The organism is Achromobacter sp. 413638, from assembly GCF_043119405.1.
Lineage (GTDB): Bacteria > Pseudomonadota > Gammaproteobacteria > Burkholderiales > Burkholderiaceae_B > Achromobacter.
In genome coordinates, this window is record NZ_JBICCO010000054.1 from 1 (window position 1) to 45,274 (window position 45,274).

At 68.0% G+C, this 45,274-nt stretch carries 44 protein-coding genes, 1 pseudogene and 1 riboswitch; of the genes and pseudogenes, 20 read left to right on the forward strand and 25 right to left on the reverse strand.

What is annotated here, in order from left to right:
• The 8 genes from ACEU5R_RS20345 to ACEU5R_RS20380 form a co-directional block, all read right to left on the reverse strand.
• Nucleotides 1-741, reverse strand: a 741-nt coding sequence (locus ACEU5R_RS20345) for a 4-hydroxyphenylacetate 3-hydroxylase N-terminal domain-containing protein (protein WP_392411407.1), incomplete at its 3' end; no start/stop codon positions are given.
• 58 nt (nt 742-799) lie between these two features.
• Nucleotides 800-2,503, reverse strand: a complete 1,704-nt coding sequence (locus tag ACEU5R_RS20350) for an acyl-CoA dehydrogenase family protein (RefSeq protein ID WP_392411439.1) — start codon at nt 2,501-2,503, stop codon at nt 800-802.
• Nucleotides 2,504-2,529: 26 nt separating this feature from the next.
• Nucleotides 2,530-3,201, reverse strand: coding sequence for a TetR/AcrR family transcriptional regulator (locus ACEU5R_RS20355; RefSeq protein ID WP_103274839.1), 672 nt, complete (start codon nt 3,199-3,201; stop codon nt 2,530-2,532).
• Between the two features lie 42 nt (nt 3,202-3,243).
• On the reverse strand, nt 3,244-3,546 hold the full coding sequence (locus tag ACEU5R_RS20360) for a hypothetical protein (protein ID WP_392411408.1): 303 nt from the start codon (nt 3,544-3,546) through the stop codon (nt 3,244-3,246).
• Nucleotides 3,543-4,313 (reverse strand): DUF899 domain-containing protein, encoded by a 771-nt coding sequence (locus ACEU5R_RS20365; protein ID WP_392411409.1) that lies wholly within the window; start codon nt 4,311-4,313, stop codon nt 3,543-3,545. Before ACEU5R_RS20365 ends, ACEU5R_RS20360 begins: the two co-directional genes overlap by 4 nt.
• A 180-nt stretch (nt 4,314-4,493) precedes the next feature.
• The gene (locus ACEU5R_RS20370) at nt 4,494-5,273 is read right to left on the reverse strand and encodes a ribonuclease (RefSeq protein WP_103274841.1); all 780 of its coding nucleotides are present in this window, start codon (nt 5,271-5,273) and stop codon (nt 4,494-4,496) included.
• Nucleotides 5,274-5,531: 258 nt separating this feature from the next.
• Nucleotides 5,532-5,945, reverse strand: coding sequence for a PaaI family thioesterase (locus ACEU5R_RS20375; RefSeq protein ID WP_392411411.1), 414 nt, complete (start codon nt 5,943-5,945; stop codon nt 5,532-5,534).
• A gap of 29 nt (nt 5,946-5,974) precedes the next feature.
• Nucleotides 5,975-6,775, reverse strand: a complete 801-nt coding sequence (locus ACEU5R_RS20380; protein ID WP_392411412.1) for an SDR family NAD(P)-dependent oxidoreductase — start codon at nt 6,773-6,775, stop codon at nt 5,975-5,977.
• Nucleotides 6,776-6,894: 119 nt separating this feature from the next.
• Between ACEU5R_RS20380 and ACEU5R_RS20385 the strand changes: the two genes are divergently transcribed.
• The 7 genes from ACEU5R_RS20385 to ACEU5R_RS20415 all read left to right on the forward strand — a co-directional run bounded on the left by ACEU5R_RS20385 (nt 6,895) and on the right by ACEU5R_RS20415 (nt 13,503).
• Nucleotides 6,895-7,839, forward strand: coding sequence for a GlxA family transcriptional regulator (locus ACEU5R_RS20385; RefSeq protein WP_392411413.1), 945 nt, complete (start codon nt 6,895-6,897; stop codon nt 7,837-7,839).
• A 440-nt stretch (nt 7,840-8,279) separates the two neighbouring features.
• Nucleotides 8,280-9,155 carry a DUF1932 domain-containing protein gene (locus tag ACEU5R_RS20390; protein WP_392411414.1) on the forward strand — a complete coding sequence of 292 codons (876 nt, stop codon included), beginning with the start codon at nt 8,280-8,282 and terminating at the stop codon, nt 9,153-9,155.
• 68 nt (nt 9,156-9,223) lie between these two features.
• Entirely contained in the window at nt 9,224-10,189 is a 966-nt protein-coding gene (locus ACEU5R_RS20395; protein WP_392411415.1) for a Bug family tripartite tricarboxylate transporter substrate binding protein, read from the forward strand.
• Between the two features lie 37 nt (nt 10,190-10,226).
• A complete protein-coding gene (locus ACEU5R_RS20400) occupies nt 10,227-10,898 on the forward strand; it encodes an RraA family protein (RefSeq protein WP_103274846.1) in 672 nt (223 codons plus the stop codon).
• A 2-nt stretch (nt 10,899-10,900) separates the two neighbouring features.
• Nucleotides 10,901-11,947: a hydroxyacid dehydrogenase gene (locus ACEU5R_RS20405; RefSeq protein WP_392411416.1), complete on the forward strand. Its 1,047-nt coding sequence runs from the start codon at nt 10,901-10,903 to the stop codon at nt 11,945-11,947.
• Between the two features lie 109 nt (nt 11,948-12,056).
• Nucleotides 12,057-12,722, forward strand: coding sequence for a GntR family transcriptional regulator (locus tag ACEU5R_RS20410; protein ID WP_103274848.1), 666 nt, complete (start codon nt 12,057-12,059; stop codon nt 12,720-12,722).
• Between the two features lie 37 nt (nt 12,723-12,759).
• Nucleotides 12,760-13,503 carry a 4'-phosphopantetheinyl transferase family protein gene (locus ACEU5R_RS20415; protein ID WP_392411417.1) on the forward strand — a complete coding sequence of 248 codons (744 nt, stop codon included), beginning with the start codon at nt 12,760-12,762 and terminating at the stop codon, nt 13,501-13,503.
• 77 nt (nt 13,504-13,580) lie between these two features.
• On the opposite strand, the gene ACEU5R_RS20420 is transcribed toward ACEU5R_RS20415, so the two are convergent.
• The 7 genes from ACEU5R_RS20420 to ACEU5R_RS20450 all read right to left on the reverse strand — a co-directional run bounded on the left by ACEU5R_RS20420 (nt 13,581) and on the right by ACEU5R_RS20450 (nt 23,703).
• The gene (locus ACEU5R_RS20420; protein ID WP_392411418.1) at nt 13,581-14,789 is read right to left on the reverse strand and encodes a hypothetical protein; all 1,209 of its coding nucleotides are present in this window, start codon (nt 14,787-14,789) and stop codon (nt 13,581-13,583) included.
• Between the two features lie 72 nt (nt 14,790-14,861).
• The gene (locus ACEU5R_RS20425) at nt 14,862-15,878 is read right to left on the reverse strand and encodes a hypothetical protein (RefSeq protein ID WP_103274851.1); all 1,017 of its coding nucleotides are present in this window, start codon (nt 15,876-15,878) and stop codon (nt 14,862-14,864) included.
• Nucleotides 15,879-15,924: 46 nt separating this feature from the next.
• Nucleotides 15,925-16,578 (reverse strand): hypothetical protein, encoded by a 654-nt coding sequence (locus tag ACEU5R_RS20430; protein WP_103274852.1) that lies wholly within the window; start codon nt 16,576-16,578, stop codon nt 15,925-15,927.
• Between the two features lie 75 nt (nt 16,579-16,653).
• Nucleotides 16,654-17,235, reverse strand: coding sequence for an SMI1/KNR4 family protein (locus ACEU5R_RS20435; RefSeq protein ID WP_392411419.1), 582 nt, complete (start codon nt 17,233-17,235; stop codon nt 16,654-16,656).
• 110 nt (nt 17,236-17,345) lie between these two features.
• Nucleotides 17,346-19,742, reverse strand: coding sequence for a DUF6493 family protein (locus ACEU5R_RS20440; protein WP_392411420.1), 2,397 nt, complete (start codon nt 19,740-19,742; stop codon nt 17,346-17,348).
• A gap of 8 nt (nt 19,743-19,750) precedes the next feature.
• Entirely contained in the window at nt 19,751-22,315 is a 2,565-nt protein-coding gene (locus ACEU5R_RS20445) for a DUF6493 family protein (RefSeq protein ID WP_392411421.1), read from the reverse strand.
• Nucleotides 22,312-23,703, reverse strand: a complete 1,392-nt coding sequence (locus ACEU5R_RS20450) for an SWIM zinc finger family protein (protein ID WP_392411422.1) — start codon at nt 23,701-23,703, stop codon at nt 22,312-22,314. Before ACEU5R_RS20450 ends, ACEU5R_RS20445 begins: the two co-directional genes overlap by 4 nt.
• Before the next feature lie 385 nt (nt 23,704-24,088).
• On the opposite strand from ACEU5R_RS20450, the gene ACEU5R_RS20455 reads away from it, so the two are divergent.
• Genes ACEU5R_RS20455 through ACEU5R_RS20465 form a run of 3 tightly spaced genes read left to right on the forward strand, consistent with a single transcriptional unit; the run spans nt 24,089 to nt 25,479 of the window.
• Nucleotides 24,089-24,256: a CopG family transcriptional regulator gene (locus tag ACEU5R_RS20455; RefSeq protein WP_103274857.1), complete on the forward strand. Its 168-nt coding sequence runs from the start codon at nt 24,089-24,091 to the stop codon at nt 24,254-24,256.
• A gap of 10 nt (nt 24,257-24,266) precedes the next feature.
• Entirely contained in the window at nt 24,267-24,605 is a 339-nt protein-coding gene (locus ACEU5R_RS20460; RefSeq protein ID WP_103274858.1) for a glyoxalase/bleomycin resistance/extradiol dioxygenase family protein, read from the forward strand.
• A 16-nt stretch (nt 24,606-24,621) separates the two neighbouring features.
• Nucleotides 24,622-25,479, forward strand: coding sequence for a class I SAM-dependent methyltransferase (locus tag ACEU5R_RS20465; RefSeq protein WP_392411423.1), 858 nt, complete (start codon nt 24,622-24,624; stop codon nt 25,477-25,479).
• Nucleotides 25,480-25,565: 86 nt separating this feature from the next.
• On the opposite strand, the gene ACEU5R_RS20470 is transcribed toward ACEU5R_RS20465, so the two are convergent.
• The 4 genes from ACEU5R_RS20470 to ACEU5R_RS20485 form a co-directional block, all read right to left on the reverse strand.
• Nucleotides 25,566-26,531 carry a zinc-dependent alcohol dehydrogenase family protein gene (locus ACEU5R_RS20470; protein ID WP_392411424.1) on the reverse strand — a complete coding sequence of 322 codons (966 nt, stop codon included), beginning with the start codon at nt 26,529-26,531 and terminating at the stop codon, nt 25,566-25,568.
• A gap of 63 nt (nt 26,532-26,594) precedes the next feature.
• The gene (locus ACEU5R_RS20475) at nt 26,595-26,897 is read right to left on the reverse strand and encodes a helix-turn-helix transcriptional regulator (RefSeq protein ID WP_212322539.1); all 303 of its coding nucleotides are present in this window, start codon (nt 26,895-26,897) and stop codon (nt 26,595-26,597) included.
• 30 nt (nt 26,898-26,927) lie between these two features.
• A complete protein-coding gene (locus ACEU5R_RS20480; RefSeq protein WP_392411425.1) occupies nt 26,928-28,166 on the reverse strand; it encodes a type II toxin-antitoxin system HipA family toxin in 1,239 nt (412 codons plus the stop codon).
• Complete coding sequence (locus ACEU5R_RS20485; RefSeq protein WP_103274863.1) at nt 28,163-28,474, reverse strand: helix-turn-helix domain-containing protein; 312 nt, start codon at nt 28,472-28,474, stop codon at nt 28,163-28,165. Before ACEU5R_RS20485 ends, ACEU5R_RS20480 begins: the two co-directional genes overlap by 4 nt.
• Nucleotides 28,475-28,737: 263 nt before the next feature.
• Between ACEU5R_RS20485 and ACEU5R_RS20490 the strand changes: the two genes are divergently transcribed.
• On the forward strand, nt 28,738-30,810 hold the full coding sequence (locus ACEU5R_RS20490) for a TerD family protein (RefSeq protein WP_392411426.1): 2,073 nt from the start codon (nt 28,738-28,740) through the stop codon (nt 30,808-30,810).
• Between the two features lie 202 nt (nt 30,811-31,012).
• On the opposite strand, the gene ACEU5R_RS20495 is transcribed toward ACEU5R_RS20490, so the two are convergent.
• The 5 genes from ACEU5R_RS20495 to ACEU5R_RS20515 all read right to left on the reverse strand — a co-directional run bounded on the left by ACEU5R_RS20495 (nt 31,013) and on the right by ACEU5R_RS20515 (nt 34,888).
• A complete protein-coding gene (locus ACEU5R_RS20495) occupies nt 31,013-31,465 on the reverse strand; it encodes a hypothetical protein (protein WP_158658438.1) in 453 nt (150 codons plus the stop codon).
• Nucleotides 31,466-31,665: 200 nt separating this feature from the next.
• Nucleotides 31,666-32,604: a 3-keto-5-aminohexanoate cleavage protein gene (locus tag ACEU5R_RS20500; RefSeq protein WP_103274865.1), complete on the reverse strand. Its 939-nt coding sequence runs from the start codon at nt 32,602-32,604 to the stop codon at nt 31,666-31,668.
• A 29-nt stretch (nt 32,605-32,633) separates the two neighbouring features.
• A complete protein-coding gene (locus ACEU5R_RS20505) occupies nt 32,634-33,071 on the reverse strand; it encodes a lipocalin-like domain-containing protein (protein WP_392411427.1) in 438 nt (145 codons plus the stop codon).
• Nucleotides 33,072-33,105: 34 nt separating this feature from the next.
• A complete protein-coding gene (locus ACEU5R_RS20510; protein WP_392411428.1) occupies nt 33,106-33,873 on the reverse strand; it encodes a cyclase family protein in 768 nt (255 codons plus the stop codon).
• Between the two features lie 46 nt (nt 33,874-33,919).
• Nucleotides 33,920-34,888 (reverse strand): Bug family tripartite tricarboxylate transporter substrate binding protein, encoded by a 969-nt coding sequence (locus tag ACEU5R_RS20515; RefSeq protein WP_392411429.1) that lies wholly within the window; start codon nt 34,886-34,888, stop codon nt 33,920-33,922.
• 330 nt (nt 34,889-35,218) lie between these two features.
• Between ACEU5R_RS20515 and ACEU5R_RS20520 the strand changes: the two genes are divergently transcribed.
• From ACEU5R_RS20520 to uca, 9 genes and pseudogenes are all read left to right on the forward strand, one after another.
• Entirely contained in the window at nt 35,219-35,959 is a 741-nt protein-coding gene (locus ACEU5R_RS20520) for a TetR/AcrR family transcriptional regulator (RefSeq protein WP_392411430.1), read from the forward strand.
• Between the two features lie 47 nt (nt 35,960-36,006).
• A complete protein-coding gene (locus ACEU5R_RS20525; RefSeq protein WP_392411431.1) occupies nt 36,007-36,222 on the forward strand; it encodes a transposase in 216 nt (71 codons plus the stop codon).
• Nucleotides 36,207-36,536, forward strand: a pseudogene (locus ACEU5R_RS20530) (transposase); the annotation flags it as partial. The gene ACEU5R_RS20525 and the pseudogene ACEU5R_RS20530, both read left to right, overlap by 16 nt.
• Before the next feature lie 231 nt (nt 36,537-36,767).
• Nucleotides 36,768-36,868, forward strand: a riboswitch (guanidine-I (ykkC/yxkD leader).
• A 59-nt stretch (nt 36,869-36,927) separates the two neighbouring features.
• On the forward strand, nt 36,928-37,986 hold the full coding sequence (locus tag ACEU5R_RS20535; RefSeq protein ID WP_392411432.1) for a putative urea ABC transporter substrate-binding protein: 1,059 nt from the start codon (nt 36,928-36,930) through the stop codon (nt 37,984-37,986).
• Nucleotides 37,987-37,999: 13 nt separating this feature from the next.
• Entirely contained in the window at nt 38,000-38,815 is an 816-nt protein-coding gene (locus ACEU5R_RS20540) for an ABC transporter permease (RefSeq protein WP_392411433.1), read from the forward strand.
• On the forward strand, nt 38,812-39,630 hold the full coding sequence (locus ACEU5R_RS20545; RefSeq protein WP_392411434.1) for an ABC transporter ATP-binding protein: 819 nt from the start codon (nt 38,812-38,814) through the stop codon (nt 39,628-39,630). The genes ACEU5R_RS20540 and ACEU5R_RS20545 overlap by 4 nt, the downstream gene beginning before the upstream one ends.
• Nucleotides 39,627-40,358: an urea amidolyase associated protein UAAP1 gene (locus ACEU5R_RS20550; protein WP_392411435.1), complete on the forward strand. Its 732-nt coding sequence runs from the start codon at nt 39,627-39,629 to the stop codon at nt 40,356-40,358. The genes ACEU5R_RS20545 and ACEU5R_RS20550 overlap by 4 nt, the downstream gene beginning before the upstream one ends.
• Before the next feature lie 11 nt (nt 40,359-40,369).
• Nucleotides 40,370-41,005 carry an urea amidolyase associated protein UAAP2 gene (locus ACEU5R_RS20555; RefSeq protein ID WP_392411436.1) on the forward strand — a complete coding sequence of 212 codons (636 nt, stop codon included), beginning with the start codon at nt 40,370-40,372 and terminating at the stop codon, nt 41,003-41,005.
• Between the two features lie 144 nt (nt 41,006-41,149).
• The gene (gene uca, locus ACEU5R_RS20560) at nt 41,150-44,770 is read left to right on the forward strand and encodes an urea carboxylase (protein WP_392411437.1); all 3,621 of its coding nucleotides are present in this window, start codon (nt 41,150-41,152) and stop codon (nt 44,768-44,770) included.
• A 246-nt stretch (nt 44,771-45,016) separates the two neighbouring features.
• On the opposite strand, the gene ACEU5R_RS20565 is transcribed toward uca, so the two are convergent.
• The coding region (locus tag ACEU5R_RS20565; RefSeq protein ID WP_392411438.1) for a LysR substrate-binding domain-containing protein at nt 45,017-45,274 on the reverse strand (258 nt) is incomplete at its 5' end.

Below are 45,274 nucleotides of genomic sequence, written 5' to 3' on the forward strand. Positions count from 1 at the left end.
TCGGGCCGCACGCGACACCAGGGTGATGCCGGGCTCGTCCACGCGCACCGCGCAACAGACCGCGAAGTCCGCGTCCTCGGCTCCCATGTTGCGGCTGGGCATGACCAGCAGCTCGTGCATGTACGGGCCGCCCGTCACGATGGCCTTGGCGCCGCTGATGACGATGCCGCGCGCGTTGCGCTCGACCACGCGCACATAGGCCTCGGGATTGGGCTGCTGGTGCGGCTTGAGGCTGCGGTCGCCCTTGGCGTCCGTCATCGCCACGCCCAGCGACAGATCGCGGTCCTGCGCATGCGCCAGATAGGCCTCGAAGCGCGCGCGGTGTTCCGTGCCGCCCGTGGCGTCGTCGATCCGCGCCACGGCCTGCCCGATGCCATTGAGCGCGTCGTGCGCCAGATAGCGCTGGGCGCAGCCGGTTTCCTGGCACAGCGCGCGCACCGCTTCCAACTTGTTCAGCAGGTCGCCGGACGACTCGTTGATGTGCAGCATCCGGCTGACCACGCGGTTGCGCCGCGACTGCGTGGCCAGGGCGATGGGCGCGACCTCCGCGCGCCGCGCGAAATCATAGGTGTAGGCCAGGGCATTGACGCCCGGCCGCAGGGACGGCTCGTCCGCGACGCTCTCGACCTGGCGGCCGTCCACATAGACCCGGGGCCGGTAGCCGCGCAGCGATTCGCGGTAGTCGTCGCCGGACATCAGCTCGGCCCGGCTGGGCATTGCGGCTTCATGCAGCGCATTCATCTCCACCTCCTGTCTCCAGGTTCACCAGCAGAAACGGCGGCAGGCATGCCGCCGGCCATCAGCCCGCCACGTCGGCCCGCCGCAAGATGCGTTGCGCGGCGGCCTGGCCGGTCCTGCCGGCCAGCGTGCCGTAGTGCGATCCCCAGGCGCCCGCCGCGTCGGGACCGCGTGTATCCAGGAACGCGTCCACGACCTCGTCCGTGCCGTGGCGCAACAGCTCGGCGCCTTGCAGCGCGCGCGCCACCGCCTCGGTCATGGGACGCGCCAGGAACTCATCCCGCGCCGCGTCGCGCGCCAGCCGGCCAACATGCCGGACCAGCGCGTCGAAGCGCGCGTCCTGGCCGGCCAGCGGCCGCAATTCATCGAACAGCGCGTCCAGCGTCCGCGCATCCCTGGCCATGGCGCGGCGCACGTCCATGCACATCATGTTGGCCGTGCCTTCCCAGACGCTGTTCAGCGGCGCTTCGCGGTAGACGCGGGCCATCGGGTTCTCCTCGATGAAGCCATTGCCGCCATGGCATTGCAGCGCCTCATAGGCGATCGACGGCGCGCGCGAGCAGTTGAAGTACTTGGCGGCCGGCGTGGCCACGCGGGCCAGCAGGCGCTCGTGCTCGCTGTCGCGCATCCCGTCCGTGGCCCGGGCCACGCGCAACGCCATCAGCGTGCAGGCCTCGACCTCCACCGCCATGTCCGCCAGCACGTTGGTCATCATGGGCCGGTCGGCGATGGGCGTGCCGAACGCGCCGCGCGTCATCGTGTGCCGCAGCGCCAGCGTCAGCGCCTGCCGCATGAGGCCGGCCGAGCCGACCGCGAAATCCAGCCGCGTCAGGTGCGAGTGCGACAGGATCTCGCGGATGCCCTTGCCCTCCTCGCCCACGCGGATCGCCAGCGTGCCGGCGTACTCCACTTCACTGGAGGCGTTGGAGCGGTTGCCCGCCTTGTCCTTCAGGCGCTGCACGTAGAAGCGGTTGTAGGAACCATCGGGCAAGGTGCGCGGCAGGAAGAAGCAGGTGACGCCGCCGTCCACCTTGGCCAGCGTGAAAAAGCCGTCCGATTGCGGCACCGAACAGAACCACTTGTGGCCCGTCAGTTCATACCAGTGCGCGGCCGCGCCGTGGTAATCGTCCGTGTGCGAGTAGCGCGCCGTGGTCTGCGTCTGGCGCAGGTCCGAGCCGCCCTGCTTCTCGGTCATGGCGTAGCCGATGACCACGGACGGCTTGTCGCCGACCTCGCGCCGGCTGAACTCGTATTCGGTGCCCAGCGACTTCCGCTTCCAGACCGCCAGCGCCGGCTCGGCCTCGAAACCCGCATGGGCGGCGTAGGCCATGCCCATGGGACAGCCGGTGCCGTGCTCCACCTGGTTCCACAGGTACGACAGCACGGCGCGCGCATAGTGGCCGCCCGGCGCGTCGGCGCGCCAGGCAAGGTTCGGCACCTCGTGCTTCCAGGCCAGCGTCATCAGCGCGTGCCAGCTAGGGTGAAATTCCACCCAGTCGATGCGGTTGCCGTAACGGTCATGCGTCTTCAGCTCGGGCGCATGCCGGTTGGCCAGCCGCGCCAACTCCTGTGTCTGTTCGTCGCCGGCCAGCGCGCCCAGCGCCGCGCAGCGCGATTGCGCCCACGGCGCCTCGCGCGCGATGGCGGCCCGCAGCACCGCGTCGCCGGTGTAGGCATTGAAACCGCAGGCCGGTTCGGCCTGGTTCAGGACCGCATGGGTGCGGTAGCGGTCGACGGGCGTCGCGTCCGGGGCGGAGCCGGCCATCAGCGCGGCGCAAGGCGGGGGTTCGTTCATGCGCGTCTCCGGGGTAGCTGCCGCAATGCGCCGGCAGCGGCGGCCACGCTGGCGCAGGCCAGCGTGGCGATCTGGTCGGCCAGCACGGCGACATCGTGGCGATAGGCTTCGGCCTGCGATTCCTGCTGGCGGTTCAGCGGCGACAAGGGACCGATCAGGCCTTCCATGAAGCCGCCCACGATCACGGTGGCGGCGATGTCCGCCCGCACGTCGGCGCGCATCTCGCCGGCGGCCTGCCCCTCGGCGACGATGGCGCGGATCGTTTCGCTGATGGCGGCGCGATAGGTCAGCCGTACCTCGTCGATTTCCTTGTCGCAGGGCTCGGCGATCAGCGCATAGGCCAGCCTTGGATTGCGCATGGCGCGCTTGACGAAGGTCGCCACCGCCGAATGCAGCCGCACGGTGGCGCCGCCGTCCGCCCGGGCGATGGCGGCCAGCACGTCCACCTCGCGCTGCGAGACCAGCGCCAGCACCTCGGCGAACAGTTCCGCCTTGGATGGGAAGTACCGGTACACCGTGCCGGTGGCGATGCCGGCCGCCGCCGCCACGCTGGCGACCTGCGCCTCGGTCCAGCCGCCTTCGCTCACCAGCGCGCGGGCGGCTTGCAGGATGCGGCTGCGGTTGTCCTGGAGACGGGCTTCGACTTCGGGGGTCTGACGGTAGGCCATGAAGAAATGAACCTGGATTCACACGATTCAATGAATCCTAGTTCATTTCTTTGGGGCGTACAAGGAATTCGTCCTTCCCCCGGGATTCCCCTGATGCGGCGACAAGGCGCGAACCTCGGGCATGGCCCGCCGGGTCCGGTCCTGCCGACCCGCGAGCCGCCTGAGCCACGGCGCGGCATGGAATGCGCTCATCAATGCGTACATCCAGGCCATGCCGTCGACCCGCCAGGCATCGCCCCCGCACAGCATCCGCATGGCCGGATCGCCGTGCCAGGCGGCCAGCGCGGCCATCGCCGCGAAGACCGGCGCCGCGGCCAGGCACAGGCTGTCGGCCAGGCGCTTCATGGCTGGCCGTATTCGTCGCGGCGGCGCAGCCACATGCCGCTCTCGTTGCGTCCTTTCGGCGCGCGGTCCAGCCAGGCGTACATGCCCCAGATCGCGTCCGTGCCGCGCGAGTACGAGGAATAGCTGTGATAGACCACGCCGTCCTGCAGCACGAAGGCGCTCATGCCCTCGCGTTCGCGCAGGTAGGTGGACGGGTCGGTGCCGGTCGTCGCCGCCCAGGACACGAATTCCGGCGGCGGCGCCGCGGCGGTCGCCAGCTTCATGGCGGGATCGTCGCGCCGGAAGTTGTATTCCGGCCCTTCGCGCTGCTGGGTCTCGGTGAACGAGGCATTGAAGTCGTAGTTGAAATCGCTGCCGGCCGACGAGGCCCACGGGAAGGTCCAGCCCATGCGCCGCTTGTAGATCTGAAGCTTGTCCAGCGGCGCGCGCGACACCGCCCACAGCATCACGTCGTGATGCGCCAGATGCGTGACGATGCCGTTGAAACCGTCGGCGATCGACGAGCAGGACGGGCAGCCCGCCTTGTAGTCCGGCCCGAACATGAAGTGATAGACCAGCAGTTGCGAACGGCCCTGGAACAGGTCGGCCAGCGTGGCGCTGCCGGCATCGGTCTGCAGACGGTAGGTCTTGTCCAGCCGTACCCAGGGTAGCGCCTGGCGCTGCCGCGCCACCTCGTCGCCCTGCCGCGTCAGTTTCTTTTCCGCGTCCAGCAGTTCCAGCCTGGCGGCCAGCCATTGCTCGCGTGTTCCGATCTTGTGCGCTTGCATTGCTCTCTCCTTGGTGTCCGTGCTCGCGCCGCGCTTGGCGCTTGCGGGGTTGTCGGGAGAGATATTGCGGCCGATCGGCCGCGCGGCGGGAGTAACAAGTCTGGCGCGTATCCAGCCAACACGCATTCCCGCGCTACGCCAGATGCGCCTGGCATACGCGCCGCCACGAGCGACGCCGAGTCACTGCATTGGCGTCCTGATCTTGATCCGCTGCCCATCGGGCGTCCCGCGCGTCGGGCATGCCATCGGCTTCAGATCCTTGCCCAGGCAGACCCACAATTCCCTGAGCCGGTTGTTCGAGGCCACGCTGACGCGCAGGCTGTCTGCCGGCAGCGTCGGGTTGAGCCGCAGGAAGGCCTGCTTGACGTCCCCCGCCGTGGCGTCGAGCAGGCGGTTGGGCGACAGGTCGGCGTTCTTGCCCGCCATGTCGCGCACGGTGGGGCGATGCAGCGTGCCGTACACAGCCTGGATGTCCGCGAAATAGCGCTCCGGCGAACGCCAGCCGCAGGTGCCATGCGCCTGCCATTCGTTCTGCATCAGCTCCACGCCCGGCATCATGCACAGATGCTGCTTGAGCACGGACGCGGGCACGGCGCCGGCGGCCTCGCAGTTGCGCGGGTGATCGCGGCCCGAGCGGGCCTGGCCGTTCTGGGGCCACAGGCCATGCACCACCCATTCAAAGCGGTTGCCGGAAAAGCATTGGAACGACTGCTTCTGCCGCTGCCCCTCGGGCCGGTTGCGCTGGGTCTCGCAGTGCTCGGGCGACCAGGACAGCACCAGCGCCAGGTAGTCCGTGGGCAGGTCCTTGTTGACGTAGTCCACGCGCTTGGGCGAAGCGCGCTCGATGGTGGCGGGCAAGGCGCAGACTTCCTGGGCCGAGGCCGCGGCGGGGACCGCCGACAACAGCGCGATGAAGATCCATGCGCGCCTGCTGGCGGCATGCCGACGGTTGCGGTCCATGACGATTCCTCCCGGTAGGCCGAACGTCCGGCGCAAGACTCTTTTTTTAATCCAGAACGCCCCGATTGTGCGACTGGAATATGACAGGCGTCCCGCCCAGGCGCCAGGCGAACGCCCGCCATTGCTGCGCTTTCTGGATGACCGCCATCCCGCCCCCTACCCGCCGCTACTGCCTGGATGCGCGCGGCGCGCCGAGGCCAGGCGTACCGGGACCGCGCTCCCGCGCAAGGCCGATCCCGGCCGGGATCGGCGCCCCCGTCACCACAGGATGATCTGCGAGCAGCGGAACAGCGACAACCTGCGTCCCTTTCCGTCCACCACGGTCGCGGACCACACCTGGGTCGAACGCCCCAGGTGTTCGGCCACGGCCTCCACGCTCAGCACGCCTTCCTTCGCCGTGCCCAGGAAGTTGGATTTCAGCTCCAGCGTGGTGAAGCCCTTGGCCCCCTCGGGCAGATGCGCCAGCGTCGCGTAGCCCGCGCAGGTATCCGCCAGCAATACCTGCGTGGCCGCATGCAGGTAGCCGTTGGGCGCCATCATCCATGGGGCGAGGGTCATTTCCATGGTCATGCGTCCGTCCGCGATTCTCAGCGGCCGCAGGCCGAAGGTATCCGGCAGCGTGCCGCGCTGGCGTTCGAACAGGCTTTCGACGGTTTCGGTGTTGCGTGGCATGAAGCGTGCTCCCTGGATCGAGGCTTGCGTCAACGGGCTGCCGCATAGCGCGGCGCAACGGTATTGCTGGACAGCTGGCCAGCCATGGCCAGGCGCGCGGCGTCATAGGCATCCCATTTCTCGCTGGCATGCAGCGAGGGGATGGTGACCGCCTCGCCACGCTCGAAGCCCAGCAGCGCCGCGTCCACCAGGTCCTCGGCGCGCATCACGATGCGCGGATCCAGGTTCTCCACCGGTCGCCCGCCGATGGCCCAGAAATCGGTGGCGGTGGCGCCCGGCAGGACGGCCTGCACCTGCACGCCGGCGGCGGCCAGTTCGTGCCGCAGCGACTGGCTGAACGCCAGCACGAAGGCCTTGCTGCCGCCATAGACGCCGTTCAGCAGTTCCGGCGCGATGGCCACGATGGACGCGATGTTGATGATCGCGCCCCGGCCGCGCGCCACGAAGGCAGGCGCCACGGCATAGGCCAGCCGCATCGGCGCGGTCACGTTCAGATCGACCATGCGGGTCATCTGCTCCACGTCGCTTTGCAGCAGCGGCGTATGCGTACCGATGCCGGCGTTATTCACCAGCAGCGTGATGCTGGCGTCTTCGCGCAGCAGATCCTCCACCCGCGCCAGCGCGGCGCGGTCGCCCAGGTCGGCCGGCAGCACCTCGACCGCGCGGCCGCTGCGCGTGCTGATGGTGTTGGCCAACGCGTTCAGCCGCTCGCGGTTGCGCGCGACCAGGATCAGGTCGTAGCCGCGCTGCGCCAGCCGGTCCGCGTACAGCGCGCCGATGCCGCTGGAAGCGCCCGTGACGAGCGCCGTGCCGGGATGAGTGTGTGCCATGGTATTGCTCCTTGAAGGCGGACGGAACCCGTCCATGGCAAGCATGTTGCGGCTTGCCGGCAATGGCGTAAATGACGTATATAGTTATTAATCAAGACATACCCTGAAGGAACAATTCCATGCACCGCATCGGCTACGCGCTGCCCGAGGGCTTCCAGGTCATGGCGCTGGGCACCCAGACCGTGTTCGAACTCGCCAACCTGATGATGGCCGAGCCCTTCTATGCCGTGGACACCTATGCGCTGGACGGCTCGGCCCGCGCCTCGACGGGCCTGACGCTGCAGGCCCGTCCGCTCACCGCGCGCAGCCAGGCCGACACCTGGCTGGTGGCCGGCACGCTGCAACCGCTGGCCGCGCCGGCCGCGCCCGAGTTGCTGCGGCTGCTGGACAGGTTCGCCGCGCGCGCCCGGCGCGTCGCCGGCCTGTGCACGGGCGCCTTCGTGCTGGCCGACGCCGGCCTGCTCGACGGACGCCGCGCCACCACGCACTGGTACTGGGCCGACGCCTTGCAGCAACGCCGCCCCCAGGCGCAGGTCGAGGCCGACCGCATCTACATCGCCGACGGGCCGGTCTGGACATCCGCCGGCATGACCGCCGAGATCGACCTGGCGCTGGCGCTGGTGGAAAAGGACCTGGGCGCCAAGGTGGCGCGCGCGGTGGCGCACCGCCTCGTCATGCACCAGCGCCGTTCGGGCGGCCAATCACAGCATTCGGAAATGCTCAGGCTGGCGCCCAAGTCCGACCGCATCCAGCTGGCGCTGGAACATGCGCGGCGCAACCTGGCGCAGCCGCTCAGCGTCGAGGAACTGGCCCAGGCGGCCAAGCTGAGTCCGCGCCAGTTCAGCCGCGTCTTCACGGCCGAGACCGGCCAGTCGCCCGCCAAGGCCGTAGAAAGGCTGCGGCTCGAAGCCGCCCGCCTGATGATCGAAGGCAGTCGGCATCCGCTGGAAGTCGTGGCCAGGGAAACGGGCTTTCGCGACCGGCGCCACATGCGCGAGGCCTTCCTGCGCGGCTTCGGCATGCCGCCGCAGGCGGTGCGGCGCGAGGCGCGGACGACGTCCTGACGCGACACCCGGTCCGCCACGGACGGGCGCCCCATTCCCCTTGAAACTGGACGAATCCAAGCCGCACGCGCCGTCGTCCACCACCCCGCGCCGACCTGCTGGCCGAGCGCATCGACCTGGCCATCCGCGCCGGGCAAACGCTGGAACCCACGCTGGTGACGCGCCGCATCGGGGCCGGCCAGCAGACCCTGGTCGCCGGCCCTGCCTACCTGCGAGCCCACGGCACGCCTCGATCACGGGCGGACCAGCCGCCCCCGGATAGCGCCGAGACCGCGCGGGGCGGCGTCCGCATCCCCCGCCGTAGACTCCCGCTGCTGTTTCGAACCTTTTTTGTGTTTTTTTTGTACAAACAGAATTCCAAACCCAAGGGAAATCACCAATAAACAACAAGATCACCTGGAGAGTACAAAGCCAATATTGTATTTTTTTTGTACTTTTTCATGAAAATCGCACTCCTGGGCTGCGGCGAAGTCGGCTCCTGCTACGGACGGGCCTGGACCGCCGCCGGCCATCACATCATCGGCATCTGCGAACTGCGCGACGACGAGGCCATGCGCGCCCGCGCCGCCTCGCTGAACGCCGCCCTGCACGCCGCGCCGGGCCCCTGGCTGGCCGAGGCCGACATCGTGGTGTCAGCGGTCTACGGCCATAGCGCCTCGGCCGTGGCGCAGGCCAGCCTTGCCTTCCTGCGCACGGACGCCGTCTACGCCGACTTCACCACCGCCAGCGCCGCCGACATGCAGGCCGCCGCCAGCGCGGCACGAGCGCGCGGGCAGGCCTTCACGGACGTGGCCATCATGGGCGCCATCGCCCTGCTGGCCGAGCGCACGCCGCTGCTGTGCGCCGGCCAGGGCGCGGACCAGGTGATCGCGCTGGCCGCCAGCGGCGGCGCGCCGGCCCGCGCCATCGACGGCGCGCCCGGCGACGCCGTGCGGCTCAAGCTGCTGCGCAGCATCATGACCAAGGGCATGGAAAGCCTGGCCGTGGAATGCCTGGTCGCCGCCAACGCCATGGGCCTGCGCGCCTCGCTCTACGAGGTGCTGTCCGACATCGACCGCACGCCGCTGACCACCTTCATGGACGCCTTCGTGCGCTCGCACGTGGACCATGCCGGACGCCGCCACGCCGAAGTCCGCGAAGCCCGCGACCAGCTGTACGAAGCCGGCCTGGAGCCGCTGGTGCTGGACGGCGTGGAGCGCCTGTTCGCGCGCACGGCGCGCCATCTCGAAGCCGCCCGCGCCCAGGGCGGCGTCGAAGTCGAAGACTCCGTCCCCGCGCGGCTGGCGTGGCTAGAGCAGCTGGCCCGCCAGCGCTGAAGGCCCCGCGCACCGAATTTCGGCCGCAACGCGCGGCCGCGCTACTAAAAAAACACACGAGGAAGACAATGAAACGCATCAAGACGCTTATCGGCGCCGCGCTCCTGGGCGCCTGCGCCGCGGCTTCGGCCGCCGATCTGGGCAAGGGCCCCATCACCATCATCTCGCCGTTCCCGCCCGGCGGCGGCACAGACACGCTCACGCGCATGATCGGCAGCGCCATCGCCGAGGAGACCGGCTGGAACATCGTCGTGGAAAACAAGCCCGGCGCCGGCGGCAACCTGGCGCTGGACGCCACGGCCCGCGCGCAGCCGGACGGCCACACGCTGGTCATGGCGCAGACCGACAACATCGTGCTCAACCCCTGGCTCTACAACAAGCTCAGCTACGACACCTTCAAGGACTTCAAGCCCGTCGGCCCGGTCGCGTCCTCGCCCAGCGTGTTCGTGGTGCTGCCCGAGTCGCCCTACCAATCGATCGCCGACGTGGTCAAGACCGCCAAGGCCAAGCCCAACTTCATCTCGCTGGGCATGCCCGGCGTGGGCGGCACGGGCGACCTCACCGGCTACCTGTGGCGCCAGGCCGCCGGCATCGAGCTGATGCACGTGCCGTATCGCGGCTGGGCGCAGGCCTATCCCGACCTGGCCAGCAACCGCATCGACATGTACGTGGGCTCGGTGGCCACGCTGCTGTCGCAGATCCGTGGCGGCAAGGTCCGCGCGCTGGGCGTGGTGGCGACCGACCGCTCGCCCGCCCTGCCCGACGTGCCCACCTTCGTGGACAGCGGCTATCCCACGATCAACCAATTCATCTGGTGGGGCCTGATGGCGCCGGGCAAGACGCCCGACGACGTGGTCGCCACGCTGAACCAGGCGCTGCGCAAGGTGCAGGCCAAGCCCGAGCTGGTCAAGAAACTGGAAGACGCCGGCTACACCGTGATGAGCGGCACGCCCGCCGACCTGGCGCAGCGCCATCGCGCCGACCACGATGTGTTCGGCAAGGTGGTCCGGGACGCCGGCATTCCCAAGCAATGACGCCGATGCGCATCAACACAGACAAGACGGAAGCAGCATGAACGGATTCCAGATACATGCGCGCACGCGCGCGGTCGCGCCGGACCTGGCGGAACGGTTCCGCCGGATCCCGGTGGCCAATATCAGCGATTGCATGTCGCGCATGACGGCCGGCGGCCCGCGCCTGCGGCCCATGCACGGCGGCGCGGTCATGGCCGGCCCGGCGCTCACGGTCCGCACCCGCCCCGGCGACAACCTGCTGGTGCACAAGGCGCTGGACCTGGCTCAGCCCGGCGACGTCATCGTCGTCGACGCCGGCGGCGACCTGACCAACGCCATCATCGGCGAGATCATGACCAGCTACGCCCGCTCGCGCGGCGTGGCGGGCATCGTCATCAACGGCGCGATCCGCGACTGCGGCGCGATCCGGCAGGGCGATTTCCCCGTCTATGCCGCCGGCGTGACCCATCGCGGCCCCTACAAGGACGGCCCCGGCGAAATCAACGGCATCATCGCGCTGGACGGCATGACCATCGCGCCCGGCGACCTGATCCTGGGCGACGACGATGGCGTGCTGGCGATTCCGTTCGACCAGGCCGAAACGCTCTATCAAGCCGCCCAGGCCAAGCACGAGATCGAGGAACGAATGCTGGCCGACATCGCCGCCGGCACGCTGGACACCTCGTGGATCGACGCGCGCCTCAGGCAGCTCGGCTGCGCGGGGGTCTGACGATGACAGCGCCCGCACGGCACGCGTTCACGGTCGCGCGGCTGGACTTGTGGATCGATCCCGTCTTCGACGCGGCCATCCAGGACGACGCCGCGCTGCGCCTGTCCGTGCTAGCGGCCGCCGCCGGTGACGCGCGCACGGCCGAGGGCCTGGCGCAGGCGCGGGCCTATCACGTCAGCGCCGCCAGGGATGAAGTGCCGCGTGGCTGGCAGGTCACGCCTGACCTGCTCGCGGCCTGTCCGCGACTGCTGTGCGTGTCCTCCGGCGGCGCGGGCTACGACACGATCGATGTGGCGGCCTGCACGCAGGCAGGCGTGGCCGTGGTCAACCAGGCCGGCGCCAACGCGGCCTCGGTGGCGGAAATGACCTATGCGCTGCTGCTGTCACTGGTCAAGCGCCTGGACGAATCGGGCGCGGCCCTGCGCGCCGGCACGGCCCGCAGCCGCGAAGCGCTGATGGGACGCGAGATCGAGGGCCGCGCCATCGGCCTTGTCGGCATCGGCGAAATCGGCCGCCGGGTGGCGCGCATCGCGCAGGGCTTCGGCCTGACGGTCATCGCCTGCGATCCGCTGCTGACCGCCGAGGAAATCCGCGCGCGCGGCGCCGAACCCGTGGACTTCGACACCCTGCTGGCCCGGGCCGACATCCTCAGCCTGCACTGCCCGCTGGACGAGGCCACGCGCGGCCTGATGGACGCGTGGGCCTTTGCCCGCATGAAGCCGGGCGCGCTGTTCCTGTCGACGGCGCGCGGCGGCATCCACGACGAAGACGCGCTGCTGGCCGCGCTGGACAGCGGCCATCTGGCGGGCGCGGGGCTGGACGTGTGGCGCGTCGAGCCGCCCTCGCCGGCGTCGCGGCTGCTGCAGCATCCCAACGTGGCCAGCGCCTTCCATACCGGCGGCGTCACGCATGAAGGCCGCCGCAAGGTGGCGGCGGCCTCCGCGCGCCAGATCTCGCAGATGCTGGCCGGCATCCGGCCAGAGCGCCTGCTCAATCCCTACGTGTGGCCCCGGTTCCTGGAACGGTTGGCGCAAGCGCGCGCGGACTGACAGCGAAAGCGCAAGCGCTGGTGGTGGACGGCTGTAGGCGCAGCCCCGATTTCGACGCGCGCCCGCCGTCCGCTATAGTCCAGTTTTTGGATGACACGCCCGCCTCACCATGTCCAACGCCAGCGATCACGTATACGGGGAACTGCGACGCCGCCTGATGGCGGGCTCCTTCCTGCCGGGCGAACGGCTGCGCGAAGAGCACATCGCCGCCGAAATGTCGGTCAGCCGCACGCCGGTGCGCAACGCCATCGAACGGCTGATCGCGGACGGCCTGGTGACGCGCGAGGAACGGCGCGGCGCCGTGGTGCTGGGCTGGCAGGACCGCGACATCGACGAGGCCTTCGAGCTGCGCATGCTGCTGGAACCCTACGCCGCCGGGCTGGCCGCAAGCCACGCCAGCGACGCGCAGATCGAGGAACTGGAACGGCTGAACCAGTCCATGCAGGACGCGGTCCGCTCCGCCGCCCCCGACCGCGTGCAGCAGGTCCAGCAGCTGAACAACCAGTTCCACCACAAACTGCTGGAAGCCGCGCAGTCGGCGCGCGTGCGCGCCATGGTCGAGAACCTGCTGGACATGCCGATCATCATCGGCTCGTTCTATTTCTACGGCGACGACGACATGCTGCGCAGCGTCGAGCACCACCGGCAGATCATCGCCGCGCTGCGGGCGCGCGACGCCGAATGCGCCGCGCTGGCAGTGCGCTTTCACCTGGCGGCCACGCATCTGCTGTTCCGCAACCACCGCAAGGGCAAGGCCCAGCCGGCGGCGGCATGACGCGCCCGCCCGCGCACGAGACGGGATCGCGCTGCTCATGTCCCACAGCATGAGCAAGCCGCCACGCGCCCGGCGCGGCGTCCTGGGTTGGGGCGCCACGCGGGCCGTCCTGGACGCGCTCGCGGCCCAGGACATCCCGTTGACGCAGGAGGAACGCGAGCGGGCGAACGCCTTCGCGCACGACGCGGACCGGCGCGACTTCATCGCCGCGCACCGGCTCGTGCGCGCCATGGCCGCCTCGATCATCGGCGCGCCGCCCGGGACGATCGTCCTGCGGCAGCGCTGCGACACCTGCGGCGGCCCGCATGGCCGCCCCACCCTGCCCGATCATCCCGGGCTGCATGTCAGCCTGAGCCACGCAAAGGGCGTCGTCGCCGCCGCCTGCGGCGACCGGCCCGTCGGCATCGACCTGGAACGATGGAACGCGTCGCAGCCGGATCATTCCGACCTGGATTTCGCGCTTGCCCCGGCGGAGCGCAAGCGGCTCCAGTCCATGGCCGCATCCGATGCGGACGCCGATGCCCCCGTCTCGCCCGCCGCGCTGGCCTTCCTGCGGCTCTGGGTGCGCAAGGAATGCCTGGTGAAACTGGGCCGGATCACGCTGGATCAGCTGGACAGCGTGGATTTCTCCGCCTTCATGCAAACCGAGTCGGTCGCGCAAGCCGCCGTGACGCATTTCGCGCACCAGGGCCTGCACTATTCCGAATGGCTCGATCCGGAACTGCGGGTCGTAGGCACGGCGGTCGGCGACGGCCCTTTCGATATCCATCCGTTCCGTTAAGGCTGCCGCTGCGCGGGACCGCCCCGGCGCGCGGCGTCCCCGGCGGCCGAGCCGCCCGACGCTGCCCGCTTGCCGTCCTAGTAGTCCCGCACCGCATCGAACCAGCGCTGCGCCTGCTCCTCGGTCACGCCGAGCCGCAAGGCCGAATCCCGCTGGCTGAACTGCCAGACGGCCTCGCCGATGTCGTCGCGCTCCGGGGTTTCGATGCCCTTCATCTGGTTGAAATGCGCGGCGAAGGCCGTGATCGCCGCCTGCGCCGCCTCGATATCCGTCGCGCCGTCGAGTGCGTCCCGCGCCGCATCGTAGGCCGCGTTCGCCGCCTTGGCCTGACGGCCGCTCCAGCCCGAAAAAGGCCGCCCGTATTCACGTTGCCACCATTCCGGCTTGCGCAGCTGGCTGACCGAGGCATGGCTGGTCCAGGCCCGCTGCTGTCCACGCGCCTTCATCTGCGCCCTCAGCCGCTTGCCGGCGGCTTCGTCGACGTTGTAGGCGATGAAGCGGTCCAGCAGCGGCCAGCTGTCCAGCGGCGGCAGGCCCTGCAGGTCGGGCGTGAACCGGATTTCCAGGGCCCGCAGATGAGGCAGCCGCAACAGCGCGTCCCAATCGGCGAAACGGCCCCATAGCATGAGCTGCGTCAGCGCCGGAAAGCGCTCGATGCCTTGCAGGGAAATCGCCTGTCCCATCGGCCCGCCATCGAGCGACAGCGACGACGCCTGTTGCAACAGCCCCAGGTCGGGCAGGACATACGGCGCCATGCCAGGCCGGCGGCCCAGCGTGGGCGCCAGCGTCAGCGAACCCGGCGGCTCGCCGTCGGCGGTCAGGCGCGACAGATCGCCAAACAGGTGCAGCGCGCAATCCGGCGGCAGCGTCATGTCGAGATGACCGCCGCCTTCGTCCAGGCGCAGTTGCAAGGTGTGGATCCGCGCGGCGCCGGCGTCGACGCGGCGAGCATCGCCGAATGCCGGCGTCCAGCTGAATTGCTCGATGGGACGACGCGCCGACCAGCCGATGAAGCCGGCGTCATTGCCGTGATAGCCGATATAGCGCGGCCACGGCGATCCCGCCGGCGTGGCATAGGGATCGAATGCCGGCCAGTGAATCGCCGCGTCGGGCGTCACGTGCAGATCGGCCTTCTTGCCCATGCCGGCGGGTCCGATGACCAGATCGCCGCGTCCCGCTTCCCGGATGAGCACATGGCTGCCCGGTTCCGTCAGGCCGAGCGCATAGCGCCCGGCATCGCTCACGGACCCCTCAGGCTGATCGGATACGTCCATAATGGCGGACATGAATTGCTCCTGGTGATATTAAGCATGCGACCCGGCGAAGGCCGGCGGCGCTCGACGCCCTGCGCGACGCCCTCACAGCGTCATGACCGGCTGGTCTTCGATCCGGAAGAACAAGGCGCGCGGCCCCAGGAAGTCCGATCCGTCCAGATACTCGAACTCCACGCGCTGACCCGGCTCGGCCACCGGCCCGAAGTGCTCGACCCGGTACATCAGGCCCCCGATGCGATAGTTGTGAACCAACGTGGCAACGTTCGAGTTGGTCGTGCGCAAGCGATAGGTCACGACTTCCTCGACCACCCCGCGCACGCCGTGCTTGTACCGCGCGCGCTTGAGCCTGGGGCTGCGCATGCCCAGCACGAGTCCCAGCAGGAAGAGAAAGCCGGCCAGCAGGATCAAGGGGCTCCAGAACAAGCTGCCGACCAGCACGGCCAGGGCGACCACGTAGAAGAACTTGCGCAGGCTCAGTTCCTCATTGCGCACGGCCTCGCGGTCGGCATCGCTGATTTCCTCGACCGAATTCCAGACTTGCGTGCTCATCGGATACTCGGCCCGCAGCAGCACGGGCGGCGTGTCGGGCGACAGCGTCAGCAGATGCAGCCGCACGGGCAGGTCCGTCAGCGCCGCGGCCGCCAGGGGCCGGAAGCCGTCGCGGGTGTCTCTGGACACCTCGTTCCAGAACGGCAGGGCCACATTCACGCGCTGCTCGCCAAAGGCGTAGCAGATGCCGGGCGACTCGGCCGGGCCGAAGCCGGTCAGATGGCCGGCAACGATCTGCTTGGGCATGCGCCCCTTCAAGACCTGGTTGAAGCGACGCCAGGCGCGCGGCAGCTTCAACAACCTGCGCCCGAGAAACACCGCGAAGGCCCCCATCGCCGCCGTGCACAACAGGATCACCAGGCCGTCGCCACTGATCAGCAAGCTGCGGTCGACAATGACCAGCACCACGAACAGGACCACGCTGCTCGCCAGCAACAGAAACATCAGGCCGGCGAACACGGCCGTCAGCAATCTGCCGCCGCGGCTGCGGCGCAGCAGCAGGATGTCCTCGTCGGACAGGGGTTCTTCCGTGACTTGCAGGGTCGCGCTCATGCTTGCCGCCATCTCCTTCTCAAAACGCGTCGCGCCACGATCGCGCTCAATAGATCCCGTAGGGAACCTCGACCGCCAGGGGCTTGCCACCCTGGGCCGGACGCAGCGCATAGGCATGCACCATGCCGTCGTCGCTGGCCAGCGGCACATCCTTGCGCGTCACGCTGTAACGCTGGCCATCGAGTTCCAGCGTGCGCGGCGCCACCGCCCGGGCCTGGGCGGGCAGCAGCAGGCCGCCCAGCTCGTCGGCCATGTCCGAGAATTCGTAGTCGAGCAAGGCGCCTTCGGCGCGCAGCAGCTGCACGCGGGGCCGGTACGGCGCGGCGTCCAGGTTCCAGCCATTGACCAGATCGGTGATCCACGGGCCCGGAATGCCGTAGTTGCTGTCCAGCTCGGCCTCGCTGATCTCCGGCCCGACCACGACCAGGCAGCACACGATCTTGCCGGCCTGGTAGTCGTACACCGCCCTCTTGCCGCCCGCGGCGACCACGCCGGGCAGCATCGAGAAACGGTATTGCTGATTGAACTGCGCATCGGACACCTTGCGCCAGGCGCCGACGGTAGGCGACTGCGCCGATGGCGTTGTCGACGACGCGGGCGTCTCCCGCGCGGGTTGCTGTGTTGGTGACTGCGCCTGGCACGCCAGCGTCATCAGCATGCCTGCGGCCAAGGCGGCGACTTTGCTCGGTAAACGGATCATGTGTGGTCTTGAGCGGTTTGAAGTGATTCGAGAGATGTTGATCGAGCCAGGGATCAGCCGGCGTCCCGCCGCGCCTTATCCCGGCAGCTTGCCCTGCTTGCGCGTTGCGCGCTCAGCCAATCGCTGCGCCATGTCCTGCTGACGCTGCATCAGCTCGGCGATCTGTTCGGCATAGAGGTCGGTGAGATCGCCTTCCAGCGGCTCCGGATCGGTCATGTCGTCGATCACCACGACCGTTCCCGCCTGATCCACGCCCCAGATCCGGCTGCCGTCGCCCACGATCTTCAGCACGGGCAGGATGCCGGGCAGGCCGGCCTCGGCCAGCTGGCGCTGCTGCGCCGAGATGCTGGCCCATTCAGGCAGTTCCGGCGCATCGATGCCCAGCAGCACCAGGCCGCGCCAGAAGGTCCAGGCGGGGCCGACCTCGAATTCCTTCGCATGCGGCCAGACTTCCTCGCGCGCCATCACGCACAGGCCGTTGGCGCGCTGACAGAAGGCCGCGAACGCCGCCGGCAACGGGAAGCCGACAGCAGCCTCCAGGCTGGCGATTGCCTGCGCGTCGGGCGCGGGCGCGGCCACGACCTCGAAGTACTCGGTGTCAACGGGATCCAGAATATCCCACATGCGTTCGTGAAACTGTTCGGCGGTCCGGGTCATGCAGGCTTCCTGAATCAAAGACAAATACTGGCTCGCCGCGCGGGCGGGAACCTTGAAGGCACATCACTATATCGCTGATCGCGGCGGGCCGGCGGACGCGAACGGACGCGCTATGGCGTCCCCAACGCCAACAGCGCCTTGGCGGCCTTGGCGGCGGCGGACCCGCCGGCAAAGCCCGCCAGCCAGCCGCGCAGGTCCACATCCTCGACCGGACGCGCGTGGCGCAGCGACTCATCCAGCAGCACCGTCAGCAGCGCGCCGATGCCGCGCGCCTTGGGGTCCAGGCGCGGCAGCAGGCCGCCCAGCACCGCGATGACGGCGGCGGGCGCGAGCGTCGCGGCGTCCGCGAAGGACTCCGCCCAGCGCGTCAGAACGATGGCGGGCGCGCAGGCGGCAAAAGCCTGCGCCACGGCCGCCGCGTCCACGCGGCCCGGGATCGCGGCGGCGAACACTTCCACCGCCTGCGCGCGCACCCCGGCCTGCTTGGCCGCCATGCCCAGGGCCAGCAATTGGGCCGTTTCGGACCGCCAGGCGCCCGGATGCGTGGCCAGCACGCGCAGGATGGCGGCCGCGCGGTGCTCGGCGTCATCGCTCGCCGCGACATTCATCAGCCCCAGATTGGCGGCCGTCAGCGGCAAAGTCGACGCCGGATGGGCCAGGCCGAGTTCGGCGCAGACCAGCGCATGGGCGTCGACGCCGTCGTTGTAGCGCAGCGGGCCCGACGGAATCAGCGCCGGCTGCGTGGCCGAAGGCGCTTCCATGGGCTCCGCTTGGATCTCGGGGTGCCACCACACCCATTGCGGAGAGCCATCGGCCTTCAAGGTTTCCGACCCACGGCTGTGCCACTCGATCCGCAAGGTGTCGGTGATCCGCGGCCACGCGCCGCCGGTGGCCTCGACCACGCGCGCGCGCTGTTCGGGCGGCACGCGCAGCAAGGCCTGGGTCAGATCCACCGGGAACGGCGCGCCACTCTCCTTGCCCGCCTCGTAACGGGCCAGCAGAACATCGGCATCGACCCAGCCCTGCGTGTCGGTGGGCGTGGCCAGCAGCGGACGGCGCGACGCCCTGCCCTGCACGATCCCCGCCACCTCGCGCAGCCGGGTGACGAAACTGGGCAGCATGGTGGTTTCCTCGGCGCTGGGCAGCGCCTTGGGTTCGCCCACATTCTCCCGCACCCACTCGCCATCGACCTGCCGGCTCCTGGTGTTTTGCCAGAACTTTCGCGGCAGGAACGCGCTCGCGGGATCGTGCGCCGCCAGCAGCAGCGCAGCCGCGTAGTGCTGTTCGTCGCGCTCGGCAAGGTGGCGCGCCCGCTTCGCCAGGGGCGCGATCGTGGCCGCCACCTGCCCGGACGTCGCCAGCCAGGCCAGCGCCAGCTCGAACTCCAGCGCGTCGGCGGGCGCTTCCAGCAGCGCGGCATAGCGTTCCTGGGCATCCTCGTCGGTCCAGGGGCGCAGCGGCGCGGGCGGCGGCAAGCCGGGAAGCGCGTTGGACGAAGGCGGGGCTTGGCCGCCCGCCGCCAGCCCTTCCCCTGCCGCGCTCCCGGCCCCGGCGTCCGACAGCATTGCCGCCACCGCCGGCGCCAGCGCGTCGCGCTGCTGATGCGCCAGATCCTCACGGCCCAGCCTGGCCAGCGCCTTCACCGCCGCCCGCTGCACGTCGGCATGCGGATGCCCCAGGCCCAAAGCCAGCGCCTGCGCCACCGCGTCGGACTCGACCGCGGCCCGCGCGCCCAGCGCCTCCAGCATGCGCAGCACCGACAGCGCCGCCGCCTTCGGCCCCGAAAAAGCGCCGCCGCAAGCTTGCACGAAGGGCGCGGCGTCGAGCAGGCCGTGCTTGTGCAGGACCTCCAGCTGCTTGACGCCCAGCGAGACAGTGGCGGTGATCGACGAACCCAGGCACAGGCGCAGCAGCGGCTGGTCCGCCGCCGTTTCTTCGGGCGTGGGCGCCAGGGACGCATACACGCGCGAGAACCAGCCGGCGCGATAGGCGGAGAAATCCCGGTTGAGCGCCTCCAGGCAGCCGCGCAGCACGCGGCCCCGCTCCAGCGTGCCTTCGTTGGCCAGCAGCACGACCGTGTTGTGCCAGTTGAATTCCTCGCGCGAGAACTTGTCGATGTTGGCCAGCGAGATCTCGCCGCCGCCTTCCACCTCGAAGACCCGCCAGAACACCTGATCGCGCAGCGCGTGGTCATGGCGCAGCATAAACAGCCGCACTTCCTGCTCGTGCCGCCCGCCCAGCCCGCCGACCATGGCCAGCACGTAGTCATCGGTGTGCTCGACCTGGAGCCCGTTGAACAGCTCGTTCAGGCGGATCGGCACGAAATTCGGGCGCTGTGACCAGCCTTGCGCCATCTCGCGCAGCCGCCTGGGCGAGGCGTCCACCGCGCGCAGGTCTGCCGACTGCACGCCCAGCATGGCGTCGTACAGCGCGCGCAAGCTCGCGCCTTCCTCGACCAGCCGCGCCAGGTCGCGGTAGTAGCCCAAGATATTTTCGTAAGTCGTCATGCGAGCGGCTATTCCTCGTGAGTGCGCTGCGCGGCGGCAGCGGCGGTTTCGGCCAAGGGCGTCGCGCGCGGCGCGACGGTTTCCAGGCTGCGCAAGGTCACCGCCAGCACCGACGCGCCCTTGCGGCGCGCCGCCAGCGTGGCGGGCAAGGCTATCGGCATGCCATAGTCGTTGGACAGGCGCGCGGCAAGCTCGATGAGCTTGGCGGCCGGGGCCATCGGCTTGCCGTCGGCATCGACCAGCCTGGGCAACAGCGCCTCCAGCGTCTGCAGCGCGCGGCAGCCGGCGAGCGCGCTGATGGATGACGCGTCGGCCAGCGTCTGCGCCAGCCGCCCGGCCAAGGCGAAACCGTCCGCCAGATGCGCCGCGATCTGCTCGGCGAACGGCGCGGGATCCAGCAGGCCAACGTCGGCCAAGCGCGCGATCGCTTCCGCCGCCTGGGCGCGCTGCTCGGTCATCTTCGCCGACGCGGCCAGCGCCAAGGCCGAGTACACGGGTCCGCCCGGCGCCCTGCGGGACGCGCCCAGCGCCGCCAGCAGCGGCCCCAGGCCGCGCACGTTGATCACATTCACCGCCGCGCACAACATCGGATGGAAGTGCGCGGCCAGCGTGTCGGGGTTGGATCGCAGCAGCCAGGCCGTCCATTGCACCACCTGGTCGTAGCCGTCCTGTTCCCGCGCCTCCTGGGCGCGGAAGGTGAATTCGGCGGGCACGTCGGCGACATCCAGGGCAGGCGATGTGGAAGCGTCGGCCGCCGCCATCCAGAACGGCTTGGGCCCTTCTCCCAACACCTGCAAGTCGCGCGAAAAAGTCCCTGCGCCCGGCTCGGCCAGCACCCGTTCCCAGACGAAGCGCTGGCCGGGGACGGCCACCGGCGGAATGAACGGCTCGCCCCGCGCCCGGCTGGCCCGCAGTTCGTGAAAGACGCCGGCCAGCAGAGCCAGCGGCGCATGCGTCGGCAGATATTGGTAGCCCGAGCGGGAGGTCCAGGTATCGCGGATCGTCCAGTCGCCGGTCGCCACGTCGTAGCTTTGGCTGGTGAACGTGTTTTCCTGCAATGCCACGCCCACGGGATCCGGCTTGCCCGCGCTGGCCACGACATAGCGGGCATAGCCCTGGAAACTGACGTCGTCCCGGCCCAGCAGCGCGGCGGCCAGCAGGCGTCGCGGCGAGGCATTGCGCTCGTCCCACACAGACTCGATGATCTCGGCGGCGCGGTGTCGCAGCGCCTCCGGCAGTTGCAGTTGCGGACGGCTGGCCAGGTAGGCGAAGAGGCGAGGCAACTCGGCGCCGTCCCCGGCGCCCTCGAACTGCGCGCGGATCAAGGCATGCAATGCCTCGTCATCGACGATGGCGAGCGTGTGGTCGGGCAGATCCGGCAACGGTTCGCGACGCGGCGGCGGTATCGTGACTGCCTGGGCCGCCCCCTCTTCCCGCGCGCCCATCTCGCCATCCGTGGCGGCCCGCTGCGTCTCGTCCGACGAGTCCACCAGCTTGCGCGCCAGCGGCGCGAGGTCCAGCGGCATGCCTTCCAGCGCCTCGCCGACGATCCGCGAAAGGCGGTTGCGCTGCCCGGCATCGGTCCTGAGCGCGGCGAACAGCCCCAGCTGGGCCTTGACCAGCTTCTTCTCCGCACGCGTCAGGACGGCGGCCCCGGCATCGATCATCGCGTCCGCGTCCAGCAGCCCGACGGCACGTTTGAGCATGTCCTGGGCCAGGCCCACCGCCGTGCTGGGCGCCGTGGCCAGCACGGCGAGATACGCGTGCTGGCTGGCGACGACCTCGTGCGCGGCCGGATCGGCCAGGCGATGCATGCGCAAGTACCAGGCGATGCTCTTCGCTGAAAAATCTCGCAGCAGCGCTTCCCTCGACTCGACCAGCAGCCGCTCGCGGAACGCCGGCTCTTCCTGGCACAACGCCAGGACGGCCGCGTCCCAAGCCGGCCCGGTGCGCTCGACGAGCTGGTAATCGGCGCCCATGCCCTCGACCCGGAACAAGGCCCAGAATTCACGCCCGATCCAATCGGGATGTGCCCGCAGGTGCGCGGCCATGAGCTTGCCGTGGTCCGCGTCCAGCTGCCCGTCCGCGCCGACGGCGCTGACCTGTCTCACGAAGCACCGCAGATACGCCGCCGACAAGGGCGCATCGCCGTCCAGCCGGACCAGCGCGTGGCATACCGGCCATGCCAGATGCTCACCCCACCAGTACTGCTCCGCTAACAGCTCGACGAACGCGGCGCGCCACGTTGCGTCCCGTCCGGCTGCCGCCTCGATCACGGCCGGCGTCATCTCGCCGTGGCGCGCGCCATATTCGCGCTTGCGTTCCATGTCCGCCGGCGCCAGCGTCTCCGCCACGAGCTTGGGTTTACCCAATGCGGCCAGCACAAAGCAAGCCCGGGGCGTCGGCCCCTCCGCGTTGAACAGGCGCGATGGCGGCAAGGCCTTGGCCAGCGCGGCGCGCTCGTCCTCGTCCGCGCCGTCCAGCGCGCGCGCGAACGGCGCGATATCCGCCGCGTCGCCGCCGCCGGCGGCCTCGCGCAGCGCCGCGCGGCGTTCGGTCAGGTTCAAGGTCATGCTCCGGCTCCAGGCGCATTGAGGGGATCAAGAAACATGCGCACCGCCAGCGTGTGCTTGCACGGCCCGCGCGTGCCTTGATACTTGGCGTGCCAGGGGCAGGTGCAACGGTCTTGCGCGGGCTCGGCGCCCAGCGCGATCCGGTAGCGCTGCTGCGTCGATTGCACCGTGTACTGCCCCTCGCCTTCGCGCCGCACCCCGCCGCCGGCCACCAGCTTGCGCGCCTCGGCCAACCGGGGATGCAACGTATCCAGCAGCCCCGCCTGCACCGGCAGCGGGCGATGGAAGTACGCGCCCGCCGCCAGATCGAACCCCACCTGGCCGGAAGACGCCAGCACGCCCAGCGCGGACGCGATCTGCGCGTCGGGCAACAGGGCCCGGGCGGCCAGCTGCGCGATATCGATGCGCGGCTCGAAAGCCAGCAGCGTCGACACGAACGCCGCGTCCTCATTCGCATCGCCGTCCGCGACCAGATGCAGCACCGCGCCCTCGCCCGAGAACCCCCGCGCCTTTTCCGGGCTCAGACCCAGCGTGACCCGCGCGCCGGGCAGCTCCAGCACCCAGGCGCTGGCCTGCGGCAGCGCGCCCGCCGCCGTCTCCGCGCCATAGGCGCGCAGCGCGGTGGCATAACGCAACAAGGGCTCCAGCACGCGCAGCCGCTCCGGCCCCGCCACGCAGACCGCGCCGGGCGTCGCCTGCGTGGCCAGCCGCAGCGAGCGGGCCGCCTGGGTCGCCCACATCACGGTCTTGGTCGACGATGACCGCGGCAGCGCCTGCACGAACTGGCGCAGGGCCGCCCCCGTCAGCGCATGGCGGCACGCCATGCCCGCCGACAGCATCTGCGTCTCGGCAAAACCCTTGAGCCAGCGGGTGGGCAGCGGCACCTTTTCCTCGACAATCTCGCCCGCTCCGGTCGACACGCGCAAGGCATCACTGCCCACGTTCAGGTGCAGGGGCTCCGACGCCCGCAGCCCCGCCAGTGCCTGGCGCAGCGGCGGATTCACATCCACATTGGTCACGCCCGGCGCCACGTGCGTGGCGTCCAGCGCCGCCGCGTCCACGTCCAGGCGCGCATACACGCCGCAGCACACGCTGAACGACTCGAAGCGCAGGCCCTCGGGCGTGGACGTCACGACCGGATCGGCCGCCCGCAGCACCGCCGCCAGGGTATTGGGCGGCACATAGAACCGCGTGCGCGCCACCCGCGCCAGCATCAGCAGCGCTTGCGCCACCACGGCTGGCTGCGCCACGAAACCGGAAAAGAAGAAGGGATGCGCCACCGCGCCCGACGGCGCGACGCCGCCGCTGGTGGCCAGGCTCAGGTCGGCCTGGCCCGGGCGCTGCGCGAATTCGGAAGGGGCAAGATAGGCATAAGCCAGCTCCGCCATGCAGGGACTCCTTGATGCGGACTGGACGCCGCGATGATCCGCCGCCGTCGCGATCCGGGACGGGAACGGGTGATCTTCTGGCTGAGGCGGGCGTCCGCCATGGGACGACTGCGCCGGTGAGACGGTCAGCTGCGTGGTCATTGGGTCACATGTTAACTGGCGTCGGCGGTTGGGCCCGGCCTGCGCGGCAGGACGGGCCGGCGCCGCCACGGCGCCAGCCTCGCTGCGGGAGCGCTTCGAGACGCCGTCGGGCGGCTTGCCCCTGCCGCGTCCGACCATCACAGCCTGACTGGGTGACCGTTTGACGACGTTGACGAAACGTATCGACAAAGCGTGCCGGCAAACGGCATTGACAAAAAATATAGCTTGCTAGCATCATAGCAACATGAGTGATGACAGCGTCAAACAGTTCAACGTGTACCTGCCGGTCAGCCTGATCCGGGAGGTCAAGCACCATGCGATCGAAGCCGAGCTTTCGCTGTCGGCCCTGGTCGCCGAAGCCCTGCGGGCCTATCTGGCCGATCACGCCGACAAGCCCGCCGACCCAAACTAGGAGCCATCCCATGAAAACCGAAGGTGTAGAAGCCATATTCCTGACGACCCACAACTGGGGCAGGTCGGCCAAATTCTTCCAGTCCCTGGGCTACACGCTCGACTTCGAAACCGACCACAACTCCGGCCAGCTCCGCAACGGCCCGGGCCCCTACCTCTTCATCGCCGAAGTGCCCGCCGACCAGGCGCCAGCCATGCAGCTGGTGATGAAAGTCGCCGATGCCCGGGCGCTCCAGCTGGACCCCGGCGTCGAAGTCGTCTCCCCCTTCCAGGACACCCATTGGGGCACGCAGGAGATGACGGTGCGCGATCCCGACGGCCGTGTCTGGAGCCTGCAGGCGCCCAAGTAAAAGCGGAGCGACCGCCATGCCGAACAGCAAAGCCCCCAGCCCAGACAGCACGGCCGAGCGCACCGCGCTGTGGCGCGCCCTGCATCTGCAAGCCGATGCGCCGCCGCATGTCTTCGAGGACGACATCGGCCTGCGGCTGCTGGCCCCGCCGGACAGCTGGCACGAGCGCCCCGACATGGATCCGATCTTCACCCGGACCTTCCGCGCGTCCATGGTCGCGCGGGCGCGTTTCGTGGAAGACCTGGTGCTGGAACAGGCCGCCCAGGGCGTCGCGCAGTACGTGATCCTGGGCGCGGGCCTGGACAGCTTCGCCCAGCGCCGGCCCGACATCGCCAGCCGCATGCGTGTGTTCGAAGTGGACCAGCCCGCGCCGCAGGAATGGAAGCGCCGGCGACTGGTCGAGCTGGGTTACGGCGTGCCGGAATGGCTGCAACTGGTCCCGGTGGACTTCGAGGCCGGCGCTTCCGCCTGGCAAGCGCTGGCCGAGGCGGGCTTCGATGCGACGCGCCCGGCCTTCGTCGCTTCCACGGGCGTCAGCATGTATCTGACCCGGGACGCGACGCTGGCCACGTTTCGACAGGTGGCCGCGCTGGCGCCCGGCTCCACGCTCGCCATGACGTTCATGCTGCCGGTGGAACAGATGGCGCCCGATGTCCGGCCCGGCATCGAAATGGCCGTCAAGGGCGCCCGCGCCAGCGGGACGCCGTTCATCAGCTTCTATGCGCCGGCCCAGATCATGGCGATGGCGCGGGAGGCGGGGTTCCGCGATGTCCGGCACGTCGCGCCCGCCGTGCTCGCGCAGCGGTACTTCGCGGGGCGAACGGACGGCTTGAGCTTGTCGAGCGCCGAAGAATTTCTGATTGCGGGCACGTAGCCGGCGAGTACTGCCCTACGGCAGATCCTGCGCTGATTCCCGGCCACCAAACCGCGCGCCACCCGACGCGGCAAGCGCCTCGCTCGCTAGGCGGGCGCCACCTCAATCGCGACCTTCCCCCGCACCCCGTTGTTGCGGCTCTCCAGCCGCGCATGCGCGGCCGGAACATCGGCCAGCGCATAGACCGCCCCCACATGCGGCCGCAGCCGGCCCTGCGCCACCAATGCGCTCAGCTCATCGAGCTTGCCGCTATTCTGCCGGGTGAACACGAAGTGATAGGCCGCGTTCTTGCCCCAGGCCTGGATCAGGTTCTGCGGCTGCGCGATGTCCACGATCGACACCACGCGGCCCAGCTGCGCCAGCGCGTCGGGACTGCGCGACAAGGCATCGCCGCCAATGGTATCGAACACGACATCCACGCCCCGGCCATCCGTGGCCCGCAATACGGCGTCGATATAGTCCTCCTTTTCATAGTCGATCAGCACGTCCGCGCCCATCTCGCGCGCGAAGGCGAAGTTCGCTTCGCGCACGGTCGTGAGCACCCGGGCGCCGATGGCCTTGGCAAGCTGGATCGCCACGTGGCCGACCCCGCCGGCGCCGCCGTGGATCAGGATGCTCTCCCCCACCCGCAGCCCCGCGCGCGCGACCAGCGCCTCGCAGGCCGTCCCGCCCACCAGGCTCAGGCTGGCCGCCTCCAGATGACTCAGCGCGGCGGGCTTCCTGCCGACGATGCTCTCGGCGGCCACGTGGTACTCGGCGTAGCTGCCCTGCCCCTCGAAGATCTGCGGCGTGTACCAGACCTCATCTCCCGGCGCGTAGGCCGTCACCCCAGCCCCGACAGCCTCGACCACGCCCGAGACATCGTGGCCGGTGATGGCCGGCAAGGGCACCAGATCGGGATAGTCGCCGCGCCGGACCTGGTAATCCAGCGGATTGATCGACGTGGCATGCACCCGCACCAGCACCTGCCCCGCCTGCGGCACGGGCTTGGGCACGTCGCATAGTTCGAACGACTCGGGGCCGCCGAATGACTTGAGCACGATTGCTTTCATTTCAACTCCTGATTTCGATAAAAAGGGATATCGGGATTTTCCGATATTTAACGGCAAAAAAATTCAGAGCTCTTTCCCGATCAGCTTGGCAAAGGCGCTGATGTTGGCTTCATTGCGCTTGTAGTAGGTCCACTGGCCGATGCGCCGGACCTCGACCAGGCCCGCGCGTTGCAGGGTGGCCAGATAGTCGGACACCGTGGACTGCGACAGCCCGACGCCTTCCTGGATGCTGCTGACGCACACGCCCACCGTATGCACGTCGCCCTCGTCCTGCGGCGGGAAGTGCCGCTCGGGATCCTTCAGGCCTTTGAGGATGTCGAGGCGGGTGCGGTTCGAGAGGGCTTTGAAAATGTCTAGCAGGTCCATGGCGGGATCATATCGGAAATTACCGATATGTCAATTTCCCCGTCGAACGCCTTGAATCCGCGCGCGGCTGGCCGCTATCGCGATGCTCATCCGCCGCACCGTGGCGCGACGAATTGGAAACGCCTCGGCGCGTCCGGCGAAGGCCGCCGCCTGCTCAACCATCCGGTCGAGCGTGGCTTCTGCCATGGGCATGCCTACCCCGCCCTCCCTGGCCAGCCGCAGCAAGTGATCCCGTCCCACCGCGGCGCCTTCGCCGCACACATCCATGTGATGCTGTCCCATCGGTCCGTGGCTGAACGTCAGGTCGAATGCGGGCGCCAATCGCCAACGCCGATCCTGCCCGAGACGCCATGCAAAGTTCTTCGGATGATCGTCCTGGTTGTGAAACAACACGTTGAAGACGGCACGCGCATAGGCCTTCTCAACCTCGCGCTCATCGCGCGTCAACAACCGGGTGGCCCGCAGCAAGGTCGTGTAGTCCGTGCTGCCCGGCATGCGGAAATCCACCTGCAGCAGGCCCGCCAGGCTATGCACGGGCACGCGCATGCCTCGTTCCCGGTCGAAGCGCGCCACGCCAAAGGCGGCAAGCCTGGACGACAGATCGAACAAGGCGCTGGCTGGCACCTCCAGGCCGCAATCGCGGGCCAGCTCGGCATACAGCTGTTCGACGGCGCATACCTCCTTATGCTCGCCCTGCGCCGGAAACTTCACCAACCAGGGAACGCCGGGCGCATCGCCGCGCGTGCTGACGTGACCGGTCGCGGCGTCGTGCTGCACCAAGGCCTTGGGCTGCGCGCCTTGCGGAGACCCGCCGGTCAGCGCCAGTTCGCGCAAGGCAACGCCCGCCTCTCCAGCCAGAGCCCGCTCGCTTTCCCGGGCCAGGGCCAGCAGGCTCCAGTCGGGCTCCACGGCATGCGGATCGGCCGCCGGCACGAAGCGCAGCGCGCCCATGGCGCGGTCCCCGATGAATGCCAGCCGATCCAGGGGCCCAGGATGACGCAATCCCTGGCGGCGGAACAAACGATCCATCAGCAGCAGCCCCCAGCCATCGGGCAGGCTGTCCGCCATCAGGCCAGGCAACCGATGCAGATAAGGCGGAAAATCCCCGTAGGCCGGAGCGCGCAGCTTCAGATGCAGCGGCGACAGCTCCAGTCCCTGCGCCAGGGCCTCGGACGCGTATTCGAACAGCAGCGTGGCGCCGTCATCGGCCAGGAGCCCCAGGAGCCAGTCCTCGCCCCAGCCACAGTAATGAACGGCCAGCTGCTTCATGTCTTGCTCCGACGAGGCGCCCGTTGTCGTTGCCCGGCGGATTCCGCCTGCGCCATCTGGGCGATGGATTGGCGCCTGAGCACGAACAGATCCTGCAGCTCATCCACGAGTCCCAAGGCCTGCGTCACGCGGATCAAGGTCTCCAGCGATGACTGGCCGCTGCCTTCCAGCTTGCGCAACGCGCCGAGCGACAGGCCGGCCATCTGCGCCAGCTCGCGCTGAGGCAGACCCTGGGCCAACCGCTGGATGCGCAGCCGTGAGCCCAAGGCCCGCAGGATCTCGGCGGTGGATGCCAAATTAAATGACATTTCTCTGCTCTTTATCTAGATTTTTTCTTTATAAGTATCACTTTTATGATCTTTATAGACCTATATAACGCAGCACCATCTGGCAAGCAAGCCCGGCCTTCCGTACAATGCCCCTCGTGGCTATGGGACACCTTCCTTCTCACCCTGATTACCTAGGGGTCCCGCTCTCCACACCGCGCCTGCGTCACGCAGGCGTTTTCACATCGGCGTCGCCATGACGCCGCCGCTCGCTCGCAGCGGCGAGCCACCGGAGCAAGGCAAGCATGAATCAGGAACTGTTCCTGCGCCGCGCCACCAAGGTCCACGTCCCCGTGGGTTCTGGCGGCGCCACGCGCGCCCAGGTCGCGTCGGCCATCCAGGAAATCGCGGCGTTCCACTGCATCCTGTCCGAGTCGGTGATCGAGCGGATCGGCATGCTGTCCGCCGATGAACTCGCGCGCTGGCTGCGCGACATGCTTGGCGTGCTGCGCCGCCGGGTCGGCGCGCACGTGCAGCACCAGCCGTTCTATCCGGGCTTCCCCGAGCAGGTGCTGAAAGCCTCGAAGGCCGAGCTGTACCTGACGGCCGTCATGCATTACCTCACGCTGCGCCGCCTGCCGGCGCACGAGCATGCCCGCCCGCCATTGCTCGAGGGCAAGCTCGTGCCCTGGCTCATCGAACTGGGCCGCGTCGCTGAATTCGAGTCGCTGCTGGCGCCGCTGGTCTCGTCGCGCACCTCGCTGTCCGAGGTGGACGCCGCCGATGTTGCCTGGTTCATCCGGCAATACCGCGGCGATGTCTTCCGCCTGCTGCCCGGGGACGTGCCGTTCCGCGAGATCCGCGCGCTGGTTGGCGGCGCGCTGGTCCAGCACGTGGCGGGCGATGCGCGGGTGGACGAATTCCTGGATCGCAACGTCGAGACCGCGACCGACGCGCTGCGGCTGGCGGTGGCCCTGAGCGGCGGAGATGTGTCGCTGACCACGGCGACGACACGCTTCGCGCCGATGAAGCGCGGCGTGCGCCGCCTGCTGCTGCGCCTGCTCGATCGCGCGCCCAACGCAGTGGAAGACGTGATGCGCCACGCCGAGCGCTGGAAGCGCCTGGCCGAAGTGCTGCACCCGGGCGACTATGCCGACAAATACCCGCGCGCCCTGGCGGCCATCACGGCGGCGCGGCGCAACGACGCGCCGGCCTCGTTCGGGTCGCGCGTCGAGACGCTGCTGGCCCAACGGCACATCGCCGCGCTCACGCCCCTGCTGCAACAACGTCCCGGCGAATTCGCGCGCCGGCTGGATGTGACCTTGCGCCGCTCGACCGAACCCGGCGCCGTGCTGGACGCATTCGAAACGGTGGCGGCGCAAGCGTCCACGCCGATCCTGCTGCAGGTGCTGGCCCAGGCCCGGGCGCCGCGCCCCCTGCCCTTGCGGGCCTTCACGCCCAAGGGCGCACTGGCCAAGGTCTACGGCATCCAGGATCGCCGTGAGCCGCTGGCGCCCGAAGTGCTGGCGCGCGCGGCCCGGATCTGCCAGGACGCGCTCGTCAAGCGCTTCGCCTCGCTGCCGCCGCTGGGCCGCTGCTTCGTCGACCCCGCGCTGCGCGACTACATCGTGCCGCTGGCGCAGCGCGCCGCATCGAAGTCATTGCGCACGCTGGTGCGCGGCAGTTGCCTGCCGCTGCCGGACACGCGCTTCATCCGCCTGTTCCTGTGGTGGAAGAACGGCCGCGCGCGCACGGACATCGACCTGTCCGCCGCCTTCTTCGACGCCAATTTCGTGTTCATGCAGACGGTCGCGTACTACAACCTGAAGGGCTTCGGCGGCTACCACAGCGGCGACATCGTCGACGCCCCGCAAGGCGCCTCGGAGTTCATCGACCTGGACATCGACGCCCTCGTCGAGAAAGGCATCCGCTACGTCGTCACGTCCATCAACTCCTACACCCGGCAGCCGTACTGCGACCTGCCCGAGTGCTTCGCCGGTTGGATGGCACGCGCCGATCTGGCCTCGGGTGAAGTGTACGAGCCACGCACGGTGGTCGACCGGATCGACATCGCGTCGGACACGCAGATCTGCCTGCCTTTCGTGATGGATCTGCAGGAACGCCGCGTGCTCTGGGCCGACCTGGGGCTGACGTCCACGCCGCGCTGGAACAATGTGCGGAACAATCTGAGCGGGGTGTCCTTGATGCTGCGGGCATTGGTGCATACGCCCCGGCCGGATCTGGAGACGCTGTTTGACCTGCATGTACGCGCGCGGGGGGAACGGGTGGAAACGCCGCAGCAGGCCGAGACCGTATTTGCGCCTCACCAGGGGATTACGCCGTTCGATGTGGACGTGATTCGGTCACGGTTTCTTTGACTCGGGAATACTCAATCAACCCTGCTTGCGCGCCATCCGGCTCCATGGACAAGAATTGCACGCGAACCGGAGGAAGGCACCTGTGCCCGCGACTCATGTCCGTAGCGGCACCCCACTGCCCGTCAAGGAAACCAGGAACGCCACCATCCCTTGGCACGCCGGGGGACGCGGCCGGCCACTTGGCCTGATGGCGCACGGGCTATCACGCACGCACTTTCACGACCGTCGACTGACGCCCGGCCTGGGGCGTGCCACGCAACGGCGGAAAGCCGGCGTGCAGCAAACGCTCGAACTCATCATAGTGGGCAACAAAAATGGAACCAAAGACCAGGGGTAAATTCTCTAGTTCGGGAATGCTTGGCAGATTGATGTTTCCATTCTGATGACCTTGGACATGCGCCTTCAAACGGCTGACTGGCGTGATGTCCTTGCCCCAATAAACCGGATACCACTGAGGGTAGCCGGGTATGGGAGCGAGGCCGGTCCTGATGGGTGTAGGGGAACTGGCCCATATTCCGTAGACCGCGCCACATGACTGCTCAATGGGAAAGGACCTGCCCAGGTTGATCGAGCCATAAACGCAGTCATGAACGGCGAAATTGCGCTTCAAGGCAAAGTCTTTGAGAAATTCCGGTACCAAGGAGGCTTCGGGCATTCGGCGGGCTCCAAACTCGGGATGAGCCGATCACTGTAACTGCTCAATGCGATGCCCAACAGTCCTCGACACCCGCTGGCGGCGGACTTGACGCCGTCACGCGCCTGCCTCAAGGCCTCGAATATTCGCGTCGCCCGCTCCAGGAACACCTTCCCGGCCGGGTCGTGACGCCTCAACCGGAAGACGGCTGCATAGGCACGTCAGAACTTCACGGCCGCAGCTCCCTTGAGCGACAGAATCTCTCTCGCTTCATCGGGCGTCGCGATTTCGTGCCCCAGACTTTCAAGCAGTTCACGCACCTTGCGTACCTGCTGCGCGTTCGATTCCGCCAGTTGCCCTCGAGAGATCTGCAGCGAGTCTTCAAGCCCGACACGCACGTGGCCACCCATCGTTGCCGCTGCTGTGGCTAGACTCATCTGACTGGCCCCCGCACCCAGCACGGACCACTGGTACTGGTCGCCGAACAGCTTGTCGGCCGTGCGCTTCATGAAGACCAGGTTCTCCAGGTCAGCACCGATACCGCCCAAAATGCCCAGGACGAACTGAATGAAGATCGGCGCCTTGAACATACCGGAGTCCAGGCAGAACTTCAGGTTGTATAGGTGTCCCACGTCATAGCACTCGTGCTCGAACTTGACGCGGTGCTCCTGGCCTAGTTCTTCGGCCACCATCCCGATGTCGCGGAAGGTGTTGCTAAAGATGTAGCTGTCCGATTCCCGCAGGTACGACTCTTCCCAGTCAAACTTCCACTTTTTATAACGCTGCGCCAGGGGATGCATCGAGAAGTTCATGCTACCCATGTTCAACGAGCACATCTCGGGCGAAAAACGCTTTGCGGGCGCGATGCGCTCCGCCACGGTATTGCGAAGGCTGCCGCCTGTAGAGAGGTTGACCACCGCGTTCGTCGACGCCTTGATCGAGGGCAGGAAGCCGAGGAAGTGCTCGGAGTCAATCGACACAGAGCCGTTCTCCGGATTGCGTGCGTGCAGGTGAAGCACGGCGGCGCCCGCCTGCGCCGCATCAATGGCCTGGCGCGCAATGTCCTCGGGGCGATAGGGCAACGCGTCCGACATGGTCGGCGTGTGGATGGCGCCGGTCACGGCACAGGTAACGATGATCTTGCGAGAGGGCTTGGACATGATGGGCTGCCATGTATGAACAATGGAACTCAGGACTCGACAGGCTGGCGGCGCCACACCAGCTTGATGACGGTTTCGACACCGTCTTGCATTTGCGGCGCGGTCGTCAAGACCGCGTCGCCCTGCTCGAAGCTCAGTGCGCGGCGAAGCGCCGTCCCCACCCAGTTCGGATAGGTGGAGACGTCGACCCAATGCGAGATCCAACCGGCTTCCAGCGTGAAGCGTCCGGCATAGGCAATGGAGGACTTATAGGCCTGTGCACGCTGCGCTTCCGGCGCGGCCTGCCGGTCGCCGTCAAGCCACTCTCGACCGTCGTGGGTGATGAGCGCCATCATGCGCCCGTCGTCGCCGTAGTGGATGACGCCCGACGGCCGTGCGCCGTAGACGTCGTACAGGCGCTCCCCCCGGGGGCCGACGGCATACGCCTCTCCCAGGAACCAGGTTCCAGTCAGGTCATTCGCATTCATGCGGGTACTCCAAGTTTGAGGGTTCGTAGGTTGGTCAGGGCAAGACAGCCACTGCGCGGACCCACCCCGCCGAAGCGGCACGGATCTTCACGGGGAAGCAGATCACCTGAAAGCCCGTGGAGGGCAACAGGTGCAAGTTGCTCACCTTCTCCATCTGGAAGTAGCCGATCTCCCGACCCGCCTTGTGGCCTTCCCAGATCAGCGACGCATCTTGGGTTTCGCGGAAGCGCCGGGCGGTGTGGCTGAACGGGGCATCCCAGGACCAGGCATCGGTACCTACGACCCGGACGCCACGTTCGGTCAGGTACAGCGTCGCTTCGCGTCCCATGCCGCAGCCGCTGTCCAAGTAATCATCTTGGCCGTAGCGCGCCGCGGCGCCCGTGTTCACCAGCACGACGTCCAGGGGTCGCAAGTCATGGTTGATGCGCGCCAGTTCATCCTCGACCTCCCTGGCACGTACCACATGGCCGTCCGGCAGGTGCCGGAAGTCCAGCTTGACGCCGGGCCTGTAGCACCAGTCCAACGGCACCTCGTCGATGGTCGCGGCGCGCTGGCCGCGATTCATCGTCGATGCGTAGTGCCACGGCGCGTCCATGTGCGTCCCGTTGTGCGTCGACAGGTCCAGACGCTCGACTGCCCACGCCTCGCCGTCGGGGAGGTCTTCGGGGCGCAATCCAGCAAAAGGCTTGGCCAGAGCATCGAAGGTCTCCTGGTGGTTCTGATACCGGATCTTTGGGCCATTCCCCGGCCGGTCCACTGGCAGGTCGTTCTCGATGGCGACGGACAGATCGATAAGTCTCATTGAGGCAGGTCCTTGGAGAAATGAGGTCGAGAGTTCGTGAACGGCGCTACTGTCTGGTCAGACCGATGGAGCGCACCAGTTCCGGCCAGGCACGGTTTTCCTTCGCCAGGAATTCCGATGCCTCTGCGACCGAGCCTCCGGCGGCCTCGCTTCCGTTGTCTTGAAGTGTCCGGATCACGTCGGGCTGCTTGAGGATGGCGTTGATTTCTGTATTAAGGCGAGTCACGACTTCCGCCGGTGTGCCAGCGGGTGCCACCAGCATGAACCACAAAGAGAAGTCAACGCCAGCCAGCCCCTGCTCCTCGAAGGTGGGCACATCCGGCAGCGCCTGCGCCCGCTGGCGAGTCGACACGGCCAGGGCTTTGACCTTGCCGGACTGAACGAAAGCCCGGACAGTGCCCACGTTGTCACACAGCGCTTGCACGCTCCCCCCCAGCAAGTCGGTGACAGCGGGCGCCGCGCCCTTGTAGGGGATGTGGTTCACCCTGATGCCGGCAGAGCGCGCGAACAGCTCGGCGCAGATGTGTTGAGGTGACCCTTCTCCGGCATTTGCGATATTGAGTTCGCCGGGTTTGCTCTTTGCGCCTGCGACGATCTCCTTGAGCCCGTCTTTCGATACGCCGGGGACAACCAGCACCAGGGCCGCCGACGAAACCTTCACGATGGGAGCGAAAGCGCGGGCGGGCTCATACGGCATCTTCTGGAAGAGGCTCGGATTGACGGCCAACGGCCCAAGTCCTGCCAAAAGGAGCGTGTAGCCATCGGCCGGGGATTTAGCCACGGCGTCCGATCCAATGATGCCGTTGGCCCCCGCCTTGTTCTCGACGACGACGGGCTGAGTCAGACGGGCGCCGAGTTTCGCGGCCAACAGCCGAGCGATATTGTCTGTTCCCCCGCCAGGCGCATAGGGCACCACCAGGCGAATGGGCCGCTCTGGATACTGGGCTATTGCGGGCAAAGCCGCCAAGGACAGGGTCAAGCCAAGCACGGCGAACCGTAGCGCGAACCTCAGCATGTTTGTCTCCTCAACAAGCAGGTATGGGTTGCGCTAATTTTTAGTTATTCGAATGACTAAGTCGATATGGTAAAAACCCCTAGAAGGCATAGGCGGTGGGCGTTGGCGACATGGCAGCCAAATCGCCAATGTGAAGGCAATGTGCTGCGATGGTCCGTTGAACTGCCTCTAGTCACAGTTGGAGACCACTAGACGAACGCGGGGTGGTATTTCATCATTAGTCTTTCGAATAACTAATCGTGTGGCGAGCCCACCCGATCAGGCAGGAGACAAACCCATCACTGCCGACACGCGCATACCCCCTTCTGTGAGAGGCACAACAGCCAAGCTATGAGTCCGAAGATCGATCCAGACCACATGACAACTGCGGCCGAGCAACCTCAACGCCGACGGCGCAAGAGCGACGCGCGCGAAAGCATCCTGAACGCGGCCGAACGCCTTTTCGGCGAACTTGGCTTCACGGGCTGTTCGTTGCGCAACGTAGCCGACAGTGCCGGGGTCAACCAAGGCATGATCCATTACTTCTTTCGAAGCAAAGAAGCCTTGTTCCAAGAGACGTACCTGCGCTGCGGCTCACCACTGGTCGAAGAACGCATGCGACTGCTCGACACGGAGGAAGCCGCGGCGAAGGGGGCGCCAATCCCGGTAGAGCGCCTCATCGAGATTTTTTTGGCACCCGCATTCAGGTTGGCAACGAGTGGTGATAGCGGACGTGCGTTTCTGCGCATGCAGGCTCATCTGCAACTCGACGGCACGCGCTTTGGCCACGAACTGCGCCAGCGCCTCTACGATGAATCGTCGATGCGCTTCGTCGCGGCGTTCGCGCGCAGCCTCACCGACCTGTCCCGCGAAGACGTGTCCTGGCGCTTCATGTTCATGCTCGGCGCCTACCAATATGCTCTTGCAGACACAGGTCGCATCGAGGTGATTTCCGACGGGCTCTGCTCCGCCAGCGACTTTGCCTGCTCTCTGAGGCAAATCGTGCCCTTTCTTAGCGCTGCCATGCGCTCACCCCCAATCATTGCCGGCGCATCCAAGGATCAGCGTAAGAGCCCGGCAAACCCTTCTTGAGCGCAGCAGTTGTCCCCGATAGCGTCCACCACTTTCAGGAGGACACCATGTCGAAGACAGAATTAGCGCCGGCTCCTAAGCGCCGGTCTTATCCGAAGGCGCTGAAGGCACAGATCGTGGCCAAGTTCACCGACCACTTGCCGCTATACCGCCAGGAAGGCATCCTTGCGCGCGCCGGCCTGCAGCTGCCGCGCTCGACGCTGGGCGAGTGGGTCGGCGTGTGCGAGCCAAGCCGATCACCGAAACGTTGCACCGGTGGCTGATCGCGCAACGCCAGCGCGTGCCGGAAGGCTCCGGCACCGCGCTCGCCATCGACTACAGCCTCAAGCGCTGGGAGGCGCTGACGCGCTACCTTGACGACGGCGATGCGCCGATCGACAACAATTGGGTGGAGAACCAGATCCGCCCCTGGGCGATCGGGCGTTCGAACTGGCTGGTCGCGGGCGCGCTGCGCGGGGGCCAGCGCGCGGCCGCCATCATGAGCCTGATCCAGTCGGCACGGCTCAATGGGCATGATCCGTATGCCTATATGAAGGACGTGCTTACGCGCCTGCCAACGCAGAAAAACAGCCAGATCAATGCGAAAAGCGCGGCAAGCATCGGCGGTCGCGCGGACTCATCGGGGCCACGCATGCCCCACACCATGCACCACCACGGGGAACATGCCGCGCCACTGCGCCGCCTTGGTGCGCGACGCCGCCCTGTCCCGTCCTCCGCCAGGGGGAAAAGACGCGACCTTGCCTGCAACGGTGTTGGCACGATTGTTGCTTGATGAAAAGCATACGGGAGCGGCATGCGTGCCGCGAACCAAATGGTTGGCTAGGGTTCCGATCCGCATCACGCGGATGTCTGGTCCGAGAGCCGACGACCTCGGTTGAGGTTACACGGCGGGACAAAAGCCCGGGAGAGCGGCGCCATCGGCGTCCGGCTGCTCCCGTTGCCCGTCCTCTCAACCGGAGTGTCCCGATATGATTTTGCGCCGTCTCGCGGGTCTGACGACCCTTTGCCTTGCAACACTGTGGGGCGCCCCGGCCAGCGCCGCCCCGAAAACCAGTTTCAACATCTGCTGGACCATTTATGCCGGCTGGATGCCCTGGGACTACGCACAGGCCCAGGGCATCGTTGCCAAGTGGGCCAGGAAGTACGGCATCGACATCCAGGTCACCCAGCTCAATGACTATGTCGAATCGCTGAACCAGTACACCGCCGGCAAGTTCGACGGCTGCACCATGACCAACATGGACGCGCTCACGGTGCCGGCGGCCAGCGGCGTGGACAGCACGGCGCTGTTGGCGGGCAGCTACTCCAACGGCAACGACGGCATCGTCCTGAAAGGGACCGGCAAGACGCTCGAGGACCTGAAGGGCCAGAGCGTGCATCTCGTGCAATTCTCCGTGTCCCACTATCTGCTCGCGCGCGGCCTGGAGGCCGCCGGCCTGCGCGAGCGCGACATCAAGGTCGTCAATACCTCGGACGCCGACATCGTCGGCGCCTTCGCGGCGCCCAGGGTGCAGGCCGTGGTGACCTGGAATCCGCAGCTGTCCGCCATCGCCGCCACGCCCGGCAGCACCCAGGTCTTCGACTCCAGCAAGGTGCCCGGCGAGATCATCGACCTGATGGTCGTCAACAGCGCGACACTCAAGGACAATCCCGCCCTGGGCAAGGCCCTCACCGGCGCCTGGTTCGAGGTCATGGCCCTGATGAAAGCCAATGACGGCGCCGCGCTCACGCAGATGGCGAAGGCCGGAGGCGCCACTGTCGCCAACTACCGGGCCCAGCTCGCGACCACGGCCATGATGTACACGGCAGCGGAGCAACTGGCCTTTGTCTCCAGCCCGAAGCTACCCGACACCATGAAGCGCGTCGCGCAGTTCTCGTTCGACAAGGGCCTGCTCGGCGAGGGCGCGCGCAGCGCCGACGCCATCGGGATGTCGTTTCCCGGCGGCACCACCGTCGGCAACGCCAAGAACACCAAACTCCGGTTCGACGCGACTTATCTGAAGCTCGCGGCGGACGGCGAGCTCTGAGCGCGAGGCATCCATGCGTTTCATCAATCGCCGCCCCGAACGGGGCGAACGCTGGCTGCTCGCGCTGCTGCCGTTCATCCTGCTGGCGCTGGTCTACGTGGTCGCCTCGTCCGCGCGGCTGGCCGACAACCCGGACGACCGCCTGTTGCCGAGCGTCGCGCAAATGCTCGACGCCATCGCGCGGATGGCCTTCACCGAGGACGCGCGCACCGGCTCCGTGCTGCTCTGGTCCGATACGCTGGCCAGCCTGACACGCCTGGCGCTGGGCATCGCAGTGGCCGCCCTGGCCGGCCTGGGCCTGGGCATCGCCTCCGGCGCCTTTCCGATGCTGCGGGCGACCCTGTCGCCCCTGATGGCGGTCCTCTCGATGATCCCGCCGCTGGCGATCCTGCCCATCCTGTTCATCGTCTTCGGACTCGACGAACTCTCCAAGGTCATGCTCATCGTCATCGGCATCACGCCGGTGCTGGCGCGCGACCTGGAGCAGCGGGCCCGCGAGATTCCGGCCGAACTGCTGGTCAAGGCGCAGACCCTGGGCGCCAACAGCTGGACGGCAGTGCTGCGCGTGATACTGCCGCAATTGCTGGCGCGGCTGCTGCTATCGCTGCGGCTGATGCTCGGGGCGGCCTGGCTATTCCTGATCTCGTCCGAGGCGATTTCGGCGACGGCCGGCCTGGGCTATCGGATCTTCCTGGTGCGACGCTACATGTCGATGGATGTCATCCTGCCCTATGTGGCCTGGATCACGCTCCTGGCCTGGGCGATGGACTGGGCGTTGCGCCTGATCCACCGCAAGTGCTTCCCCTGGTCCGAGGGGAGCGCGCCATGAGTTTCATCGAGATTCGCAACGTCTGGCAGCGCTATGGCGACCAGGTCGTGCTCGAACAGCTGAACCTGCGTATCGCCGAAGGCGAGTTCTGCACGCTGGTGGGCGCCTCGGGCTGCGGCAAGTCCACCTTTCTGCGGCTGCTGCTCGGCCAGGAGCGGCCCAGCAAGGGCGAACTGCGGCTCGAGGGCCGGCCGTTGCCCGCCGAACCCGATGCCCAGCGCGGCGTGGTGTTCCAGCGCTACTCGGTCTTTCCTCATTTGAACGTGCTGGACAACGTGGCCGTGGGGCTGGAATTGCGGGCCGCGCCGCTGCTCGGCCGCCTGCTGGGCCAGCGCAAGCGCGCCGCGCGCGAGGCCGCAGCGGAAATGCTCCACCGGGTCGGTCTCGGCCACGCGCTGGCGCGCTACCCCAACCAGCTCTCGGGCGGCATGCAGCAACGCCTGGCCATCGCCCAGGCGCTCATCACCCGGCCGCGCATGCTGCTGCTCGACGAGCCCTTCGGCGCGCTGGACCCCGGCATACGCAAGGACATGCACGCGCTGCTGCTCGAGCTCTGGCGCGAGGCCCGGCTGACGGTCTTCATGGTGACCCACGATCTGTCGGAGGGATTCCATCTCGGCACGCGACTACTGGTGTTCGACAAGGTGCGCATCGATCCCCAGGCGCCGCAGGCCTATGGCGCCCGCATCACCTACGACATCCCGCTCAACCCGGACCGCGCGGCGGGCGCCAAGGCCGTGGCCTCGCTGCCGCCCCACGTCGTCGCGCGCGCCCTGCCCCCCGACGCATACATCCACACCAAGGGAACATCATGAACACCGACAGCCTTTTCATTGAAGCCCCGCTGTACGAGGAGACGCTGCCCGGCGGCGGCCACGCGTCTTTCATCCTCAAGCGCGGCCAGGTACTGCGCATCACCGACCTCGAGGGCGGCGCCAACGTCGGCATGATGTTGCTCAATGCCTGCCAGCCCAGCGAGCGCCTGAATCTGCCCGACACCCTCAAGGGCCAACACACCTTCCGGCTGACCGAAGGACATTGCCTGTATTCGGACATGGGACGCGTGCTGGCCGCCATCGTATCGGACAGCTGCGGCTGGCACGACAGCATAGGCGGCGTGCTGGACGCCGGCGAAGTGCAGGCCAAGTACGGTTCCGGCCGCTACCAGGAACTGCGCAACGGCTTCTTCCGCAACGGCCACGACAACCTGCTGGTCGAGATGGGCAAGTGGAACCTGGATCTCGAAGACCTGTTGATGGTCGTCAACCTGTTCAGCAAGGTCACCGCCGATGAGCACGGCATCCTGCGCTACGTCAGCGGCAATTCCCAGGCCGGCGACCATGTCGCGCTCTATGCGCCGATGGACACGCTGGTGGTCCTGACGGCGTTGCAGCACCCGATGGACCCGAATCCGCGCTATGCGCCCCGGCGGGTCCGGATGGCCTGGGGCCAGGCCCGCACCGCAAGCATCGCCGACGCCTGCCGCGCATCGCGCCCGGAAAACGCCCGGGCTTTCCACAATACCGAACGCCTCTACCTCTGAGGAGCCCCGCCATGTCATTGACCGCCAGCCAACTCACGCCCGAGACCGCCCTGTTTCGCCACGTCATTCCCGCCGGCGAACCCTACCTCTTCGAGGTGAAGGCCGGGCAGACCTTGCGCCTGCTCGACCTGGAAGGCAACCAGGCCGTGGATACGCTGTTCTACAGCGCCGCCAACCCGCGCGAGCGCTACGACCCGCAACGCACGCTGCGCCGCCAGGACAAGATCTACCTGACCACCGGCAGCGTGCTCTATTCCAATCTGGGCAATCCGCTGCTGACCATCGTGGCCGACACCTGCGGCCGCCATGACACGCTGGGCGGCGCCTGCGCCCAGGAAAGCAACACTGTGCGCTACGCGCTGGGCAAGCGCCACATGCACAGCTGCCGCGACAACTTCCTGCGCGCCTGCCTGCACGACGGTCGGCTGGACAAGCGCGATATCGGCGCCAACATCAACTTCTTCATGAACGTCCCGGTCACTCCCGAGGGCGGGCTGACCTTCGAGGATGGCCTCTCGGGTCCGGGCAAGTATGTCGAGCTGAAAGCCGCCATGGACGTCATCGTGCTGATTTCCAACTGCCCGCAGCTGAACAACCCCTGCAACGGCTGGAACCCGACGCCCGCCGAAGTGCTGGTCTGGGACTGACGGACGCGGCGCCGTCGAGCGCCGCCGAACATCGCTCTTCCCTGTCGAGAGTAGAGGCCGCGCTCGCGCGCCTCGCTCTCCCGCCCCGGACGACCGGGGCGCGCTATGTCATCGCGGGACGGCCCGCCACTCGAGACCGATCGAATGTTCAAGAAACTCCTGATTGCCAATCGCGGCGCCATCGCCTGCCGTATCGAGCGCACGCTGCGCGCGATGGGCGTGCAGAGCATCGCCGTCTATTCCGACGCCGACGCGGGCAGCCTGCACGTGGCCCAGGCCGACAAGGCGTACTGCCTTGGTGATGGCGCCGCGAACAATACCTACCTCGCGACGGACAAACTGCTCGACGCCGCGCGCGACGCCGGCGCCGACGCGATCCATCCCGGCTACGGCTTCCTGTCGGAGAATGCCGCCTTCGCGCAGGCCTGCATGGCCGCCGGCATCGCCTTCGTCGGGCCCACGCCCGAGCAGCTGCGGGTTTTCGGCCTGAAGCACACCGCGCGGGCGCTGGCCCGTGAACAGGGCGTGCCGATGCTCGAAGGCACCGACTTGCTGGACAGCCCCGCAACCGCCCTGGCCGCGGCCGAACAGGTCGGCTATCCGGTGATGCTCAAGAGCACCGCTGGCGGCGGCGGCATCGGCATGCGGGTGTGCCGGTCACCGCAGGAGCTGCAGGACGCCTTCGCTGTCGTGCAGCGCCTGGGGCAGAGCAACTTCAGCGATGCGGGCGTCTTCATCGAGCGCTATATCGAACGCGCCCGCCATCTGGAAGTGCAGGTATTCGGCGACGGCCGGGGCGGCGTGCTGACCCTGGGCGTGCGCGACTGCTCGGTGCAGCGACGCAACCAGAAGGTCATAGAGGAAACCCCTGCGCCCAACCTGCCCGATGCCATCGCCAGCGCGCTCTGCGAGGCGGCCGTGACGCTGGCGCGCGCGGTGCGCTATCGCAGCGCCGGCACGGTGGAGTTCGTCTATGACAGCGATGCGCAACGCTTCTATTTCCTGGAGGTCAACACCCGGCTGCAGGTCGAGCACGGCGTCACCGAGCAGGTCTGGGGCGTGGACCTCGTGCGCTGGATGATCGAACTCGCCGCCGGCACGCTGCCCCCGCTGGAGCAACTCGCGCAGGGGCTGCGGCCCCAGGGACACGCCATCCAGGCGCGGCTGTACGCCGAAGACCCCGGACGCGATTTCCAGCCCAGTCCGGGCCTGCTGAGCGAGGTGACCTTCCCCGCCGCCGACGGTCGCGCGCTGCGGATCGACACCTGGGTGGAAGCCGGCTGCGAAATCCCGCCTTACTTCGACCCCATGATCGCCAAGGTGATCGCCTGCGCGCCCACCCGCGACGCGGCGCGCGACGCGTTGGACGCGGCCCTGGCGCAGACCCGTCTCTACGGCGTGGAGACCAATCGCGACTATCTGCGCCAGATCCTGGCGGATGCGCCCTTTTCCAGCGGATCGCCCTGGACGCGGTGCCTGGAAACGCTGGCCTACCGCAGCACGGCGCTCGACGTGCTGTCCTCGGGCACGCTGACCACGGTGCAGGACTGGCCAGGCCGCCAGGGCTACTGGGCGGTGGGCGTGCCGCCTTCCGGCCCCATGGACGACCGCGCGCTGCGCCTGGGCAACCGGCTGCTGGGTAACGCCGAAGGCGCGGCCGGGCTCGAGATCACGATGTCGGGACCGCGACTGCGTTTTCGCGCGCCCGCGGTGGTGGCGGTCACCGGCGCGCGGTTGCCGGTCCTGCTCGATGGCGCCGAGCAGCCCATGGACACGGCCTTGTTCGTGCCCGCTGGCGCGACGCTCACGCTTGGCGCTATCCAGGGCGCGGGCGTCCGAAGCTACCTGGCCCTGCGCGGCGGCCTGCAATTGCCGGATTACCTGGGCAGCAAGAGCACCTTCACCCTGGGCCAGTTCGGCGGTCACGGCGGCCGGGCGCTGCGGGCCGGCGATGTCCTGCACCTGCCGACGCTCGACGACGCCTCGGCCGGCGCCAGCTTGCCGCCGACGTTGCTCGCCCCCCTGCCCCCCGTGCGCCGGATCCGCGTGATCTACGGCCCCCACGGCGCTCCCGAGTATTTCACCGCCGGGTACATCGAGACTTTCTTCGCCGCCCAATGGGAGGTGCACTTCAACTCCAGCCGCACGGGCGTCCGGCTGATCGGTCCCAGGCCCGAATGGGCCCGCGACAGCGGCGGGGAAGCGGGCCTGCATCCTTCCAACATCCACGACAATCCGTATGCCGTGGGGGCCGTGGATTTCACGGGGGACATGCCGGTGATCCTGGGACCCGATGGTCCGAGCCTGGGCGGTTTTGTGTGCCCGGTGACGGTCATCGAGGCGGACCTGTGGCAGCTCGGCCAGCTCAAGGCGGGCGACCGCGTGCAGTTCATTGCGGTGGATCTGCCCACGGCCCGCCGCCTGGCCGATGCGCGCGACCAGGAAAGCGCGACGCTGACCCCGGACCAACAGGACTGGCAAGCCACGGCCCCTGCCTCGCCGATCGTGCTCGACACGGGCGCCGGCGACCAGCGCCTGGTGGCCCGCCTGTCGGGCGACACCCATCTGCTGCTCGAAGTGGGCGCGCTCGAACTGGACCTCGTCACGCGCTTCCGGGCGCACGCCCTCATGCAGGCCCTGCAGGCGCAGGATATCGATGGCATCGTCGACCTGACGCCCGGCATCCGCTCGCTGCAGGTCCACTATTGCCCGCGCAAGCTGCCGCTGCCGGTGTTGCTGCAGGACATCGCGGCGCAATGGGCGCGCGTCAGCGCCGCCCGCGACCTGAGCGTGCCCTCCCGCATCGTGCACCTGCCGCTGTCCTGGGACGATCCGGCCTGCCAGCTCGCCATCGACAAATACATGACCACCGTGCGCAAGGATGCCCCATGGTGCCCGAGCAACCTTGAATTCATCCGTCGCATCAACGACCTGCCCGACATCGACGCGGTCCGCCAGACGGTCTTCGACGCCAGCTACCTGGTGATGGGCCTGGGCGACGTCTATCTCGGCGCGCCCGTGGCCACGCCGCTGGATCCGCGACATCGCCTGGTCACCACCAAATACAACCCCGCTCGCACCTGGACAGCCGAAAACTCGGTGGGCATCGGCGGCGCGTATCTCTGCGTCTACGGCATGGAAGGACCCGGCGGCTACCAGTTCGTCGGCCGCACGCTGCAGATGTGGAACCGCTACCGGACCGTGCCCGCCTTCGACGGCCAGCCCTGGCTGCTGCGCTTCTTCGACCAGCTGCGCTTCTATCCGGTCAGCGCCGATGAGCTGGCGCGGATCCGGCGAGACTTTCCGCTGGGACGGTTCCCCTTGCGGATCGAGCCGGCGGAACTGCACCTGGCCCAATACCAGGACTTCCTGCGCCGCGAGGCCGAGGACATCGCGGCCTTCAAATCACACCAGGCCGCGGCCTTCGACGCGGAGCGCCAGCGCTGGATCGACACCGGACAGGCGCACTTCGAAAGCGACGACACGGCGGCAGGCGCCCCCCAGGCCGAAGCGCCGCTGCCCGAAGGCTGCCACGGCGTGGAAAGCGATATCACCGGCAACCTGTGGCAGGTGCGGGTACAGGTCGGTCAGCAAGTACAGGCTGGCCAGGAACTCGTCGTCCTGGAATCGATGAAAATGGAAATCACCGTGAATGCGCCACAGGCCGGCGTCGTGCGCGAAGTGCGCGCGCAACCCGGCGCCTCGGTGCGCGCGGGCCAGTGCGTCGTGGTCATCGAAGCCAATCGAGGAGATTCGACTCGGTAAACATCACGCCCCTCAACAAAACCAGGGACCTTGGTACCGTCCAGGCATATGACGGTACCCATCCTGGTCATTCAAGGTCCAGCTTTGTGATGCCGCCGACCATACCGGCGGTTCCTCGGGGTTTGCCGAGGCGGCTTGAGATGCCGTGGAACGCCAACGGGCTGTCAGGGGTGGATTTGCATGCGTATTCCGGACGGCATGGAACCCGTCCGGCAGGATCAGCTCGATGCCCGGCGGCCAGCTCCGTCACGCCCGAATGAAATCGACCAAGGCCCGCAGCGCCGCAGGCAGGTGCCGCCGCCCCGAGTAGTAGAGAAAGAACCGGCCAGGCGGCGCAACATAGTCCCGCAGCAGCGCCACCAGCCGGCCCGCGGCCAGATCCTCGCGGACCATGGCCTCATAGACGTAGGCCACGCCTGCGCCGTCGCACGCGGCCTGGATCATCGGCACGTCGTCGTCGAACACCAAAGGGCCGTTGACCTCGATGGCCAGCGGCTCGCCCTT

Excerpts from the sequence above, each read along its gene's own strand:
- ACEU5R_RS20390 (WP_392411414.1), top strand. The coding sequence starts at position 8,280 with ATGAAAATCGCACTCCTGGGCTGCGGCGAAGTCGGCTCCTGCTACGGA.
- ACEU5R_RS20415 (WP_392411417.1), top strand. The coding sequence starts at position 12,760 with ATGTCCCACAGCATGAGCAAGCCGCCACGCGCCCGGCGCGGCGTCCTG.
- ACEU5R_RS20470 (WP_392411424.1), bottom strand. The coding sequence starts at position 26,531 with ATGAAAGCAATCGTGCTCAAGTCATTCGGCGGCCCCGAGTCGTTCGAA.
- ACEU5R_RS20405 (WP_392411416.1), top strand. The coding sequence starts at position 10,901 with ATGACAGCGCCCGCACGGCACGCGTTCACGGTCGCGCGGCTGGACTTG.
- ACEU5R_RS20360 (WP_392411408.1), bottom strand. The coding sequence starts at position 3,546 with ATGAAGCGCCTGGCCGACAGCCTGTGCCTGGCCGCGGCGCCGGTCTTC.
- ACEU5R_RS20375 (WP_392411411.1), bottom strand. The coding sequence starts at position 5,945 with ATGCCACGCAACACCGAAACCGTCGAAAGCCTGTTCGAACGCCAGCGC.
- ACEU5R_RS20505 (WP_392411427.1), bottom strand. The coding sequence starts at position 33,071 with ATGAATGCGAATGACCTGACTGGAACCTGGTTCCTGGGAGAGGCGTAT.
- ACEU5R_RS20380 (WP_392411412.1), bottom strand. The coding sequence starts at position 6,775 with ATGGCACACACTCATCCCGGCACGGCGCTCGTCACGGGCGCTTCCAGC.
- ACEU5R_RS20440 (WP_392411420.1), bottom strand. The coding sequence starts at position 19,742 with ATGACGACTTACGAAAATATCTTGGGCTACTACCGCGACCTGGCGCGG.
- ACEU5R_RS20425 (WP_103274851.1), bottom strand. The coding sequence starts at position 15,878 with ATGAGCGCGACCCTGCAAGTCACGGAAGAACCCCTGTCCGACGAGGAC.
- uca (WP_392411437.1), top strand. The coding sequence starts at position 41,150 with ATGTTCAAGAAACTCCTGATTGCCAATCGCGGCGCCATCGCCTGCCGT.
- ACEU5R_RS20435 (WP_392411419.1), bottom strand. The coding sequence starts at position 17,235 with ATGACCCGGACCGCCGAACAGTTTCACGAACGCATGTGGGATATTCTG.
- ACEU5R_RS20545 (WP_392411434.1), top strand. The coding sequence starts at position 38,812 with ATGAGTTTCATCGAGATTCGCAACGTCTGGCAGCGCTATGGCGACCAG.
- ACEU5R_RS20355 (WP_103274839.1), bottom strand. The coding sequence starts at position 3,201 with ATGGCCTACCGTCAGACCCCCGAAGTCGAAGCCCGTCTCCAGGACAAC.
- ACEU5R_RS20515 (WP_392411429.1), bottom strand. The coding sequence starts at position 34,888 with ATGCTGAGGTTCGCGCTACGGTTCGCCGTGCTTGGCTTGACCCTGTCC.
- ACEU5R_RS20400 (WP_103274846.1), top strand. The coding sequence starts at position 10,227 with ATGAACGGATTCCAGATACATGCGCGCACGCGCGCGGTCGCGCCGGAC.
- ACEU5R_RS20410 (WP_103274848.1), top strand. The coding sequence starts at position 12,057 with ATGTCCAACGCCAGCGATCACGTATACGGGGAACTGCGACGCCGCCTG.
- ACEU5R_RS20520 (WP_392411430.1), top strand. The coding sequence starts at position 35,219 with ATGAGTCCGAAGATCGATCCAGACCACATGACAACTGCGGCCGAGCAA.
- ACEU5R_RS20490 (WP_392411426.1), top strand. The coding sequence starts at position 28,738 with ATGAATCAGGAACTGTTCCTGCGCCGCGCCACCAAGGTCCACGTCCCC.
- ACEU5R_RS20500 (WP_103274865.1), bottom strand. The coding sequence starts at position 32,604 with ATGTCCAAGCCCTCTCGCAAGATCATCGTTACCTGTGCCGTGACCGGC.
- ACEU5R_RS20535 (WP_392411432.1), top strand. The coding sequence starts at position 36,928 with ATGATTTTGCGCCGTCTCGCGGGTCTGACGACCCTTTGCCTTGCAACA.
- ACEU5R_RS20420 (WP_392411418.1), bottom strand. The coding sequence starts at position 14,789 with ATGTCCGCCATTATGGACGTATCCGATCAGCCTGAGGGGTCCGTGAGC.
- ACEU5R_RS20450 (WP_392411422.1), bottom strand. The coding sequence starts at position 23,703 with ATGGCGGAGCTGGCTTATGCCTATCTTGCCCCTTCCGAATTCGCGCAG.
- ACEU5R_RS20475 (WP_212322539.1), bottom strand. The coding sequence starts at position 26,897 with ATGGACCTGCTAGACATTTTCAAAGCCCTCTCGAACCGCACCCGCCTC.
- ACEU5R_RS20460 (WP_103274858.1), top strand. The coding sequence starts at position 24,267 with ATGAAAACCGAAGGTGTAGAAGCCATATTCCTGACGACCCACAACTGG.
- ACEU5R_RS20540 (WP_392411433.1), top strand. The coding sequence starts at position 38,000 with ATGCGTTTCATCAATCGCCGCCCCGAACGGGGCGAACGCTGGCTGCTC.
- ACEU5R_RS20480 (WP_392411425.1), bottom strand. The coding sequence starts at position 28,166 with ATGAAGCAGCTGGCCGTTCATTACTGTGGCTGGGGCGAGGACTGGCTC.
- ACEU5R_RS20485 (WP_103274863.1), bottom strand. The coding sequence starts at position 28,474 with ATGTCATTTAATTTGGCATCCACCGCCGAGATCCTGCGGGCCTTGGGC.
- ACEU5R_RS20350 (WP_392411439.1), bottom strand. The coding sequence starts at position 2,503 with ATGGCCGGCTCCGCCCCGGACGCGACGCCCGTCGACCGCTACCGCACC.
- ACEU5R_RS20365 (WP_392411409.1), bottom strand. The coding sequence starts at position 4,313 with ATGCAAGCGCACAAGATCGGAACACGCGAGCAATGGCTGGCCGCCAGG.
- ACEU5R_RS20455 (WP_103274857.1), top strand. The coding sequence starts at position 24,089 with ATGAGTGATGACAGCGTCAAACAGTTCAACGTGTACCTGCCGGTCAGC.
- ACEU5R_RS20445 (WP_392411421.1), bottom strand. The coding sequence starts at position 22,315 with ATGACCTTGAACCTGACCGAACGCCGCGCGGCGCTGCGCGAGGCCGCC.
- ACEU5R_RS20550 (WP_392411435.1), top strand. The coding sequence starts at position 39,627 with ATGAACACCGACAGCCTTTTCATTGAAGCCCCGCTGTACGAGGAGACG.
- ACEU5R_RS20385 (WP_392411413.1), top strand. The coding sequence starts at position 6,895 with ATGCACCGCATCGGCTACGCGCTGCCCGAGGGCTTCCAGGTCATGGCG.
- ACEU5R_RS20510 (WP_392411428.1), bottom strand. The coding sequence starts at position 33,873 with ATGAGACTTATCGATCTGTCCGTCGCCATCGAGAACGACCTGCCAGTG.
- ACEU5R_RS20370 (WP_103274841.1), bottom strand. The coding sequence starts at position 5,273 with ATGGACCGCAACCGTCGGCATGCCGCCAGCAGGCGCGCATGGATCTTC.
- ACEU5R_RS20555 (WP_392411436.1), top strand. The coding sequence starts at position 40,370 with ATGTCATTGACCGCCAGCCAACTCACGCCCGAGACCGCCCTGTTTCGC.
- ACEU5R_RS20525 (WP_392411431.1), top strand. The coding sequence starts at position 36,007 with ATGTCGAAGACAGAATTAGCGCCGGCTCCTAAGCGCCGGTCTTATCCG.
- ACEU5R_RS20395 (WP_392411415.1), top strand. The coding sequence starts at position 9,224 with ATGAAACGCATCAAGACGCTTATCGGCGCCGCGCTCCTGGGCGCCTGC.
- ACEU5R_RS20495 (WP_158658438.1), bottom strand. The coding sequence starts at position 31,465 with ATGCCCGAAGCCTCCTTGGTACCGGAATTTCTCAAAGACTTTGCCTTG.
- ACEU5R_RS20430 (WP_103274852.1), bottom strand. The coding sequence starts at position 16,578 with ATGATCCGTTTACCGAGCAAAGTCGCCGCCTTGGCCGCAGGCATGCTG.
- ACEU5R_RS20465 (WP_392411423.1), top strand. The coding sequence starts at position 24,622 with ATGCCGAACAGCAAAGCCCCCAGCCCAGACAGCACGGCCGAGCGCACC.